Raw genomic sequence first — 57,671 nt, 5'->3', positions numbered from 1 at the left:
AAAAGATAGCCCTGTACTTAAAATAATTAAGTGCAGGGTTTTTTAGGAAATGTTATTGAAGAAAGTTAATCATTAAGCTCCTATAGAAGATATGGTTTTTTGTATTAAACAAAGAATAAATTAATTAAATTGTCTAAAACATGAAAAAAATGCATTATATAAAGGAAAAATGTGCTTTGTGTAGAATATCTAAAATAGTTATTAGTTTAATTTGGTAATATCATGTAGAAATATGTAAAATATGCGCGAGGAGAAAGTGTATGAGTAAAAGGATATATAAAGCTTTCATTATAGTATCTACTGTAATATTAATTTTTTTATTATGGAACAATTATACAAGAACCATTTTTATGGATAGCAAAGGAGATGTAAGTTATAATAAAGAATCTAGTTATAATTTGGTAAATAATGTTATGGAAAACTCAGGTAAAACCATAGTAATAGGTGCAGATAAGAATCGTGAGCCATATAGTTTTATGGATGAAAGTGGTAGCCCTACAGGTTTTAATGTAGAAGTTGTCAATGCAATAGGAAAAGTTATGGGATTTAATGTGAAAGTTAAATTAGGTGACTTTAATGAGATTAAAGATGACCTGGAGAAAGGTAAGATAGATGCTATAGTAGGTATGGCATATTGTGATGATATAGAAGAAAATTATGATTTTACAACAGGTTACACAGTAGCTAATACAGATGTTTTTACTAGAAATGACACAAATATAAAGGATATAAGTAATCTAAAAGGTGCAACTGTAGTAGTTAAAGCTAATGATATAGCCAAGGAGTATTTAGAAAAACAAAATCTCAATATTAAATTTATTGAAGTGCCTACAGTTGAAGAAGCTCTTAAACTTGTGGCCACAAAACAATATAATTATGCGGTGGCTTTAAGAATCAAAGGCCGATATTTAATAAAAAAAGAAAAATATTCAAATTTAAAGGATAATGGATTAGTTATTAGCCCTGTAAAATATTGTTTAGTTGCAAAAAAGGGAAATCATGATTTAATAGTAACCCTTAATGCTGGACTAAAAATACTTAAATACACAGGAAGATTTGATCAAATACATAATAAATGGTTAGGAGACTATGAAGAGAAAACCTTTTATAAGTTATTATTAGAACATATTCAGATAATAGCAATTTTTTTATTAATTATAGTTTTATTGATATTATGGAGCATCAGTCTTAAGATGAAGGTTGATACACGAACAAAGGAACTATTACAAGCAAATGAGGCTTTAAGTAAAAGTCAAAGGTCAATAGAAAAAGAGAAAGAATTATTGAAGATAACGCTGTTATCTGTTGGGGATGGCGTTATAGTTACAGATACAGATGGCAATATTACAATGTTTAATAAAGCAGCAGAAATGATAACAGGCTGGAAAGAAGAAGAAGCAAAATTATTAAATTTTGAAGATTTATTTAATATTATAGATGAGGATACAAAAGAAAAGTGTGATAATCCTGTAAAAAAAGCATTAGAAGGTATGGTATCACTAGAGCTAGTCCAATATAAAATATTAACTACAAAGAAAGGTAAGAAAAAAATCATTTCCTATAATGTTTCAGTTATAAAAGATAATGAGGAAAATATTAAGGGTGTGGTTTTAGTATTTAGGGATGTTACAACTGCAAGAAAAGATCGAAAGGAAATTGAATTTCTAAGTTACTGTGATCAGCTTACAGGATTACATAATAGAAGGTTTTTTGAAGAAGAGCTTGAAAGGCTAAATACTAAAGAAAATCTTCCGCTTACTATTTGCATGGCAGATGTTAATGGTCTAAAATTAATAAATGATTCTTTTGGACATGCGGCTGGTGATGAATTATTAAAAAAGGTTACAAATGTAATGATTAATGTTTGTGGTGATAATGGAACAATATCACGTATAGGAGGAGATGAGTTTGTAATATTGTTACCTAAAATAAATGCAGTAGGAGCAAATAGAATCCTTAAACGTATTTCAACGTTAGTTTCTAAAGAACAGGTGGTATCATTAAATCTTTCAATTTCTCTTGGATCTGCCACAAAGTATTATGAAGAAGAAGATGTATTTGAAGTGCTGAAAAAAGCAGAGGATTTCATGTATAAAAATAAACTTTTTGAAAGTCCAAGCATGAGAGGAAAAACAATTAATGCTATTATAAATACACTACATGAAAAAAATAAAAGAGAAGAGAGACATTCCTATAGGGTATCAGAGTATTGTGATCGTATAGGGAAAGTTATGGATTTACCTGATGGAGAAATACAAGAACTAAAAACAGCAGGACTTTTGCATGATATAGGTAAAATCGCCATAAATGAAAACATTTTAAATAAACCAGATAGGCTTACAAAAGAAGAGAAGGAAGAATTTAAACGTCATCCCGAAATAGGATATCGTATTTTGAGTTCTGTTAATGATATGGCGGAAATGGCAGAATATGTTCTGGCACATCATGAAAAATGGGATGGTACTGGCTATCCGAAAGGACTTAAAGGGGAGGAAATTCCATTAAAGGCAAGAATAATTGCAATAGCTGATGCTTATGATGCTATGACAAGTGATAGAACTTATAGAAGTGCTTTGCCAAAAGAGATAGCTATACAAGAACTTATAAATAATGCTGGTAGTCAATTTGATCCTGAAATTGTGAAAATATTTGTTGAAAAGGTAATAGGAAATTGATATTTAATTTATAGGATACAAAACTATATACTCTCTATAAATAAAAAAATCTAGTGAAAATGTTATTATTCAATAACAAACATTCACTAGATTTTTATTATGAGGAGATTAAATTTTAAACATATTTAGGTTATTATAAAAACTTTTATAGTTTTAGTTAATACTTAAATTTTGAAATATTTATCTGCATGTCTTCTGCTAGTTTTGCTAAAGATTCACTAGCATTAGCTAATTCAGAAATAGAAGAAGTTTGTTCTTCTACTGCAGCTACAGCTTCCTCTGTGCCTGCAGCATTTTCCTGAGAGATAGCAGATAGACTTTCAAGTACTGAAATAATTTCATCCTTTTTCGTTTCCATTTCATTTGCTGATTCATTTAGCACTTTAACCACTGATTTCATTTCGTCAATAGCTATTGCAATACCTTCAAATTTTGTAGTTGTGTTTTCTACATTTTTAGTTTGCTGCTCTGTGTTATTGCTCACTAATTTCATACTTTCAACTGCTTTTTCTGTTTGAATTGCCAATTCATTGATTACAGAAGCAATCTCGTCAGTAAAGTTATTAGATTGCTCTGCTAATTTTCTAATTTCATCTGCCACTACTGCAAAGCCTTTTCCAGACTCTCCTGCTCTAGCTGCTTCAATAGCTGCATTTAAAGCAAGCAGATTAGTTTGGGATGCAATATTTTTTATCATTTCACTAGCTTGTTCTATTTTTTCTGTACTTTTATTACTATCAATGATTACTTTATATACTTCTTGTGACAGCTTTTCACTGTGTAGGGTTTTTTCTACTAATTCATTTAAAGTAGTTAATCCTTCACTTTTTAAAAGGTCTACTTTTTCTATTGTATTATTTAAATTACTCATTATTTGTTGATTTCCTGATATTTTATCTCCAAGAATATTTACATTCATAGCTCCACTTTCTGTTTGCTTTGCTTGACTATCAGCAGAATTAGCCATTTCCTCTATAGTTTTAGTGATTTCATTTGCTGCTTCAGCGGTTTGTTGACTTGTAGAGGTAAGCTCCTCTGATGCTGAGGATACATGTTCTGCACTTTCTGAAGTTTTTTTAACGAAGTCTCTTAAATTTACAGTAATATTATGAAAAGCCTTTGATAATAGTCCAATTTCATCTTCTTTTTGTACTAATTCATTTGGTATATCTTCTGTAAAATCTAAATCGGACATTTTATGAGCATATCCTTCAAGCCTCTTAATAGGGTTTACTATAGCTTTTCCTATTATGAAGATTAATACTGCAATAATAATTCCACCTAATGCATAAGAAAGAATAACTAATTTTCTTATCATAGAAATTTTATCAGTAAATTCACTTTGATCTATTACTGCGGCTACAGACCATCCATTAGCTGATATAGGAGAATAGCCCACATATTTATTCACACCGTTATAAGAATATACACCAGTACCTTTCTTTTGTGCTACCATGTTTTGTCCAATTTCGCCCATAGCACCTTTTTCTTTTGTTATGTTGTTTTTTAAAACCATTTCTTTTACAGGATGATATACTAAGTCTCCTTTTTTACTTACTAGAAATACAAAGCCAGTTTTACCAATTTTATATTCATTCATAATATTAGGTAATTCATCAAGAAGTAAATCAACACCTACTGCGCCTAGACTAGTTCCTTTTTCATCATATATTACCTGTATAATGCTAAGAACTATTTTTCCTGTTACATTATCTACATAAGGCTCTGTATAAAGTACTTCCCCATGTTTTAATTGTAAAGCTTCTTTATACCAAGGCTTGTCTTTAATAATCCAGCTTGATGGGCAATTCCATTGATTTTGGGTAACTAAATAGCTAGCATTATCTAAAGCAACCCAAACCAAACCAAGATTTTTATCTATGTCTTTTGTTCGTTGTAAAGAATTTATTACATCTTTATATTGAGGATCGCTTTGAACTTTGTCCCTAGTTTTTACTCCTTTCATAAGTTTTATGATATCTCCATTAGTAGCTATTTCCTTTACCAAAAATTCATTCTTTTTGAAAAATTCGCTACTTTTATTAGAGGCTGATTTAGCTTCTGTTAAAAGGTTATCATAATTCATTTTAGTTACAATATCTTTTGTTTTTGACTCTAAAAACATACCAGAAGCTAAAAACACAATAAATAATGGGGTAAGGATATACACCATCATTTTCACAAAAATACTTTTTTGGATAATGTTTTTACTATTCAATGCTCTTCCTCCTTTAGATTTGACAAAAATATTATTTTTTACTGGATACTAGATAATTTACTACAAAATTTTTGAGTTATTTCCATTATATATGAAAAAATATGAAATTTAAATATTTTTTTGTATCATATACACTCGATTTCATAAAAACATTGAACTGACAGACGTGAAGATACTATAAAAAATAAATTACGACAATATTCGAAATTTTTCTTTTCACACGTTTAAATTTATGATAAACTAATTATCATCATACGGTTATTAGTGATAACCAGTCTGATATTTTAGCAAATCTAAGGTGGCTAGGCATTATTCTTATATTTTATCCAGGGGAGGAAAAAATTATGAAAGGTCTAATGAAAAAGTGGAATGAATTAAGTCTAGTAAAACAAATAATTGTAGGCTTGATTATTGGTATTATCTTGGCTGAAACAATTCCAAATCAAGCAAAACCAATTGTCATTGTAGGTTCTTTATTTGTAGGTGCTTTAAAAGGAGTTGCACCTATATTGGTATTTTTCTTAGTTATGTCGGCAATTGCTCAACATAAGACTGGTCATAAAACTAATATGAAATCTATCATTATACTATATCTTTTAGGAACATTTTTAGCTGGACTTTTAGCGGTTATTGCAAGTTTTATGTTTCCAGTAAAGTTAATACTTGCAACAGGGGCTGAAAATGTTACTGCTCCTGGCGGTGTTACAGAAGTTTTAAAAGCACTAATAATGAATGTTGTTGATAACCCAGTAAAAGCACTTTATAATGCTAATTATATCGGTATATTATCCTGGGCAATACTTCTTGGATTTGCTTTAAGAAGCGCTCCTGATTCTACCAAAACAATGATTTCTAATTTTTCAGATGCAGTATCTCAAATAGTTAAATGGGTTATAAATTTTGCACCAATAGGAATTATGGGTCTTGTATTTGATTCTATTGCTACAAATGGAATAAAGTCCTTACTTAGTTATGGACACCTACTTGTAGTTTTAATTGGTTGCATGATTTTTGTGGCCGTTGTTATTAATCCATTAATTGTATTTGCATGCATTCGTAAAAATCCATATCCACTTGTATTTAAGTGCTTAAAAGAAAGTGGAATTACAGCATTTTTTACACGTAGCTCAGCCGCAAACATTCCTGTAAACATGAGCTTATGTGAAAAATTAGGATTAGATAAGGATACTTATTCAGTGTCTATTCCATTAGGAGCTACTATTAACATGGCAGGAGCATCTGTTACTATTGCAGTGTTGACTCTTGCAGCAGTTAATACCCTTGGTATTCAAGTGGACATAGCTACAGCAATAATTCTTAGTGTACTTTCAGCTATCTGTGCTTGTGGTGCTTCTGGTGTTGCGGGTGGTTCACTATTACTTATACCTTTAGCATGTAGCTTATTTGGAATTCCAAATGATATTGCTATGAAGGTAGTTGGTGTAGGATTTATAGTAGGTGTTTTACAAGATTCTTGCGAAACAGCACTTAACTCATCTACAGATGTACTTTTTACAGCATCAGCAGAATTTGCAGAGTGGCGTAAAAATGGAAAAGAAATAGTTATTAATAAATAAATTAGAGTAAATTAGGGACAGTTAACAACTTTCAGACTTTTGGGTAAGTAATTTAAAGGAAAGTTGATGACTGTCCCTTTGTTTTGCTAAAATTAATATGGAAACATTTTTAGATTTACATAGAGTTGTTTAAAAGAAATACCATACTTAGGTCACTAGAAATGATTATTAATAATGAAAGTTACAATAGTGAGGTGAAATATGAAAAAAAAGTATATTATTATTGGGATTACAATTTTATTAGTAAGCATCTTTATAGGTACCCTTATATATAAAAATTATGATGTAGATACTACCTTAGGAGAAATAGTTATAAATAAAAAAAGTAACTATGATGCATCAAAGGAAATTAAACAGGCATTAAAGTCGTTAAATAATAGTAAAAAGGTAGATATTATAACAAATATTAATGCATCATCAAATGTAATATCATTATCATTTGAGGGAATTAGTAATAAAGATACTATGAATAAAATAATAGATACTTTGGATAAATACGGGATTAAGGCAACATTTTTTATTCCGGGAATTAAAGGGGCTGAGGATTCTAGCATAGTAAAAATGATACAAAAAGATGGACATGATATAGGAAGTGGAACTCTTTCTGGCAAGAAGAATATGGAGAAGTTATCTAAGGAGCAGTTAGTTACTGATTTTTGTAGTAGTAATAAGATTTTAAAATCTATAACTGGAAAAAATCCTACTTTAATAAAGTGTAATTCTACAGTTTATAATGACAATATATTAACTTCAGCTTATGCAGCAGGAAATAAACATATTGTTCATAGCAATCATTATTTAAGTTATCAAAGTTTTAAAGATTATGATGGAGCATATAAATATGTAAATAATTTAGAGAAAGGAACAATAATCTCTATAAAATTAGAAGGTGTTCTTGATAGCTTTGAATATGGAGAAAAAAGAGGAGAAGAAAAACCTGCAATAGATAAACAAGCTGGTATAAAGGATGATAATAATAAAGAGAAAGAAGAAGTTACTATTATACAAATAGTAGAATGGCTTTTAAAATCAATAAATGAGCAAAACAAAAGAGTTGTTAAAATATCTGAGATTCCAAATATTAAAAAATATGATGAATTAGAAAAAAGTAAAAATGAATTAAATAATACATATGTTAAGAACAATGGATATATTAACAATAATGGATACATAAAAAATACTACATATGATAAAAATAATATATTAGGGAAAATTGAAAATAAAAATTCTACAGATTTAATAAACTTTAAGAAATTAATAGAGAAAAACAATAAGAGACTTTCGCCCGTTGTTTCAGAATTTTATACTACCCAAAAGTCTTTAGCATATACATTTAGAGGCATAAGCAATAAAGTAAGTTTAGATAAAGTATTGGAAACACTACAAAAACTTAATGCTAAGGGAACATTCTTTGTAACAAAAGAAGAAATATTAAATTATCCAGATAAAATAAATAAAATATTAAGCAAGGGGCATGAAATTGGAAATGGTGGCATAACAACTAATTCTACTTTATTAAACAAATCAACGGAAGAAATTTGTAAAGAAATATATGAAGTAGATAAGTTATTAAGATCAAAAGGAATAATTACAAATGCATATATGGCGGGATATGGTTATGCAGATATTGAAATTGAAGAAGCTTTATCAGCAATGACTAATATGACTTCTTTTAAGAATTATGAATTATTTACTTATTCAAAGGCACCTATTATTAGTAGATATAAAAATATGAATGCTGAAAAAATTGTACCTAGTTATTTCACTAAAAATTCATATGTATCACTTAAAAAGGGAGAGATAGTTTATTTTAGATTAGATTCAGATTTGTTTAAGAGTGATGATGTTGTTGCTAATATAGTTGAACTGGTAACTAAAAATTATGTTCAAAATGGTTATGTTAGTAAGTACAATGAAAAATCGAAAGACTATGATTTAGCTCAAAAGCCATTAGGTTATTCCATAGTAACTTTAGGAAACTTACAAAAAACTATTGAGACTTCATCACAGTTTGGTAGATACAATATTATAAGAAATTCAATTTCTATGAAGGAAAGAACCTATGAAGATGCACTTGCAATGATGAAAACTAATTATATAGGTAACGAGTATATAGATTTAAGTGATTTTAGTGAAGAGGAAAAATCATATATTGATAAAAGTGGAACCATTAATACAAATGGTGAGAATGTTGTATTCTTTACCTTTGATGACTGGGGAGGAGACCCAATAATAAATGAAATATTAGATGTATTAAATAAACATAAAGTAAAGGCAACCTTCTTTGCAATATCAAAATATGCAGATATTAATAGCGGTATATCAAATGCTAACCCAAACCTACTTAGAACAATTGCTTTAAATGGCCATGATATTGGAAGTCATAATTATAATCATGAACTTTTGGGAACTAACAGGCAAGAACTTGAAGAGTCCTTAGTTAAATCTTATGACGTTATGGAAAGCATAATAGGTGATTTAGATTCCCTTAAACCATATTTTAGACCACCTACCTTACTTTTAAGAAAAGAAGGGTTAGCGGCTGTATATGAAAGCGGCTATAAATATACTATTAGTGGAAATATTACAACTCATGACTATGAAAGGACTTCTGCACAGGATATTGCTGATTACATAAAAGATGGACTAGCTAAAAATAAGGGGAACGTAATAGTAATGCATATGAATGACCAAGCTTATTACACTGCAGAAGCTTTGGACATATTCTTAACTAACAATGAAAATGGAGTGTATAAAGAAAAATATAAAATTAAAAAGCTAAGTGATTACTTAGAAAAGTAATGTTACATGGTAAATTAGGAGTTTGAAGTATGAAGTTTAAATACAAAAGATTAAAAAAGGATCAAAAAAGTTTTCAGGATATTCTTTTAAATCCACGTAGAGATAGAAGGATACTTGCCAATGTTCCAGATAAAGAAGCTATAAGAAATAGTATTGATCGTAGAGGGAAAAAGGTATTAGAAGATTACCATGGTGACCCTAATGCATTTATAAAAAGTAAAAAAGCTGGAATAAGATATATAATGGAAACTGATGTTAAGGTGATATGTAAAAGTGAAAAAAGCAACAGTATATTTAAAGTTAAATCTTTAGATATTTCTACTACGGGAATTTTATTAGAATTAAAAGATGAAAAGCAATTAGATATAATTAGCAATGCTAATAGTATTAAATTAGAATTTAAAATATTATCTGGTTCTATGCCAGAAGGATATGAAATGAATGTTAAAATTAAAGGAAATAAAGCTCGAGATTCTATTACAAAACAGGAAAAAATAATATGTGGTATAGAGTTTATTGAAAGCTTAGCACAGTATTCCAATAGGACAAAAGATAGGTATGTATTAGCTATATCTAGTTTATTATTATTATTTATAAGTATATTTATTATATTAATGCGTGCAGAAAGTATTATATACTTTAAGTTTAATAAATGGATATACTTGTATAGCATTATTGCAGCGGTATTTTTATTAAGTAGATATTTATTTGGTGCTTTGTACAAGCCTATGCCAATAGATGTTGATTATACACCAGGGGTTACAATTATTATTCCTTGTTTTAATGAAGAAGAGTGGATAGAAAGAACAATTTTAAGTTGTATCAATCAGGATTATCCAGTTGATAGTCTAGAAGTTATAGTTGTAGATGATTGTTATAATGATAATTCTGTAGAAAAAATTAAAGAGACAATAGATAAATTAAGTAATGAAGGGGAAAGATTTGATGTTCAAAATAGGATAAAGTATTTTGTTCAAGAAAAGAATTTAGGAAAAAGAGAGGCTCTTTGTAGAGGAGTTTTAAATGCAAAGCATGATTTAGTTGTATTTGTTGACTCAGATAGCTTCTTAGATCCTTTTGCAATAAGAAATCTAGTTCAGCCTTTTAAAGATCCTAAAATGGGCGGGGTATCAGGTAGAACAGATGTTGCTAATACTTATACAAATAATTTAACTAAAATGCAGTCTGTTAGATATTATATTGCTTTTAGAATTATGAAAGCAGCAGAAGCTTATTTTGATGCAGTTACATGTTTATCAGGACCACTATCCTGCTATAGAAAACAAATAATTATGAACAATATGAATGTATGGATAAATCAAAGATTTTTAGGACAAAAGGCAACCTTTGGGGATGATAGAGCTATGACTAATTTTGTGTTGAATGGACATAGAACCAGTTATCAAGATACAGCAGTTTGCTCTACTATTGTACCTAATAGATATAAGGTATTTCTTAAACAGCAAATGAGATGGAAAAGATCTTGGTTAAGAGAATCAATTATTGCAGGAAAGTTTATGTGGAAAAAGGAACCTTTTATGGCGGCTTTCTTTTATATGGGACTATTTGTTCCTATTGCTGCACCTGTAGTAGTTTCATATAACCTGGTTTATGTGCCAATTGTACATAATATATTTCCAACCACATTTCTTCTAGGGTTATTAATGATGGCATTAATGATGAGTTTTGCTCAAATGTTCTTTAGAAAAAGTACAACTTGGATTTTTGGAATGGTATTTTGTATTTTTTATGAGGGGGTATTACTTTGGCAAATGCCTATAGCATGGGTAACCTTTTGGAAATCAACTTGGGGTACAAGAATGACTCCAAGCGATATAGAGGCTCAAAGAAAAAAAGAGAAAAGAAAAGAGTGCAGTATATTAAGAAAAAAGGGGGAAAATATATATGAAAAATAAAGAGTTTTCTCCCCAAAGAAAAGATAGAATTAAGATAATAAGAGGTATGCTTCAAGGAATAATTTTACTTGTAATACTGAGGATTATTATAAGGGCCATATTTACATTTTCAGTATATAAACCTTATAACTCAGATATTGTTTCTAAAGACAGAAAGGGTGGATTTATTGCAGTGTCATATTTTGGTGTAGATAGAACCGGAGATGATACATTAATAAGTACTGAAGCGTTAGAAAAACAAATAAAAGCATTAAATGATAATGGATATGTAACAATAACTCAGAAAGATATACTAGATTATTATACAAAAGGCAAGGTTTTACCAGAAAAATCATTGTTTTTATTATTTGAGGATGGAAGAATAGATACAGCAATGTTTTCTCAAAAAATACTAGAAAAATATAATTATAAGGCCACCATGCTTACCTATGCAGATAAATTTGGGAAGAAAGACTCAAAGTTTTTAATGCCTAAAGATTTATTAAAATTAAAAGATAGTTCTTATTGGGAATTAGGAACTAATGGGTATAGACTAGAGTATATAAATGTTTTTGATAAGGATTCAAATTATTTAGGGAAATTAGATTCCATCCAGTTTTCAAAATTATCCTCTAAAATTAATAGAAAGTATAATCATTATTTAATGGATTACATTAGAGATGAGCAAGGCATTCCTATGGAAAGTTATGAAGAAATGAAACAGCGTATAAATAAGGATTACGAAATCTTATCAAATATATATAATAAAGAAGTAGGATATATGCCAACTTTATATGCCATAATGCATTCAAATACAGGAAAGTTTGGTACAAATGATAAGGTTAGTGAAGTAAATGAAAAGTGGATTAAAGATTTATTTAGTATGAATTTTAATAGGGAAGGATATTCATTAAATTTATCTAATAGTTCTATTTATGATTTAACTAGGGTTCAACCACAAGCATATTGGAGCACTAATCATTTATTAATGAGAATTTGGGATGATACTAAAAAAGACATTGGATTTGTTGTAGGAGATGAAGAAAAAGCTAGTAAATTCAAAGAAATAAAGGGACAAGCTGAATTTGTAGATGATAAAATTATATTAACATCATTACCAAAGGAAAAAGGGCTTATCAAACTGTTAAATAGTGAAAGTTATAAGGATATTAATATATCAGTAAGGTTAAAAGGAAATGTTATAGGTTGTCAATCTATATATTTAAGATGTAATGAAGATGGAAGCAATAGCATAGGTGTTCAACTTATTAATAATACAGTTAATGTTATTGAAAGTTCAAATGGAGATAAAAAAATTATATATTCTTTAAATTTAAATCCTAAAAATAAAGATGAAAAAATTGATATAAAGAAACCTGGAAATAAAAAAGTTTATATAACATTGATTGGTAAAAAGCTTACTTTAGCTATTGATGAAAAGAAAATAGTAGAAGACTTAAAAGTAAGTAATGAAAGTGAGGGAAGCATTTATCTGCAGTCTGCATGGGGGGAATATGGATACAGCCAAAGAAACATTGCAGATGATGTATATGATGGAATATTTCAAGGGCTTAAAGTAACTAATATAAATAATAAAGTGCTATATGATTCTTCATTAAAAGGAATGGAAGCCATAACTTATAACATCAAAAGTTCTTTTAACAAAATCGTGAATTGGTTTATTAAAAATCTATAGTTTAAGAGGTATTAAATGAGTAATAGTGTAAGAAAAAAATTGATTTTTACTGGATTAATAGTATTACTGATGACAATTATATATATAAGTGTTTTCTCAAAAGAAAATAATTCTAATAGCAAAGATAGTAATGTAGAGCTAAATAAAGAGGAAAAAATATTTGCAGAGAATATAAGTAATCTATCCGCTTGGGTGGTATATTGGGATTTAGACTCTCATAAAGAAATTAAAGTTTTAGATAAACAATTGAAGAATGTTTGTTATTTTGCGGCTAGTTTTAATTCTCATAATGAATTAGTTATGCCGGAAAAATTAATGGATTATTATAAGGAAACAAAAAACAATGATTATAATAAATATATAACTATTGTAAATGATAAAACAAATAGTGATGGAAGTTCTTTGTTAAAAGATACAAGTTTATTGAAAGTTTTACTAAGTAGTTCAGATTCAAGAGGTAAGCATATTAAAGACATTATAAACCTAGCAGTTAAAAATGACTTTGATGGTATAGAAATTGATTATGAAAGAATAAAAAGCGATATTAAGTTATGGGATAATTATATATTATTTATAAATGAACTATACAAAGAAGTTAAAAAGGAAGGGTTAAAATTAAGAGTTGTATTGGAACCCAACACACCTTTTGATAAGCTAAAGTTTAGTGAAGGACCAACCTATGTAATGATGTGCTACAATTTGCATGGAGGCTTTAGTGAGCCAGGAGAAAAAGCAAATCCTAAATTTATTAAAGGGCTAATAGAAAAAATGAGTAAAGTTCCAGGAAAGAAGGATTTTGCAATTGCCACTGGAGGATTTGACTGGGCATCTAATGGGAAAACTACTTCCGTTTCAGAAGTTGAAGCTAATAGTATATTAAAAAAATATGAGGCTAAAGTACAACGTGAGAATGAAAGTCAATGCTTGTTTTTTAATTATAAAGATGAAAACAATATAGAACATAACATATGGTATGGAGATAAGGTTACCTTGAATTCTTGGATGAAGGTAATAAAAGAAAAAGGATATGATATTAGTATTTGGAGATTAGGTGGGAATTTATTTAAATAGAATAATTAGGGAGATGTTTTGGTAGAATTAAAACTAGGTAAGGGGGAGAGTTTATGAACAACATATTGTTAGTTGAAGATGATAGTATATTAGCATATAGCGTTGAGTATACACTTAAGGGTGAGGGTTTCAATGTAAAGTGTGCAGATAGTGTAAAAAAAGCTAGAGATAGTTTTAAGGAAAATAATTTTGACTTAATAATTTTAGATGTAATGCTTCCAGATGGAAATGGATATGATTTTTGTAAAGAAATAAGAAAGGAATCGGAAATCCCCATAATCTTTTTAACTGCTTGTGATGAAGAGGCTAATGTGGTTATTGGATTAGATATAGGTGGGGATGATTATATTACTAAACCTTTTAGAATAAAAGAGCTGATATCAAGAATTAGAGCTATACTTAGACGAAATAGAAAGTTTTCAAAGGAATTAGATTTATTAATTTCTGGAGATATAAAAGTACAAACTTTACAAGGAAAAGTGCAAAAAAATGATGAAGAAATAATACTTACAGCATTAGAGTATAGATTACTTTTAATTTTTATAAAACATCCTAAGCAGATATTAAGTAGAAATATTATATTAGAGGAATTATGGGATGCTGAAGGTGAATTTGTAGATGATAATACCCTTTCAGTGTACATAAGAAGACTTAGAGAAAAAATTGAGGATAATGCAGGAGAGCCTAAATATATTATCACTCATAGGGGATTAGGATATAGATGGGGCTATGAAGTTAGTAAATAGGAGGCATTATTATGGATTCAATTTTAAAAAATCCTGAAACAAAGAGTATAGTTATAAAGCTTTTAGTATTTCAAGGCATATTTGCAGGAGTTATATATGTTTTTTTAAATTATCAGTTCAATAAATTAAATGAAAATATAGTAAATCAAAATTCAATGATAATTGGAAGCATATTATATGAGCATCCTGAATTAGAAGATAGCATTATAAAATATGTAACAAAAGAGGCTACAAAAGAACAGATAATTAAAGGAAAGGAAATATTAAAGCAGTATGGATACTATGAAAATATGAAGATAACTTCTCAACCATTACTTAAAAATTTTTATGCAAGCTTTCAGATAAGATATACTTTAGTATTTATATTAGCACTCATACCTTTAATTGGTATAGTTTTATTGGAGTATAAAAACATATTCCAAAAGGTAAAAAAGATATCTAACGCATCCGAAAAAGTTATAGAAGGGGATCATAGCTTAATACTAAGGGAAGATGAAGAAGGAGAGTTTGCAATATTAGCACATAATTTCAATTTAATGTCCAATAGACTTAAGTTAAGTTTGCATAAACTAAAAGAGGATAAAATTTTTCTAAAAAATATAATTTCAGATATATCTCATCAATTAAAAACTCCATTAACATCTCTATTCACAATTAATGAACTTTTATTAACTCATAAGGAAATGGAAGAAGAAGTAAGAACAGATTTCTTACAAAAAAGTGAATCTCAATTAAATAGAATGGAATGGTTAATTATAAATTTATTAAAAATAGCCAGACTAGAAGCTCAAGCCATAAGTTTCCAGAAGAAAAATGTTTTAGGAATAACTTTTATTCAAAAAGCTTTAACAAGCTTAAAGATTAAAAGTGATGAGAAGCATCAAAGGATAACGGTAAGTGGTGATGTGGATAATGTTTATTTTTATGTTGATGAGCAGTGGACAGTTGAAGCAGTATTAAACATTATAAAAAATTGCATTGAGCATACAAAAGAAGGGGGAGAGATAAAAATACATATTTCTGAAACTCCTTTGTTTAGTAGGATTTCAATTGAGGATAATGGAGAAGGCATAGATAAAAGGGACTTACCACATATATTCGAAAGATTTTATAAAGGAAGCAATTCTGTTAATGCAGAAAGTGTAGGTATTGGACTTGCTTTAACTAAGGTGATTATAGAAAGCCAAGGGGGAACTATATTGGTAAACAGTGAAAAGAGTGAAGGAAGTAAGTTTGATATTACATTTTTAAAAGGCATAATATAAAAAATGTATAAATTGAATAGATAATAGTGTTACCTAATAGCATAGTAGTATATATACTAAATATAAGAGGCAGTTTATTTAGTACAGAATTTTCAGATGTATTTATTCTAATAGTAGTTATTTAATTTGAATAGAGTTTAATCATACAGGCAATAAAGGAATATAACCAATAGATTCTGCCTTTTTTAAATTTAAATTAGGGGATGTTTTTTTATGTTACAAATAATAAGGCAAATATCTAGATATAATTATTCAAATGGAAATGATATTAAATATATAGTTATTCATGATACTGGAAACTATAAAGATACTGCTCAAAATAATTCGGACTATTTTTGTGGAGGAGATAGGAAATCTTCAGCACATTATTTTGTTGACGAAAATTCTATAATACAAGTTGTTGAAGATTTTAATGCTTCGTGGCATTGTGGTGATGGTAAAATGAGATATGGCATAGGAAATTATAATTCTATAGGAATAGAAATGTGCAATTCCGGCGGCTATATATCTGAAAAGACTATTAATAATACGGTAGATTTAGTTAAGTATTTAATGAAAAAGTATAATGTTTCAATTGAAAATGTTGTTAGGCATTATGATGCTAGTAGAAAAATTTGCCCATACAATATGTCAGCTAACAATTGGGCAAAGTGGAATGAATTTAAATCAAAATTAGTTGGAAATAATAGTTCAATTTCGTCACAGAGATTGTTAAAGTTAACATCACCTCTAATGTATGGAGAAGATATTAAGGAATTACAAAAAGATTTGGTTGCTATTGGATTTAAATTAAGTGTAGATGGTTATTATGGAGCAGCTACAATCAATGCTGTTAAAAAATTTCAAAGTCTACACGCATGGTTAGATGTAGATGGTATGGTAGGAGAAAAGACTAAAAAAGAAATTAAAGATGCTGTAGCTAAAACACTAAAAGAAGATACAAATAACAAGATCTATAAGATTCAAGTAGGAGCTTTCAAAAATAAAAATAATGCAGATGCTTTATTAAAAGATTTAAAAAATATAGGAATTGAAGGATTTGTAAAAGAAGAATAATTTTTGAGAGGTAGCTAAGAGAATTCTTGGCTACCTTTATTAGATATAGTGGAATATAATGGAAGTATCATTGTATATTAATGTTAATAAGGGGGAAAGAACATTGAATATAACTTTCATGAAAGTAGTTACATACTCATTATTTGGTATTATGTTTTATTTTAGTAACAAGGATTTTGAAAACTTCTATAAAAAAGAATATAATTTAGATTCAAATAAAAAGGAAATGATTAAATATATTCATAAATGTGAAGTTAGGGTAGGTATTATATTGTTTTTTATTATGGTAAATATAATTACTATTGCAATAAAACTTCCATAGATAAAAAAATAAATTCTAAAATGATATTGGGTAGTCTGGGATGACTACTTATTTTTTTATTTTTAGCAGTATTTTTAAGGCGCTTTAAATATACATAAGAGAGAATAAGAAGAAGTAAGTTATTATCTATTCATTTATATAAAAATAGTGATAGTAAAATTTCAATTTATACACCTTGAGAAAATAAAGTAAAAGTAATTTATTCAAACTTATTACAAAAAATGGAAGGAAAAATGCATTCTGCGTAGAAGACTATAGTGTAGGTCACTATGAATAAAATATTTAGAAGAGGTGTATTGTTATGAATAAAAAAATGAAACTTTTATCAACTATTACATGTGGAGTTATATTAAGTTCCAATCTAGCTTTTACAAATGTACAAGCTGCTACAATTGCAAAAAATAATATAAAATCAGAGATTAGTAAAAGATCCGTAATACCATCTAATCAAAAATTTTCGCTTTTTTGTAACTTTTCTATTGATACCAACGGCCCAATAGACCAAATAGAAAAATATATATATAAAAGTGGAGAGGAAGGAACACAACCTACAGCTGAAGGAATAAGAAATATACTAATTAATTGTGGAGTAAATAGAAACATTGCAAATAGTATTTCATTTAGCTTATTAGAATTAGCTATTAAAACTGGCGATAAATATTCTCAAAGTGTTTTCCCTGAGAACACTCTTACTAACCTTCAAGGTAACGAGGAAGAGAGGTTTTTAATTTTAAGTTGTGGAGATGGAACTTATAGTTTAGCAAGGGGAAGTCAATATGTTAAAAGTTATTCTCTATATGGAATTCTATCTACTAAGGATTTGTTAGCTATAAAAAAATATGATGAAGAACATCCTGTTTCTGAAGTTAAAAGACCATGGGATTGGTTGGAAGAAGCATTTATTAATACTGGTGTAATTAAAGATCCGGATATGGCTCATAAGCTTGTTAATAGTCCTCTTGTTAATATTAGCAATATGTATACACTTGAAGGGTTAATAAATCTAAATGAAAATCTGTATATTTTAATAGGAGATGACAATAAACATATAGTTATAACTCGTGAGCCAAGATAGGAATATTATACAATTATAGAGAACAAGAGAGTTTGGTTTAATCCAAGCTCTTTTGCTTTCTTTTAAAAGCAATTATTAAATTTCAATGGAAATGATATTAAATATATAGTTATTCATAATACTGGAAACTATAAAGATACTGCTAAGATAACACAGAATTTCTTTAATATATAAACTTTGGAATAGACGAAAATTTACAAAAAATTATCAAAAAGTTGAATTTTGACCATTTTTACTGTATAATCAATTAAAGTTAATAATTGTAATGTATATATAAGAATTGGAGGAGTTTCATGAAAATTAAACGTTCTAAAGCTTTATTAATTTCAGCAATATTAGGAACACTATATTCTTTATATCTTATATCACATTTTGCTAGTGAAATGTTTGGAAGTAAAGGTGGGGCAGAACTTGCAGGGGCTGCTTTAGCAACAGCGTTAGTTACACCACATATGATTTTAGTTGTATTAGCAACAATATTTAATTGGGTAGGATATTTTTCGAATAAAAGAGGTTTTGCACTTACAGGTGGTATCTTATATTCTGTAGGTGGAGTTGTTTTCATTATATATATTATGTTTGTCATTCCATCAATGGTATTAAGTTTTGTAGGATATGGAAAATTAAAAAATATAATAGAAATAAATAATACTAGTCAAGCTAGTAGTCAAGAATAATAAAATGCAAATACTTTACAGTTATAGCTAAGATTAATGTAGTAATGAATGATAAAAGCACTTATTTTATATAAGTGCTTTTATTAGGATCAAAAATGAGGCATGGATGAATCAATTAAGGATATAGATTACATTGTAGATGAAATAAATTAAGAGAGATAAATTTGCATGTAGCAGAAAAAGCCATTAAGGCAAATTTTTTTTATTTTATTCGCACTTAATTTTCTACTCTATCTGGTAAGAGAAGTGATAATCCCAAACTTTACAATATATTATAATTGTTGATATAATTACAATGTAAAATATTACAGGGAAGGTATACACATGGAAAAGCAAAAGAAACCTATCTACAGAAAATGGTGGTTCTGGCTAATAGTAATTGTTATAGTTGGAGGCATAGGAGCTAATGGTGTAAATAAGGATAAAGGTGACCAAGCAAAAGATACAAGTAAACCAACTACTGGTACTGCTCAAAAGAAAGAAAATAAGAAAGAAGATACAAAAGTAACATATGAAAATTTTATAAATGTTAAAATGGGAGCTAAATATGCAGATGTTGTAAAAATCTTAGGAGAAGGAAAAGAACTAAGCTCTTCCGAAGTATCAGGAATAAAAACTGCAATGTATTCATGGAATGGATCTGGAATAAGCAATATGAATGTTACTATTCAAAATGGAGTAGTAATTGGTAAAGGCCAAGTAGGACTTAAAGAAATGGATGCAAAAGTAACACTAGAAAAGTATAATAAAATTAAAGAAGGATCTACGTATGACCAGGTGAAAGCCATATTTGGGGATGGTCAAGTAATGTCTCAAACTAAAATAATGGATGAAGAATCTATAATATACAGTTGGATTAATAAAAATGGTGCAAATATGAACTGTACATTTTCTGGTGGAAAGTTAATGTTAAAGGCACAATTTAATTTAAAATAAAAAATAAACCCTGGTTAATTCCAGGGTTGTTTTTTATTTTGACGTGAAAAATATACTTCTATTTTATTCTTATTTTTTCTATGCTAAAATTAATAAAAATAGTATAAAATTAGGTATATCAATATCTGTTCTATTAAATGTATTTCAATTCTTATATACCTACCTTACTAAATAGTAAGATAAAAATCACCTTCCTGTAAGTTTTAAATTTTATAATGATAATAGAAACATATAACAAGCAAGAAATATGAAGTAATAGTATAAAATAAGGAGGAAGGCATAATGGAAGTTTTAAAGACCATTGATTTATGTAAAAGTTATGGTTCGGGAGATACGAAGGTTAATGCATTAAAGAATATAAATATATCTATAAATGAAGGGGAGTTTGTGGCTGTAGTAGGGGCTAGTGGATCAGGAAAGAGTACCTTATTGCATCTTTTAGGTGGAGTAGACAAACCTACATCAGGAAAAGTAATAGTTGATGGAGCGGATATATATACTTTAAACGAAAAAGAACTTGCTGTATTTAGAAGGAGAAGGGTAGGATTTATATTTCAATTTTATAATTTAATACCTGTACTAACAGCAGAAGAAAATATAGTTCTTCCAATACTTTTAGATAATAAAAAGGTTGATAAAAAATATGAAGAAGAATTAATTAATATTTTAGGACTACAGCATAGAAGAAATCATTTTCCATCAGAACTTTCAGGAGGACAACAACAAAGAGTATCTATAGGAAGGGCACTAGCTTATAAACCTTCCATAATATTAGCAGATGAACCTACGGGAAATTTGGATAGTAAGAATAGTAAGGAAATAATAGAATTGCTTAGATTTTCAGTGCAAAAATATCATCAGACATTGATAATTATAACTCACGATTTAAACATTGCATCTCAGGCAGACAGAATAATAACCATAGAGGATGGATGCGTGGTTAAAGATGAGGTGATGAGAGCATGAAGAAGTATGATCATCTAACATATAGATATTTAAAGGGGCAAAAGAAAAGAACTATACTTACAATATTAGGTATAGTGCTTTCTGTTGCACTTGTAACGGCTATAGGAACAATGCTTGTAAGTGTAAAAACAAAATTTATAAATGATTGTATAAAAGACAATGGACATTATCATGCCAAATTTGTGGGAATAGATAAGGATCAGGTTAATAAAATAAATAATAATGTGGATGTAGATAATATATCCGTTACCAGTGACCATACCATAGCAATATTATCAAATATAAGCAAGGAGGAAAGAGAAAGCAACCCTTCAGCTCCTTTGTACAGATATTTAGACATAAAAGCTTATGGCAGTAGAGCACTAAGTATGTTTCCTATTAATATAAAAGAAGGAAGACTTCCACAAAAGGAAAATGAAATAGCAGTAGAATATTGGGTACCTGATTATTTACCTGGAAAACCCCAGATTGGAGAAAAAATTAAATTAGATATTGGAGAAAGAATATTTAAAGAAAAGAAAGGTAAAGATGGAGAAGGAGAATCCGAGGAAACTTTTAATAAAAAAGGAGAAAAGGAATATACAATAGTGGGTATTACAGCTCCTAAAACTTCATGGCCAGGTGTATACGTTACCCAGGGAATAACTTTTTTAGATGAAAACAAACTACCAATCGATAAGAAATACAATGTTTATGTAAAATTGAATTCTGTGAAAGATGTTTATAAAAAGTGTGAGAATATAGCTAAAAATTTAGGAATGGAAAAAGAAAAAACATCAAGGGGTACCTATAGATATAACATTGAGTATAATGAGAATCTTTTAAGATTATATGCTCAAAGTTTGGATAAGTCTATAAATGAAGGGTTAACAGCTTTAGTAGCATTCATAGTAGGGCTAATTATTATAAGCACTATAGCAGTTATATATAACATATTTAATATATCAGTTCTAGAGAGAGTTTCACAATTTGGAATACTTAGATGTACGGGAGCAGCACCAAATCAGATAAAAAAGCTGGTTTTAAAGGAAGCATTAATTTTAAGTTTTATAGGTATCCCATTAGGACTTGCTAGTGGAGTACTAGCAATGGAAATAGTAATTAGTGTGGTTAAAGTCTTATTAAAAGATGAAATAAAGGTAGTTATATCACCAGTTGTATTCATAATAAGTGTGATAATAGGATTAATTACAATTTATTTATCTGCAATAGGGCCAGCAAAAAGGGCTTCTAAAGTTTCACCATTGGAGGCGGTAAGAAATACTGGAAGTCTAAAGAAGGAAAAATTAAAAAAGAGGAAAAGATCTAAAATAATTAATAAGATTTTAGGAATAGAAGGAGAAATTGCCTATAAAAATCTTAAAAGGAATAGAAAAAAGTTTAGAATTACTGTATTTTCATTGACTATAAGTATAGTACTTTATATAGTTTTTGGTAGTTTTGCAAGTTTTGTATTTAAAACAGGAGCAGTGAAAGAAAAGGATATGAAAGATTTTATGCTATGGAAAAGAGGCGGTTCAAATACAGGAATAAATCTTTCTATTTATAATGAAATTACAAATTTTAAAGATGCGGAAAAAGTATATAAAGTTATGTATGATGGTAAAGATATTTTAATTCCCGAGAAAAAAGTAAATCCTAAATTATTTGAGTTAAGGCCAGATTTAAAAGAAAGAATAAAGGACGAACAATTAGTTCTTCGCAGTAATGGAGTAATTTCCTATGGAGATAATATGCTGTCTGAGCTTAAAAAATATATTAGAGAAGGTACTGTAGATAAAGAAAAATTAAATAATGAGAATGGAGTAATCCTTATAAAAACAAATAGTTTATACAATGAAGAAACCAAAAAGTCCTCTGTATTTGATATAGCGGATTATAAGGTTGGAGATGAAATTAAAATTATTGATAAGAAGAAACTGAAAGATAATGAAGATATTGATGAAAGTAATATTAAAAGTGTTAAAGTTATAGGTATTTTGGATAAAGGTATTTTAGATAATGAGTATAATGTTAATGCATCAGTAAGTTTAATAACTTCAGAAAAAGTATATAAAAATATTACTGGAAATAATGATATTAGAAGAATGTTTATTCAGCTAAAAGAAGGTAGTAATAAGGAAAATTTAGCAGAGTATTTAAAGGGCTTAAATAAAAAAGATCCTAGATATCAATATTTTGATTTTGAAGAGGATTCAAAGCGAAACAGAGATAAGGCTATAGCAATTAATATATTTTTATATGGATTTGTAGCGGTAATAACTTTAATAGGATGTTTAAATATTATAAATACCATAAGTACAAACTTAATACTTAGAAAAAGAGAGTTAGCTATGATTAGAGCAGTAGGTATGGACAAGGGCAAAATGAGTAAAATGGTTTGTATTGAAGGAATATATTATGGTGTAATAGCATCTATATACGGAGGAATTATTGGAACAGTATTATCTTATGAATTATTTAAGATAATGCAAAATCTTAGAGATTTTCAATGGGCATTTCCTATAAAAGAAATTTTAACAGCTGTAATTGGAGCTATAATTATTTCTCTTGTATCAACTTATATACCATTAAGAAAAATAAATAAGGAAAATATAATTGAGAATATTAGAGGGGAAGAATAAGATTGTTTCTTATAAAAATAATACAGATAAGCCTGATATGGAAGTATTGTGCAAAGATATAAAGGACAATATTTTGTTTACTCAAACTGTTAATACTGACAATCCAAAAGAGCTTAAATTTATTGTGGATAAGGATACAAAATTTTTTACTAAAACCATAGGGGCTCAATACTCTCCTAATGGGAATGTGCAAAAAACTATTGTCACATATGAAAAACTACAAAAGAATGGTTAGAAAAATTAGTTAAAGAAGATAAAGCTACATTATCTCTGTGGCTATCAGGTGATAATAAGTGTAATACTGTTTTAGTGTGGAGATATGATAGTGAGGATAAGTGATTGCACCGAAAAGTAAAAGATAGAGTAAAATGGAGGCAAGTTAAAAATTGCCTCCATTTTGTGGTTGTATTTCAATATAGATATAGTTATATATATATGAAAGTAATAGATTACATTTGGGTGGGTAAATTATGGAAATATGAAACCCAAGATATTACATGGATATGTTATACTATTAGTATGGAGATAATTCCTTATATAAAGCAAAGGGAGATTTTCCAATTGGACTATAATAAGGTAGAGTTAAAATATAAATATATTTATAAAGAGGTGACTGTTATGAAAGTTCCTCCATCTATAACTTTTTTAACTGACTGGTATACAATTTTATATTTTGCAGTTTTAATTTCTCAATTGACTTCTGTATACAGCAATGCTAAGAAAGGGAAAAATCGTCTTGCAATTGCAAGCATTATTTTCATAATAATAGTTAGTTATTTGTATTTATCTAAATATTATATGCTTAAATAATTTGAGTCTGTGTAATAGCAAATATTATTGAGGATACTATTTTTAAAACGGCTATGGATTTCTTGAAGGTATAAGAGAAGGAAAGAAAGAGGGAAAAGTTGATAACTGTTATTTATATTGGTAGGGTTAATGTAAAGTAAAATATAATTACAAATTTGGTATACAGAAGGGGAAAGTTATGAGTAAATATAGCAATGGGGAAAACAACAATATGATAAATGAAGAAATGGTGGACAAGATTAAAACAAATATCCATAATTATTTTAATGAACTTCTATATAGTTGGAACAATGCATTATTTACAGGAAAGGTAATTAGTGAAGAATCATTAAAGAAAATGATTGGTAAATATGCTGATAGTGGAGAGGAAGGCTACTATGGATATGGAATTTTTACATCTGATGTTAAACTTGGAGAAAAGATGAGAAAGAAAATATATCACGGTGGCGGAATACCAGGATTCTTTGCATCTAATAGCATTTTTCCTACTGAGGATGTTCAAATAATTATGATAACCAATGTTGTTAGTGAAGCTTTTGCCCATAAAATATCCAAGGTAGAGGAAATTATTTTTAAAGATATATAAAGATTTTTTAAATATAATGGGTTAAAACCCCTGCACTTAAAGTAATTAGGTGCAGGGGTTTTTTATACTATTTTAAGGGACAGTTAAGAAATTTAAGTTTTTAAACAAGCATCCTAGGAGGGAAAAGTTGTTAACTATCCCTATTTATTTATAGAAAGACTAAAAAGTTAAATTTTGAAGCAATTTTGTTAAATGACATAAAATAGTCTCAATGGTATACTTTTACTAAAATTAAGTCAATTATATCAGTTAAAGGGGGGTTTTTATGTCTAACGTCACATCAACTAAGGACTTGAAAAGAGTACTAGGAAGAAAAGAGTTACTGTCTATAGCGGTTGGACAAACAATTGGTTCAGGGGTTTTTGCGCTTACAGGAGTTGCTATAGGTATGACAGGTAGATCTACTAATATAGCCATGCTTATAGCAGCACTATTCACCTTAGCAATGACAATACCAATGATATTTGTCAGTGGAACCATAAGAATGAGGGGCGGATTTTACACTCAATTAGCACTGTTATCACATAAAACGTTTTCAGGGTTCTTTATAATTATTCATATCTTAGCATGGTCCGCACTATCCATGTATGCTATTAGTTTTGCGGATTATCTGTTTGCATTAGTTCCTGTAATTAATAAAACTTTAGTGGCATTTATTGTATTAACAATTGTATACTTAATAAACCTTTTTGGAATGGAAGGAGCTGCTAAAGTACAAAATCTTATGACATTAATAATGGCTATTGCTATTACCGCATTTTCAGTGTTTGGAGTAACTAAGGTAGAACCAGGGTTTTTTAGTCCGCCAGATTTTATGACTGGAGGGGTTCCAGGATTATTTGCAGCTGCAGCATTACTAACATGGGCTATAGGGGGAGCTAATGTTGTAATACATCTTGGTGCTGAAGCAAAAAATCCTACTAGAGATATTCCTTTTGCAGTTATTGCAGGTACTCTTATTGTTGCTGTTTTCTATGCTTTTATGTCCACCGTTGCTTCAGGAGTGCTACCTGTTTCAGCAGTAGCAGGAAAACCATTATCACTTGTAGCTCAAAAAGTATTACCAAAACCTTTGTATGTATTTTTTATAATTGGGGGAGCTATGTTTGCATTAATTACTACCTTAAATGCTTGTTTTGGTTGGGTTACTAAACCTATATTGCAAGCTAGTGTAGATGGATGGTTACCTAAAAAGCTTGGCTTATTAAATAAATATAAAACTCCATATGTTATATTGACTCTCTTTTATGTAGAAAGTTTAATTCCAATATTTTTTAAATTTAATATATCTACCATTGGAAATATGGCTGTTATTTTAAATAATTTATTCTTTGCAATAGTATGTTATTCAGCAGTAAATCTTCCTAAAGTTGTTCCAGAATTATGGAAGAAGTCACATTATCATGTATCTCACGGAGCACTTGTGTTTTTTAGTATCTTAGGGGCAGTATCCACCATTGCACAAATAGGACTATTAATTGGAGTTCTTACACCAGCAGAATTTATTGGTAATGGAGCCGTAGCAATCTTTGCTATGACATATTCAGTATTAAGATTAAAATCTGGAAAAGTAAACATGGAAGTAAGCTACGAAGAGGCATAGTAAAAAAATAATTAAGAAAGATGGGGGAACAAAGAATATGAAAGATTATAAAAATTTACTTAGTCCTATTAAAATAGGAGCTTTAACATTAAGAAATAGAATTGAATCAGCTCCAAGCAATACTGGAAATGGAACTTTTGAGGGGTTTTTTACGCCAGAAAGTGTTGGCTACTTTGAGTTAAAAGCAAAAGGAGGGGCAGCAATTGTAACTATTGGTGAAAGTAATGTGCACACTAAAACTGGTGTAGCCCATGGCAGAATGCCTTGCCTAGATAATCCAGATATTTTACCATCCTTAATAAGAACTACAGATGCTATTCATAGACATGGAGCATTTGCTTCCATTCAATTAATTCACCCAGGAAGAAGAGCTAATAAAGATTACTACAGCGGCACAGTATATGGTCCTAGTGCAGGGGAGCCATTATTTGCAGGTCCAATTGTAGAAATGGATGAAGAAGTTATTGAAGAAGTTGTAGATGCCTTTGGTGATGCAGCTGAAATGGCCAAACTAGGTGGATGTGATATGGTTATGATTCATGGAGCCCATGGATGGTTATTACACCAATTTTTATCACCTCTTAATAATAAGCGTACTGATAGATTTGGAGGAATTCTAGAAAACCGAGCTAGAATTTCATTAATGGTTATAGATAATATTAGAAAGAAATGTGGCTTTGATTTTCCAATTGAATTTCGTTTAAGTGGTTCTGAATATGTAGAAGGTGGACTAACTATTGATGATATGGTAGAGTTTGCAAAAATGATTGATGGAAAAGTAGATATAATACATGTTTCAAGTTGTACTTTCCATAATCCTGCAACTAATACTCACATGTTCCCATCAGCATTTCATCAAAAAGGAATTAATGTACCTTTAGCGGAGGCAATAAAAAAAGCTGTAAAAACTCCAGTAGCTGTAGTTGGAGGAATAAATGATCCTGATCTTATGGAGGATATAATTTCAAATGGAAAAGCTGATATAGTTGCCTTGGGAAGACCGCTACTTGCTGATCCATATTTACCTAAAAAGCTTAGAGAAAAGAAAATAGATGATATAAGTCCATGTTTACGTTGTTTAGTTTGTTTAAGTGGAGATTTTGTCCCATATATAAAATATCCTATTAGAAGCTTAAAATGCTCTGTTAACCCGATTATAGGAAGAGAGCAGGAAGCTATGACTCCAAGAAAAACAGAAAAGAAAAAGAGAGTTTTAGTAATTGGTGGTGGGCCTGCAGGTATGCAAGCAGCAATCACAGCTTCAGACAGGGGACATGAAGTTATACTCTGTGAAAAAAGCAATAGCTTAGGTGGAACAATAAAAGTGATAGAAAATATATCTTTTAAATCGGATCTTAAGAAATTTAAGGATGTACTTATTAAAAGAGTCAATGAAAGGCCTATTAAAGTTATGTTAAATACTTGTGTAACAAAAGAGATTATAGAGTATTTAGCTCCAGATACAGTAGTAGCAGCAATTGGGGCAGAGCCTATTGTACCAAACATACCAGGTATTGATTCTAAAAATGTAATAATGGCTACGGAAATTGGGAAGAGAAATGATGACATAGGAGAAAAGGTCATTGTTATTGGCGGCGGATTAATGGGCTGTGAAGAAGCCTTAAATTTAGCTCAAAAAGGTAAGAAGGTTACAGTTATAGAAATGAGACCAGATGTAGTTATAGATGGGGCATATCTATATAGGGAAGCCTTGTTAATACAAATGGCAAAATGGCCTATAAAAATTGTAACAAATACTAAATGTAAAGCTATAAATGATAAAGGGGTAATTGTTTTAGATAAAGATGGCAATGAAGTTCAATATGGAGGAGATACTATTATAGTAGCTACTGGTTTAAGATCAAAATCATATGAAGTAGATTCACTAAGGGATTATAGTATAGAGTTTTATAATATTGGAGATAGCCTTAAACCTAGAAAGGTACTGGATGCTGTGAGAAGCGGCTACGATATTGGTACCACAATTTAATTATCTTTTTAACCGAGTATAATGTGTAATTATACTCGGTTTTTGGTAATTTTATATTACTTAGGGAGCAAAATTATATTGGAATTAGAAAAGTGCGAAATTTCATAAAGTTCAAACGTTCTATGATATAATATATGGTAATACAATTAAAAATAAAGTTGTAGAAATCAGTAGTGGGGGGATCATAGTGGATAGGCCTGCTAATATAGATATAAACAAAGAACTTGATATTCCAAACACTTTTAGAAGATATAATGGTTATTTAAAGAAAGGTAATTATGAATTTTACTGTCAAGAGTTTGCCTATAGTGCTATATATGGAAATCTAAATCTAAGTAATTTAAGCTACATTTTAGAGTTGCTTAGATTAGACAAGCTTCCAGAAATTTTATTTTTGATTAGGGTTGATGATTGCCATGATATTTATAATTGTTTTCCTAGGTTTTCAATTTATCCCCAAAAGATACATGTGATTAATCACTTAGAAAGATCTTTGGAAGAGAGAGGTATAAAAGGGGTAGTAGCTTCTTTTCTTGGAAGAGATACTATTGGAGCATTTCTATGTTTTCCAGAGGAGAGTAATTCCAAAAAACATCGAGAAACATTAAAAAACTTAGCTCAATATTTAATTCAGGATGTTGAAAAATATACTAATGAAAGTATATCAATTGGCATCAGCGATTTTTGTAAGAATATAAATGAATTTCCTAGAGCATATTCTCAATGTCAGAAGGCATTTCAGAATAATTTTAGTAAAGGAAGAGGAACCTATACCTTTTATGATGAGGTTCAAGATGTACATATTTTATTGCGTAAAGAAGATATGAATAACTTTGCTGCTAAGATTATTTTTCATATTGATAGTCTAAATTCTAAAGGATACACTGAGTCAATACATGAAATGATTAATCATATTTCCTCTACAAATACTTCCTCTGTTGATGTTCGTATGCAAATGGTTAAGCTAATAGATCATGTATCAAATTATTATATTGAGGAAGGAATAGAAAAAGAAAAAATTGATCACATAAGTATAGTAGCAATGAAGGATATTCTTAATAGTAATTTTATTAGCTCAATAGAACAGATCATAGTTACATTCTGTGAGGAAGTTATGAAAAGCAGCATGATAATACATCAAAATGTAGATGAGAAGATGAGATTGTTTATAGATGAGTGCATAAAAAAATATTATAATGACTGCGATTTCAATTTAGCTAAAGCAGCTAAGTTATGCAACTATAGCCCTTATTATTTTGGTAGATTATTTAAAGATTTGTTTAACACATCATTTAATCAATATTTAACCAATTACCGAATTGAAAAGTCAACAGAGCTTTTAATACAAAGTCAACTATCTGTAGAAGATATAGCTTTTCAACTAGGATTCTGTAGTGTAAGCTATTTTTGCACTGTATTTAAAAGGACAGTGGGAATAACGCCAAGACAATATGTGAAAGAAAATGAGTAATTTGTGTTTTATTTAGGGGGATAATTTCATCAAGAGAAGATATATATCCTTTAGAATATTGGCTTGAAGCAAGTTTTTCGCTGTAGCCATGATAGATTAAAATGTTAAATGGGGTAAATTTAAATGAAAATTATTATTATCGGATGTCCAGGAGCAGGAAAGTCAGTTTTAACTAGGAGAATTAATGAGTTCTTGTGTTATCCAGTTATGCACTTGGACAAGGTATATCATACTGGTGGTAAATCACATATAACAAGAGAAGAATTGGTTAGAAAAGTAAATGACTTTGCAAATAGATATGATAAGTGGATTATTGATGGCAATTATATATCTACTCTTGAAAATAGAGTTCAATTATCTGATACAATAATAGTATTAAATATATCCTGGGAAATATGCTTGATAAATGCATATAACAGAGCAGAAGAATATATTAAACAAGGAAGAAATAGAGACGATATGGCTGAAGGTTTTGATGGGACTATTACAGAAGAGTTCGTTAGTTTTATCAAAAATTTTCCTAAAGATACTATGCCAAAGATTCAAGATATATTGAAAAATTATAATGACAAAAATGTGAAAATCATAAGCAATTATAAAGAGTTAGAGGAACTTATAGATTTTTTAAAAAGGCAGCATAATAACATATATTTGTAAGCATTAACTTACAAAAAAAGCACTACTTTATTGAGGAGGGAGTGCTTTTTTGTGCGTCTAGCAAAGCTGCTAAAGAAAAGCCAGTATTAGGAACGTCGAGACGTAGATGAACACAACGGAGTAGGTTGTATATAAGTTTAAACCTTTAAGCAAAAAAACAGCATAGCAATATTTACAATTTTATGACATGTAACATATAATTTTTTTAAATTTGTATTGTATACTGAAATTGTAATAAGGGTTTCGTGCATGAAACAAATAAAATATAATATAAGTTGGAGGATAAAAAATGAATATGAAAAAAATAGTTATGTTTGCATTAGCAATAACATTGGTAGGAGGATCATCATTATTTGTACATGCGAGTCAAAATAATGATGCGTCAACTAAAAATAGAGTTATAACAACACAAAGTCACCAAACTAACAAGGGTAACATTACAAATGGAACTATAAGTGATGAAAAAGCAGTTCAGATGGCTACTGAAGCAATGAAGAACTATATGGGTGTAGATGCAAGCAGTTTTTCTGGAACCGTTATTGAGAGGCAAGAGGATTTATACAATAAAAAAATGCAAGAGGAACCTGCTCGTAACAAATATCAAAAAGAGCATCCAGAACAAATGGCTGAAGAGAAAAAGTTTCTTGAAGAGCATCCTGAAAAGGCAAAGGAGTACTTAGAAGCAGTAAAAAAATCACAAGAAAAGGCAAAGCATGCAGACGATACAATAATGGTGTACTTTACTCGTGTAGGTAATAATAAGTGTTCCGGAGATTTTGTTCAGATAGATGAAACTACAGGTGAAATATTAAATGTAACATCTTTGCATGACTTTAATCCAAAATTAGATGGTAAAATTGATGATATGAAAGTTAAAAATATAGCTTTGAGCTTTTTGAAAAAAATAGGAAAAGATGTTGATGTTGATCTTAATTCTATATCAATTAACAATGATAATGGTGCATTAAGTCGTGTAGAATTCAAACTTAAGGGTGGATCTAGCAAAGAAGAAATTATATCATTAGAAGTAAACTTACAAAATTATACTATTGTACATTATCAAAATTATTCAAATACATTCAATAAATAAACCTGTAATATTCTAAATTATAAAAGTAAACTAAGCCTTAATTAAAGATTTTAAATAATTAAGACTTAGTTTATAATTTAAAATAGTAAACACAAAAATAAATGAATTCTATTAATCAGGAGGAATCGTTTGTGATAAATATTTTGATTGTAGAAGATGATTTGCCAATTTCAAATCTGATAAGACTGAATTTAAATATGGCAAATTATAAAAGTAAAGCAGCTTATAATGGAGAAGAGGCACTAAACTTAATTGAAAAAGAGACTTTTGATCTGATACTTTTAGATATAATGCTTCCTAAAATAGATGGATTCAAATTGTTGGAAATGATTAAACCCAAGGGCATTCCTATAATTTTTTTGACAGCTAAAAGTTCAACTACGGATAAAGTATATGGATTGAGAGCAGGGGCTGATGATTATATTACAAAGCGTGCGACACGTTGCAATATTAAAAGTATTGCCTAGATAACAAAGCTATCTAAGAACTAATAACTTAAAAAGTCAAATGATAGGGTAACGCCTTGAAGGGCTTTCTCTGATACTCCGAATAGCATCTTTATTAATAAGAGTGAATTTGTTATAAGCTCGGTGAAGTCGGCTGAGAGTACACCCTAATGACCTTGTTAGAGGATCAAGGAAAAGCGAACCAGAGGTGGTCGAGTGTATGATAGGTCGGGAGTCCATAAAATACCTATGGTAAGAATGTCTAAAAAATTAAGAGAGACTGACAAAGTTCCGAATGTACGGTTCTAAATGATGATGAAGTAGAAATGCTTCAACTATTTAAGTTGTAGTGTCTGTGAGGACAAGTAAGATTGTTTTGTATGAAAATCCTTATACTGTTAAAGGCAGTATGGTGCAGACAGGACTAGAGGAACTACCTAAGGGTATATGTAAGGATAAAGTTATTGGAACGTGGTAAGCTGGTAGCACTGAGGACTTATTTCCTGTGATGTGGTAGCAAGGAAAGACAACTATTATAACTTGCTTTTGTACCAGTGAAAGTAGTGGCATAGTACTGTTGAAACTAGTGAAAGCTAGTGGAGGGATGGCCACAAGTCAGTTAAATAAGAAATATATATGATTATATAGAGTGAGATTTAATTGATGGAACGCAGTGTGCGGTGAAAGTCGCAAGCACTGTGTAGAGGAGGGGAAAAGGCAGAGATAACTTCAAAGTCTTACCTATTCCTATCATTTGAAGGGATTGAGCTGTTAGCAAGAATTGATAATGTACTTAGGCATTATAATAAAAAATCAAATATAATAGTATTTCATGATATAGAAGTGCACATAGAAGAAATGATTATTAAAAAGGCAGGTAAAACTATCGACTTGACCGTTACGGAATTTGAATTAGCAGTATTTTTGATAAAAAATAAAAATATTGTATTATCAAGAGAAAGGCTGGTACAAGAAGTTTGGGGATATGACTACATTGGCGAATCCAGAACAATTGATAATTATATACAAAAGTTAAGAAAAAAATTAGACTGGAGAGATAGGATAAAAACTATATTCAAATTAGGATATAGACTGGAGGAATAGATGAAATTTTGGGAAAAGATTTTTATATGTACATTGATTATATTTGAAATATTTTTTGTTCCATCATCTATATATTTAATAAGCAGTAGTTTTAAATCCAATCTCCAGATGGAAATAAATTCTAGCATAAGCGAACAAAGTAGATTTTGTTCTTCAATACAATCAAATTTAGCTTTTTTAAAGATTAAGAGGATCTCAAGTGGTTATAATGATAAATTTACTAAAGAAACAATAAATTCAATGATTAATTCGTATTTAAATAATTTTAGAGATGAAAAAATATATTTACAGATACTTGATGAAGAAAATAAAAATGTTTTTAATAATTTCAATACAAATTTACCTGAAACAAGACCTGAATTAAACCTATCATCAGGGGAATTAAAATATATAATACGTGATGTAAATAAGGAAACTTATTTGTTTATAACAACACAAATTAATTTAGAAGATAATTACTATAAATTTTCATATATTAAAGATGTATCAAAGATTTATGAAAACAGAAAATATTTATTAAATGTTCTTTTTAAGTTAAATATATTTGTAGCAATAATTTTAGCTATAGTGATGATAATATTAAGTAAATTTATAGTAAAACCAATAAATAAATTGATAAAATCAACTGAAAAAATAGCAGAGGGGAATTTCGGTGAAAGAGTGACTGTAATTACAAGTGACGAAATAGGGGTATTATCAAGAAATTTTAATAGTATGGCTGATGTCATTGAAGATAAAATAGAGGAGCTTAAAAAAAATTCAGATGATAAGCAGAGATTTATTGACGATTTAACTCATGAATTAAGAACTCCCTTAACATCTATAATAGGGTATGCTGATTTTTTAAGGACTGGCCAATATGATGAAGAGACATTTTTAAATTCACTGACATATATATGCGATGAGGGAAAAAGATTAGAAAAACTGTCGTCCAAGCTAATGAAATTAATTATGTTGAGAAATGAAAAATTTAAGATGAAGAGTGAAAGTATTCAAAAACTTTTATTAGAAATTGAAAGGGCAATGACTCCAAAATTAAAGTCAAAAAATATTAAATTAAAAATTTCAGCAGATTCAGTGAAAAACCTTAATTTTTTAATGGATATAGATCTTATGACAATTCTTGTTACAAATTTAATTGATAATGCACTTAAGGCATCAAAAGATGGCGATGAAATAGCTTTTAATATATATAAATATGAACAGGCAAGTTTGATATTTGAAATCAAGGATAATGGCATGGGCATACCAAGTGAGGATATACAAAAAGTATTTGAGCCTTTTTATATGGTTGATAAATCTAGAGAAAGAGCAAATAATGGCGCAGGAATTGGACTTGCACTATGTAGTGAAATTGTTAAAATCCATAATGGAGAGATACATATAGATAGCGAGATTGGAAAAGGTACAACTGTAAGAGTAAAGTGTTATTGTGAATACAACTAAAAAGATTTGTTAAAAATCGGAATTAATCTGAACCTAAGATAATTAGGTTCAGGAACATTTTTTTAATGAAACAAATTATATGTTTATTTTTATCCGATGACTACTCGCTCTAATACTCCCATCTTCTTCAAAGTGGGAATAAAGAGCGAGTACGTCCCTGGATAACGATTTCTAAGATTCAGAGGTAGTAAAAACTTCTTCTGAAGTCAAGAATTCTGTTTATAAAAAGTTTGATATAATATAAATAGAAAAGCTTAGTGCTGGTAACACTAAGCTGAGTCCTATGAACGTTTTTTAGTTTTAGGGCTATTGGATTTTAGTTAAATAAATTTAATTAAGAAATAAGTGCTAATCTTGTGAGGATGGAGCACTTTTTTTCTTTTGTCTCAATTTTAACGTTATATCATAATCTCAAAATAAAGGATAGTATTAATATATGGAGAATAAAAGACAAGAGAACAATTAGATAAGTTAAAAAGTGTAGAGTAAAGTGGCAATTATAAGATATTGCAAAGCAATTAAAGTCTGTATTCTAAATATGAAGAATACGGGATTCTTAATACAATAATACAATTCAATTACTAAAGTTAAGATATCTATTGTTGTACTAAAAAAATTTAGGCATAGTTTGAATATTTAAGGGGGGATGTAAAATTAATATAAATATAAGGGATGCTTCCAATGATTTTTGTAGTTTTTGGGAAAAGGCACATATGTTAAATTTTCAAGAGCAAAAATTAATGTGGAAACAATTGTACGAGATACCAAACGAAGATATATTTAATCATTTGGATTATATATTTAAATTAGGTGATAAGAATTATAGTATTGATAGAAATTTACAAAAATGTTTTCAAAGATATTCTAGCTGTTATGACAATATAAAAGTTATAAATAAAGTTATCAAACAAGATATAGATAAAATTTGCAAAAGGTGTAGTGAAGTATTTATGATAAATGATTTAAAATTAAATTTCATAACAATAGTTGGACAATTTCACTCCAATGCATTTGTTACCCCATTCAATGGAAAAACAGCCTTTTATTTTCTAGAGATGCTGCCAGAACAAATGTATTTATATATTGTATTAGCTCACGAAATAACACATTTATTCCAATTTTCTCAGTTAAACAAAGGAGATGATGAATTAACACTAGCTGAATATATATTTATTGAAGGTTTAGCCTGTTTTGCTTCAGGTATAATATGTCCAGGTTTCTCTAAAGCTGAATATTTATGTTTTAATTCAGAGAGCAACCAATGGTTAACTGATTGTGAGAAATATTTACCGAATGTTAAAACAGAGATTATTAATAACATTGAAAGTACAGATTATTTTTATTCTAGAAAATATTTTACTAACTATAGTGGATATGGCAATGAAATTCCAAAACGAATTGGTTATGTACTTGGTTATGATATAATATCATATTTAAATAAGTTATATTCAATGGATAAATTGATATTGTGGAATTCGAACAAAATAAATAAAGAGGTAAAGAGCGCAATATTAAGTATATTGTAGAGATTAAACATATTAGATACTTAACGAAATTTATAATATTTTATAGAAAGGAAGTGAGTTTTAGTGAGAGTTTGGTACTTACAAGACATACTCTCATTAAAGATAAATATGAATCCAGTTATTGATATAATAAATAAAAGGGTATCTCTTAGAAAATATGCAGATAGGGAAATATCAAAGGAACATTTGGATTTAATAATTGATTCTGCGATAAAGGCTCCTACAGCGGGAAATCAATGCTTATATTCTATTATCATGATTAAGGACAGTGAAACAAAAGAAATTTTAAGCAAATCCTGTGACAATCAACCTTTTATTGCAAAAGCACCCTTAATTCTTATTTTTGCTGCAGATCAACAAAAGTGGTTTGATTATTATGCTCATAGAGGGGTTAAGGATTATGCTAAAAAAGAGAATATTACCTTTGAAGCACCACAGGAATCAGATCTTATGCTGGCCTGTGAAGATGCACTTATAGCTGCTCAAAATGCTGTTATTGCAGCTGAGTCATTGGGGATAGGTTCTTGCTATATAGGGGATATAATTGAAAACTATGAATTTCATAAAAAACTTCTTAATTTGGAGGATTGGGTATTTCCTGTATGCATGTTATGTTTTGGATACTATGAAGAAGACTATAAAAAGACTTATGGAAAGAGATTTGATAAAAAATTTATAGTGTTTGAAGAAAAGTATAGAAAACTTACTAAAGATGAATTAGATGAGATGTTTGAGGAAAAGGAAAAAAACTATGTACCAAACAACAAATTCAATGCAGAAAATTTTGCCCAAATGTTTTATGCTAGAAAAACAGGGGCAGAATTTAGCAAAGAAATGGCTAGGTCTATGAGAGTAGCTTTAAAAAAATGGGATGGAAGAAAGCTTTAAAATATGTTTATAATTTAAGTAAGGAGAATTAGTATATAGGGGTATACATTATATATATTAAGGGGTGGTATCATGTTATATAGAAAGTTTGGTAAAACCAATGAGGAAGTATCTATATTAGGATTTGGGTGTATGAGATTTCACGTAATAGATAACGATATTAGTAAAATAAATGAAGAAGAAGCCATAAAGCAATTAAGGTATAGTATTGATAATGGAGTTAACTACATTGATACTGCATACATATACCATGGTGGAATGAGTGAACCCTTAGTTGGAAAAGCACTTAAAGATGGGTATAGAGAAAAGGTGAAATTAGCAACAAAACTTCCTACTTGGTTAATAAAGAGTAGAGAAGATATGGATAAATATTTAAATGAGCAGCTTGAAAAATTACAGACAGATCATATAGATTTTTATCTTTTACATGCTTTAAATAAAGGATATTGGGAAAAATTTAAAAAATATAATGTATTTGATTTTTTAGATAAGGCCTTAGCTGATGGAAGAATAAAATATGCAGGCTTTTCTTTTCATGATGATTTGAGTTTATTTAAAGAAATTGTAGATTCTTATTCATGGAGTTTTTGTCAAATCCAATATAATTTTATGGATGAAAATTATCAAGCAGGTAAAGAAGGATTAAAATATGCAGCAGCAAAAGACCTTGGAGTTGTAATAATGGAACCATTAAGAGGAGGGAGTCTTGCAAGGAACATTCCAGAGGATGTTAAAAAGATATGGGATAAAGCTGAAGTTAAGAGAAGTCCTGCCGAGTGGGGATTTAGATTCTTATGGAATCATCCAGAAGTTAGTGTAGTCTTAAGTGGAATGAATGAAATTTCTCACATAGATGAAAATATAAAAGCTGCTGAAGTATCATATCCAAATTCATTAACAGAAAAAGAAATTGCATTAATAGATGAAGTTAAACAAATATATAAATCCAGAATAAAAATTAACTGTACGGGTTGTAAATATTGTATGCCTTGCCCATTTGGAGTTGATATACCATCAAATTTTGAACTACTAAATGATGCTTCAATATATGGAGACATTAAAGCATCAAAAAATAAGTATAATGTTTCACTAAAAGCTAATGAAAAAGCTTCAAACTGTAAAGAATGTGGAAAATGTGAAAAGGCATGTCCTCAGCACCTTCAAATAAGAAAAGTGCTAAAAGAAGTTGTAAATACTTTTGAAAAATAAAAAGGAGAAGTTATGCCAAAACGAATTAAAAGCCGAAAAAGTAAAATAGGTGCTGCTCCAGGCAGCCTAATACATGTAGGTGAGCATGTAGATAATGATGTGAAAATTGAGCTTATAAGTTATAATGAAGAAAATTTTAATAAGGCTATATATGATGACATAGAAAAATGTCTTTCTTCATGCAATAGTGATACTATAAACTGGATAAATATTGACGGATTGAATCAGGTAGACGTAATTAGTGATATAGGAAAGAGGTTTAAGGTTCATCCTCTTATATTAGAAGATATTTTAAATACGACACAACGCCCTAAAATAGATATAGATAATAATTATATATATATTGTTATTAAAATGCTTTATTATGACAAAGATATAAAAGAAGTTAAATCAGAACAAGTAAGTCTTATAATCCTTAAAAACTATATTTTATCCTTTCAGGAATTTGAAGGAGATGTTTTTGACGACCTTAGAAGAAGACTTGAATATAATAAATCTAATATAAGGGCCAAGGGAACAGATTACCTTGCTTATTCTTTGATAGACTGTATAGTTGATAGTTATTTTAATATTATAGAAAACATAGGTAATTCAATAGATGAAATTGAAGATGTGCTTATGAGTGATCCTAGCAAAGAAATACTTAATGATATTTATAAATTAAAAAGGGAATTGATATTTTTAAGAAATTCTGTATGGCCTCTTAGAGAACTCCTTGGAAAACTTGTGAAATCTGAATATGAGCTTATAGAAGAAAAAACTGTAATGTATTTAAGAGATGTATATGATCATACTATTCAAATTGTGGATATAATAGAAACATATAGAGATATTTTATCTGGAATGTTAGACACATATTTATCTAGCATTAGTAACAAAACAAATGAAGTAATGAAAGTGCTTACTATATTTTCAACTATATTCATTCCTCTTTCATTTTTAACAGGGATATATGGAATGAATTTTGAGTATATACCTGAACTTAAATTTAAATATGGATACTTAATTTTTTGGATGATAACCGTTGCTTGTATACTGGCTATGATTGATTATTTTAGAAGGAAAAAGTGGTTTTAACTCTTTATAATATTATAATAAGATTATGGATTATAATAAAGTTTAAACTTAGTTAATTAAAAGATGTAACAAAGGGATGGGTTAAAGGAATATAAATATAAAAAGGAAATAAATATGAAAGAATGGTGACTATATGGAAAATAATTTTTATACCAAAAAAGAAGAAACAGTAAATGCAATAACCCATGGAATTGGTGCTGGGCTATCCATAGCTGCATTAGTTATTTTAATAGTATTTGCAGCATTAAAAGGAACAGTATGGCATGTAGTGAGCTTTTCTATATATGGAGCTACTTTAGTAATACTTTATTTAGAATCCACACTATACCATAGTCTTAGGGGTGAAAATGTAAAAAAGCTGTTTAGAAAATTTGATCATATGTCTATATTTATATTAATCTCAGGAACATATACTCCTTATTGTTTAACTGTACTTAGAGGAAAACTAGGATGGATAATATTTGGAATAGTATGGGGATGTACAATATTAGGAGTGGTTTTAAAAGCATTTTATACTGGGAAAAAAGAATTTATCTCCACAATGCTATATATAATAATGGGTTGGCTCATAATTATAGCTATAAAGCCATTATATCTCACTATGACCTTTAAAGGGTTTATGTGTTTATTAATAGGAGGAGTAATGTATACAGCAGGAACTTACTTTTTCTCTAAGGATGAAATGCCTTATAATCATGGTATATGGCATCTATTTGTTATAGCAGGAAGCGTACTTCACTTCTTTTCAGTAATGAGTTTACTTTATATATAAATAGAAATTTAAAGTATTAATAAGGGACAGTTAGCAACTTTTAAGCTTTTGAGAAGTATTTTAAAGAAAAGTTGATAACTGTCCTTTGTTTTGTTAAAATGAAAAATTATTTATTATATTAGGAAGAAGTAAACAAATGGTGTTGCTAAAAGCAATGATAAAATAATTCTCTCTGCCCATACAATCAAAAGATCCTTAATAGTAAGAGGAATCTCTGTTGATAAAACACAAGGAATAGAAGCAGAGAAAAAAAGTATTTCAGAAACACAAACTATAGCTACAACTCCTTTAACAGCTGCAGAAGCAGAAGAAACTATGCTGGCTGGAAGAAACATCTCCGCAAGGCTTATTGCTAAGCCCTTGGATAGCAAGGAAGCTTCAGCACCAAATCCTAAAAGTTTTGTAAATGGAAGAAAGATATATCCAATAATATCAAATACAGGGGTAAATTCAGCTAGTACGAGACCGAAAAATCCAATAGACATAAGAGTAGGACCTATTGAAAGAGCAAGACCTATACCATCTGTAAAGTTTCTTTTAACTCCTTCCATTACGCTAGGAGCCATTTCACAGGCTTTAAAACCCTCATTTAAAGCAGTAGAAAATACTTGTCCCTTTTCAACTTTAGGTTCAGGTACAACTTTCATATTATTGTAACCCTTATCTGGTTTTTTTGATAAAGGATAAAGTCTAGTAGTTAGTGCTGTTACAATAAAAGTTATTATAAGAGTACCCCAAAAATATATGTTCCATTTTCCCATTAATCCTAATGTATTAGCTACAACAACCATGAAAGTTGCAGAAACTGTGGAAAATCCAGTTGCTATAATACATGCTTCCTTAGTGGAATAATAGCCTTCCTTATATACTCTATTGGTAATAAGTAATCCTACAGAATAACTGCCTACGAAAGACGCTACTGCATCTACAGCGGAACGACCAGGAGTCTTCCATACAGGACGCATAATAGGCTGCATAAAAACACCAACAAATTCCATAAGCCCATAATTTATCAAAAAGGCTAAAAATACTGCTCCCACAGGAACAAGCATTGTGACAGGAATAACCACTTTATTAAAAACAAAAGGTAGCATTCCTGGAGTTTGTATTCTAGCAGGACCTAGTTTAAACACTGCTATGAAATACACAAGTATTCCTAAAATTTTAAAAATTGAAAAAACTGTAGTGACACCGTCTTTATTCCAGGTTTTTTTAATAAATGGCAATATTGCGCCAAGAATAATTATTAGTCCTGCATAAATTACACCAAAGTGGGGAATCTGACGAATAAATGTAACTATGTGGTCAATTGGTATGGATTTTGATTTACCAATGGTTATTGGTATAAAGAACATAAAGATTCCCAAAAGGTTTAAGAAAATAAATTTAGGCACAGTATAAGGTTTTCTTATGTTTTTGTTCATAGATAATCTTGTGTTGCCGTTCATGGATAACCCCCCCAATTAAATTGTTTTTTTTGTAAACATTATGGAATATTTTACAAGATTTTACTTGTAAAATATTCCCTTATTTAATATTACAGCATTAGATTTTTTTTGTCTACTAGTTTTCAGAAAATGATATAGTGCTATTAATAATTAGTGGTTAAAGCAGCAAGAAATTTAACAACTATTCCTTTTAAATTTTTAATAAATGAGAAATTTGTAGTATATATGCAGTTTAATAATAATTAGTTATGGTAAAATAATAGTAGCAATGTAAATTTGAAGGAAGAAAACATTAATTGTAAAATTAGAAAAAAATACAAGAATAAGCAAGAGGAGTGATATTTATAATTGGAAAGTGATGTTTTTAGTTATTTAGATAAGAATTACAGATATTTAAATAATTATATAAGAGAAATTGATAAAACATTATTTACGTCTCCATATGGTGCTATTGTTAAAGGAAGAACTTTTATTGAAAAATTAACTCAGGAAGTATCCAAGATAGAAGGATATGGATTACTAATTATGATGACACAGGCTGAAAGATTAAAAAAATTAGAAGATGAAGGAGTACTAAATGAAGAAATATATAAACTATTTCAATCAGTTAGAGTCATTGGTAATATAGCAGCACATTCAAAAGTGGAAATTGACTTGGAAGCAGCGCTAAAGATACATAAAAATATTTATAAGATTACATGTTGGTTTGTTGAAACTTATATTGATAATAATTTTAAGGCTGATTCATATAAAAGTCCAATGCCATCAAAAAGTAAAACTTCAGATAGTAATATGAAAATGATAATGAAAATAATGAAAAAAATGGAGAATTCAATAGTAAAAGCAAAATTAGCTGATAAAAATAATGGAAAATCAATGGATAAATTCAGCATAAGTGAAAGAGAAGAATCCAAAGATATTTTTGAAGATCTTATAATTGAAAATATCTTTGATAATAAAGAGTTAGATAAAAAATGTTTAATAGAAGAATTATCTAGATTAAAAGAATCTGTTGAAGGGTTAGAGGAATTTACTCCCTTTAAAAGATACATGCATATTGAAAGACAAGATGAAAAAGAATTAGGAGAGTTAATACTTAAAGCAAATGAATCTAATAGAGCTCAATTAATTTTAGTTTGTGGTACTGTTGGAGATGATAAAGCACATATCATATCTTATTTTAATAATAAGTATCCAAATATTATGAAAAATTTTACTATCCACAATGATGCTACAGAAAGCTTAGAGCCAAATAAAACATCAATGGATACCTTAAATGAAGTTTTACATAATTTCAGTGATGAAAAGATTAATAAAAGTAAAGAAAAGTTTATATTAGCTATTAATTTAGGAACATTAAATAACTTTATAGATTCTCAATATGGAGAAAAATTTTCTGTTTTAAAGAAATATATTCAGGATAAAAAAATTCTAGACACTGGTAGTGAGAATAGTAGTTTTGACGAAAGTAGTTCATTTCAATTTATAAAGTTCAGCTATTATCATATATTAACATTAAAGCATGGTGAGGTTCACTCAAATTATATAAAATCTTTAATAACAAAAATTATAGATTCATCTGAATTTAATATTTTCTATAATTCATATAAAAAGAATTGTACTGAATGTAATAATTGTAATTGTTGCCCTATTAAAGCTAACTATGAGTTATTAGCCAATGAAAAAGTACAAGAATCAATAGTAGATTTGTTGGTTCAATGTATTATTAAGAAGAAAATAATAATTTCAACAAGAGCATTAATAAACTTTATGTATGAAGTAATAGTGCCAAGATCATATATTGATGTTAACTCCCAAATGTTTAAAAATAATATTTCTAAGCTTAATAACTTAGATTATGTAAAATCACTTATGCCTAATATGATTTTTGATCATAAAGAAGTATCATTTATATTTGAAGCGTTAAATAGTTTAGATCCTTTAAATGTTACAAATCAAAAGGTAGATGATTTTATAATAGAGTTTAATAATTCTAAAGATATATTATCTTACTTTAATAAGTATATTGATTATCCTAAAAATTACATTGATAAGATTAATAATATAAATTTTCAAGAAACCGAAGATAAAAATATAAGACAGGAACTATTAAAATTATTTATAAGAAGTTATTATATTTGTGGAAAAGAAAATATGTTTTCTTTTTAGTTCTAGGACTATTGAATTTAAGTTAAATAAACTTAATTAAAAAAAAGTGCTAATCTTGTGAGGATTAAGCACTTTTTTGGATTGTTTTAATTTTAAAATTAGTCCACTATAAATAGTTTAGCACCTTTTTCTGTTTGTGAACGGTGTGGACTAACGTCATTCGATACTTGATAGCTTGTCCCTGGTGTTAGAACAAATTTTCTGCCATCCTCAAGTTCAGTAACTAATTCTCCTTCCAAAACAAGAAGAACGTGTCCACGTTTACACCAATGATCTGCTAAGTACCCAGGGGTATACTCTACCATACGAACTCGTATATTACCCATTTCAAAAGTACGCCAATAGGCTTCTCCTGTTACACCTGGATGTCTTGTTGGTGTGATTGTACTCCAATCAATTGTGCCAAATGGAACGTCCTGAATAATCATATGCTATTGTCCCCCTTATATTTATTTTATTTATTTTATTTATATAACAATCATAACATATTTAATATATTTATCAACCAATGTTTTCCTAAAAATATAAATAGTTCTATTTTTAAATGCCGTACTATTCAATTTTTAGAACATTATTTTTCTGTATTCGGGATTTTCTATATTATTTTGTTCCAAAATTTAAAAGTATAGGGAAGAGAAGCATATGAAATTAAGAAAGAAAAGGCTATTAATTATTCTATTATAGTATCTTAATTTAACTTTTTAGTTTAAAGTATATAACTAAATTTGTAAATATGGTATTTTTATTGAAGCGAGCTAAATAACGGAATTAAATATGTGCAGTTTTGTGAAATATAAGAAGGATTTAATGTAATTAAAAGAAGGAATTTTAATATATTACAAGAACATATAAATTACAACAAATTTTAAAAAGTTTTATTAAGAATAAAAGTATACTTTTTATAAAATGGATTTACAAGCTATTTAAAGCATATAGAAGAAAATAAACTAGATGTGAAACTAGAAGATTTAAGAAGAAAGTGGTAGCATCATAGGATTGGCAGGTGCAAATAGTAAAATATGAATAATACAATTCAAACTCTAAACAGTGATATATCTTTTAAAGAAACAGAAACAGAAACAGGAACACTACCTGTTAGCAATAAGGTTGATTCAAAAACTTTTTCTAGACTACTTGATGATGAAAGAGTTGTAGCCAGCTATAAAATGTATTGGTTGCTTGGAATATTGGAAGAAGTAAGTTTAGGAAATACTATAATAGAATTTAATAGTCTAATAGCTAGAATGATAGTTGGAGCTTGGTACCCTACTATGCAATATAAATTAAGTTTTGGAATGTTTGATAACTTAAAAACTCCTATACATTATGTTGCTGCAAAGTATGGATTCCCTTCAAATTGTAATGAGGGAGAACTTCTAAAATTTTTGTGTGAAAATGAAGATGAGGAGTTGAAAAAGATGATTAAGAATTTAACATCAAATGTTCCGTATAGACTCCTATCACCATTTTTTTCAGAGCAACTTAGAGGGAAAAAAGATGGTTGTAAAGATAAGTTAATTGCAGAGCTATCTTTAAATAGCGATAATTGCCTTTATAAAATTGTAAAAGGAGATAAGAATAAAATTATTTTAAATAAGGGATGGGCTGATTACCTTAATGACAATTATAGGGTGATAAAGTCATGGATATATTATAAGTTGGTATGTTTTCTTCAAAAAAGAAATAGAAATGTACCTGCTATAGCCTTTAAACTTGAAGCACCTAAAATGAGGAATCTAACCACAGCTACAAGGCTTTGGAAGGAGATTATTGATGTGAAAAATATTAAGGACATATATACAGGAAAAGCTTTTACTGATGTAAATTATTCTAATTATGGAGTGCTTAGTATTGATCACTTTATTCCGTGGAGCTTTGTACTTCATGATGAGATGTGGAATCTTGTTCCTACTTTCAAGAATATAAACAGTTCTAAAAGTGATAAGTTGCTTAATTATAATAGATATATTGATAGCTTTTGTGATATGCAGTATGAAGCAGTTACTTATATTTCAGAAAAAGGTAAGGAAAAAGCCCTAGAAAGCTATATTGATGCTCTAAAGATAGAGAGGTTTAAAGAATATTTAAAGTATAAGCCTAAAGAAGCTTTTATTGAGAGATTAAAGCAATGTATTTCACCACTTTATCAGATAGCTGAAAATCAAGGATTCCAGGTAATTGATAGGATTTGAGAGGGGGGACAGAATGATAGTTGCTAAAGATATTACAAATAGTGTTCCTACATCAGTTTGGATAGCAACATTAATAAAAACATATGAAAATTTTGTTTTTAAAGGAAAAAGTGATTATTGGATAAGTCAAAAAGATATACAAGAAATTGCTAAATTATTATGCCCTAAGAATATAGATAATGCTAGAATCAGTCAATGGTGTAATGGAGATCATCCTAATAACACATATAATTATTTGAGATCTAAAGGAAAACTTAGAAGGATTACAAAAATAGGTGAGTTTTCAAACTATAAAGAGCAACCAAGAGAACTTCCAATTAATGAATTAATTTTTCAAAATAGTAATGTTAAACTAATAAATCTTATTGAATGGTATGAAAATGTATACTGTAAAATTGAGTTTTACGATTGTAAAAATATAAAAAATGAGAATGATGATAAAAATTTAAAATATAGTATTGTAGAAAAAGAAAAGAATAAACAAAGCGCTTATAAAATTAACTGCCATGAAAGGTTAATAAATGAAGATTTATGTATATCAAAAGACATAAGCATACGTGCTGAAGCATTAACAAAGGTAGCATGGGAAATTTTTAGTAAAAAAGTTGGTAATGGATTAATTTCAATAAATAAAGAAGCATCTATGCAACTTCAATATTCATATATTTTAAAGCATATGTCTCCACTAATAATATTTGAAGATGATGAAAATATAGAAATTGAACTAGAAACTACAGTAAATGATGGCATTAGTAATAGAGAAGTAGATATTATGGTTATCGTTAGCAAAGGTGATGAAATATATAAAATAGCTTTAGAATTAAAATGTTATAGAACTAAAGCATCATCTGGAGGAAACCGTGGAGCAACAGATATTTTTATGAAGGATGTATACCAAGATATACAGCTACTAGAATGTTATTGTGAAAATAAACAAGCTAATATTGGAATAATGTTAGTTATGAATGATCATAAAAATTTTGTGCATCCACTAAATAAGAATGGTAAGTGTTGGAATTACGATATTTCTCAAGGTACTAAAGTAGGTAATGTACATAAAACTACTCCAATTGGTGGAAAAGCAATAGATATTACTTTGAAAAATGAATATCAATTTAACTGGGAAGGTATAGGGGAGTTTTGGTTTTTATTTTTAATGCCTAATGTTTAGAAGTATGATATCTAAATATTGAAAAAGGTTTAAATATCATACAGTAAAAGTATAAAGTTGTAGGGTAGAAGGATTGTTGTCAACTCTTGTAAGAAATTATTTACTAATTCTTTCACAGTTGAAGTTAGTTTAATTAGATAGATTATGAATATTAAACTGATGATTAATTCTGTTAAACTCCTTTCCTTATTATCTATTATAACATAGATATATATTGAACGTAGATTGGATAGCTGGGTCAATGAAGAAGATGTAAAACAGAATAACTTACTTTAGTAAGTAAATAGAATACCAAGTTGGGTAATACCTATCAGTAAGGAGATGCTATCCCTCGCGCTGATAGGTATTATGCTTTAGAGGAGATTTTATGACAATTGACGAATGGAAAGAAAAGAATAAATATGCTAAAGGGTATGCTCATTTTGATAATAAAGTTTCATTAAAACAAATTTTTAAGTATATAAGCAATCCTAATAATGTAAAAAAACATGGCTTTTACCCATTTATTCATTATACACAGAAGTTTAATAAATACAGGCATGGTAAAATACAATCGAAAAAAAGAGAACTTTGTTATTCGGCTCATATTGATAGATATATATATTCATACTATGGTTATATGATAAACGAATACTATAATAAACGAGTTATTGAAGATAAAATTAACAAAGTTGCAATTGCATATCGTAATAATTTAAAAAGGAACAATATTCATTTTGCAAAGGAAGCTATAGATTTTATTAGAAAACTAGAGAATTGTTATATTATAGTAGGAGATTTTACGAATTTTTTTGATAATTTAGATCATAATTATCTTAAAAGTAGACTATGTGATTTGTTACATGTTAAGAGGCTTCCAGATGATTATTATGCAGTATATAAAAATATTATAAAATACTCAAAATTGGAACTTAGAGATATACTAGAATATTATAGTTTAAAAGATAGTGTAAAAGCAATTAGAACATTAAATGAAAGTTCTTTTTACAATTGAAGAATTTAAAAGAATAAAAAGGCAAGATTGAAGTAAGCCTAAAAAAAATCCTAACCTCTATGGTATTCCACAGGGTTCTGCAATTAGTGCAGTTTTATCTAATGTTTATATGTTAGAAGATGATAAAAAAATAATGGATATTGTTAATGTTTGGAATGGACTATATATGAGATATAGTGATGATATTATTATTATTTTGCCTAAAGTAACAAATGATTTTTTTATTGAGCAATTTAAAGCCATAAATAATATATTAAAATCTATACCAGGATTGAAATTACAAGGAGAAAAAACACAAATATACAAATATTTCAAAACTGAATTAGCTAGCTGTAATGAACTAGTAATGGAGAAAGTTCCAAATGGTCAAAACAGAATTAATTATTTAGGTTTTACATTTGATGGAAAGAAAATTACGATTAGGGATAAAACTATTACTAAATATTATTATCATATGTATAGAAAGCTTAAGACAATTATAAAACACAAAGGAATTACTAAAAATGGTAACCGCATAAGTGCTAAAAATGTAAAACCAGTAACACTTCCATCCTCTCTACATAACTGAAGAAAAGGCAAGGATTAATTTTAAAGGCAGTTTAGATTATTATATTAACTGGCTAATTTGTAGAGATAATGCATCAAAGGTTAGTAGATATATAAAAAACCAGAGAAATCTGGTTTATACTTTCAGTTTGGTTTTCCTTAGAATAACACAAAACTTGAAAGGTATAAAGAAATAATAATATGCTTTCTTTTATTTTCATCTTGCTCTATAGTTAGCCAATTATAAAATTTATCTGATACCAAAAAAAGAGTAGCTAATATAAAATTTCCTGCACTAAACAGTTTTAATGTTATATCAATACCAAACACTATAAGACATATAGGAAGTACAATTAAATCTATTCCTATAATGCCAATCCTTCTTTTATATACAACATTCATAATATCACATTGCATAATGAACATATAGTAGCAATTAAAACAATAGGGGACTGACCCCTGTAAAAATATAACATATACACAGGTAGTGTAGAATGTGTTGTTGATGATAGAGTATAATGTTGTTATGGGATTAATTTTTAAGAATTTATAGAACATGGAGGAATTAGAGAATGAAATTTTGCTGGAGTACATTAATGGTTAAAAATATGGAGGAATCTTTAAAGTTTTATATGGATATAGTTGGGCTTAAAGTGGACAGAAGATTTAAAGCAGGGCCAGGGGTAGAAATTGTATTTTTAGGGGATGGAGAAACAAAGATAGAGCTTATATGCAATGAAGCTTCTAATGAAGTAAATTTTGGCAAAGATATTTCACTAGGATTTGAAGTGAATTCATTGGATGAAACAATGGCTTTAGTTAAAGAAAAGGGCATAGACATTCACAGTGGACCATTTCAGCCTAATCCACACACTAAGTTTTTCTATGTATTAGATCCAAATGGGTTAAAAATCCAGTTTGTAGAGAATATATAATAATAAGCTCATTTGGCAAGGTAAGAAGCATTTTTCTCATTGCCTTTAATGTTATTATGGAGGAATAAAATGAATTTTATAGCTATAGATTTTGAAACTGCAAATGAAAAAAGAAATAGTCCATGCTCAATTGGTATTGCTGTTGTGAAGGATGGACATGTTGTAGAAAGGATATATCATTTAATAAGACCTAAGGAAATGAGATTTATGCCAATTAATATTGGAATTCATGGAATAAGACCAGCTATGGTTAAGAATGAAGAAGAGTTTGATAAAGTATGGGAGAAGATTAAGCATTATTTCCATGGAAATTTAGTAATAGCTCACAATGCTTCTTTTGATATATCAGTTTTAAGGAGAACCTCAGAACTTTATGGTATAGAGCTACCTGATTTTAAGTATATTTGTACAATGAAACTTGCTAGGAACTTTTATAAAGGAATTGAAAATGCAAAATTAAATACAGTAAATGATTTTTTGGGATATGAGTTTAAGCACCATGATGCACTATATGATGCCCTTGCCTGTAGTAACATATTGGTTAATATAGGAGCAGAATTAAAGTGTGATGATATTAATGAAATTTCTAAATTAGTAGGGGTAACTATTGGAACTGTAGATAATAATGGATATAAACCATCACAGACTAAAGGAAGGATAATGAAAACATCTAATAGAATTTATGTTCCTAAAAAAAGAAGTGTATTTGAAAGATTAAAAGAGGATGAGTTTAAAAATGAAGTGGTGGTATTTACCGGAAGGTTAAGCTCTATGTCAAGAGATGAAGCTATGAGATTAGTTGAGAGATTTGGAGGAACCACGGGAAGTTCCGTTACGAAAAAGACAACAATTTTAGTGACTAATATGAAAGATATAAAAGATTTACATAGAGAAGAAATGAGTAATAAGCTTAAAAAAGCAGTGGATTTAAATGCAAAAGGACAGGGTATAAAGTTTTTAAATGAAGAGGAATTTTTGAAAACAAAAGCTTCAGGTGAAAAATAATTCATCTGAAGCTTTTAAATTTATATTTCCATTTCCTTAACATCATCAGCTATTAGTAAATCAGCCTCAGTGGCCTTTACTACTTCATCAACAGTTACACCTGGTGCCACTTCCATTAATACTAATCCTTTATTTGTAACCTTCATAACTGCTTTATCAGTAATTATAAGATTAACGCACTTTTTAGCTGATAAAGGTAATGTGCATTTCTTTAGCACCTTTGGATTACCTTTTTTATCACTATGACTTAAAGCAGCTATTACATATTTTGCTCCTGCTAAGAGGTCCATTGCACCGCCCATACCTGGTGCAAAAATACCCGGTATATTCCAGTTTGCAATATCTCCTTCTTGATCCACTTCTAAAGCGCCTAGTACAGTTATATCAACATGTCCGCCCCTTATTATTGCAAAAGATAGATCTGTTTCAAATGTTGATGCTCCTGGCAATAAAGTAATTGGAGCTCCACCAGAGTTAGCTAAGTCAGGATCAGCTTCACCTATGCTTGGAGTTGCACCAAACTTTAATGCACCATTTTCACATTGTAGTATTATTTCCATTCCTTCTGGTAAATAGTTTGCAGCCATATTGGGTATACCAAATCCTAAATTAGCAACCATTCCCTCTTTAAACTCTTTGGCGATTCTTCTTGCAATTATTTCTTTACTATTCATTATTTCTCCCCCTATTTCATTGTCCATAAATCTTCAAAATATTTTTTTCTCTCTTCAAAAGAGTCTCCTTGAACTATTATATCTACCAATATTCCTGGCGTTCCAACACTATCAGGTGAAATTTCACCTACTTCTACAATTTCATCTACTTCAGCTATAACTAAATCAGCTGCAAGTGCCATAATTGTATTTGTTCCTTTAGTTGTTCCTCTATATACGATGTTCCCAAGTTTATCAGCTTTATACCCCTTGATTAGTGCAACATCTGCCTTTATTGGTGGAAATACTAAATATTCCTTTCCATCTATAGTAAGTTTATCTCTTCCTTTTTCAATTTCAGTTCCAATACCAGTTGGAGTTATAACTGCACCAAGTCCAGCCCCTCCAGCTCTTATACATTCTACTACAGTTCCCATAGGTATAAATTCAACTTCTAATGTACCTGCATTGTATTGTTCTTGTATTTCAGGACAAGTTCCAATATGTGAACCTATAAACTTTTTTATTTGTTTATTTGCTACAAGCTTGCCAATATCGTGAGTTTGTCCTGGGTGAGCTGATACAGGTTGAATAAGTGTAAGGTCTTTAACATTTGTCTCTGCTAATGCATCTATCATCTTTAATGGAGCACCTACTCCTAAAAAACCTGATGTCATAATTTTCATTCCATCTTTAATATTTTCTACTGCTTCTTGTATTGTCTTAATCTTTGTCATTTCTCTATACACCTCCAAAATTTTATAATCTAACAAAGACTATTTGTTTTGAAACAATCTTCCTATCTTAGGAATTTAATTCTTACATTATTACTATTCCTATTTGATAATTATTGTTCCTATATAATAATAATTGTTACTATATAATAGTTATTATAACACATTTATCCAAATATTAGAAATATACTATATAAAGAGCTTTTTATAAAATACTCATAAATATATAAAAGCTGTTCTAACATTAGGAAGATTGAACTCTGTTTATGAATTTAAGAATCACTTGGTAAATTATTGTTATAAAAAGATTAAATTGGGGTTGAAAATTATACCTTTTAGGTATACAATAAAGGCAAGTAATATAATATACTATTTTGGTATAGTTTTAAAATATGTTTGGTAAATTGAAATATATTAGTTTTAAGTGGAGGTGTATTTATGTTTTTTAAGACTACAGAACAACATGAAAACTTGAGGGAAAAAATAAGAGAGCTTGCTGAAGAGGAAGTTAAACCTATTGCATTTATGTTGGATCAGGAAAATAAGTTTCCTTGGGAAGCGGTTCATAAGTTAGCAGACATGGGTATGATGGGAATTCCATATGCAAAAGAATACGGTGGAGCAGGGCTGGATGTAATCAGCTATGCTATCGCCGTTGAAGAGTTATCAAGAGTTGATGGTGGTACAGGCGTAATTCTTTCTGCTCATACATCTTTAGGGGCATACCCAATTGCTGCCTATGGAACAGAGGAGCAGAAGCAAAAATACTTGGTTCCACTTGCAAAGGGAGAAAAGCTTGGAGCATTTGGACTTACTGAGGAAAATGCTGGTAGTGATGCTGGTGGTACGGAAACCACTGCTGTGTTAGAAGGAGACTATTATATTTTAAATGGTGAAAAGATTTTTATTACCAATGCAGGTGAGGCTGACGTTTATATTATTTTTGCAGTTACTACGCCAGATATAGGTACTCGTGGTATTAGTGCATTTATTGTGGAGAAGGGCTGGGAAGGTTTTAGTTTTGGCAAACATTATGACAAGATGGGCATTCGTTCTTCCGCCACTGGAGAGCTGATTTTCAATGACGTAAAAGTCCCTAAGGAAAATTTATTAGGTAAAGAGGGGGATGGCTTTAAGATTGCTATGGCTACATTAGATGGTGGCCGTATTGGTATAGCAGCTCAGGCTCTTGGTATTGCTCAGGGTGCTTATGAACATGCACTGGAGTATTCAAAAGAAAGAATTCAGTTTGGAAAACCTATTTGCCAGCAACAGATCGTTGCATTTAAGTTAGCTGACATGGCTACAAAACTTAGAGCAGCAAGATTACTTGTTTATAGTGCCGCAGAGCTTAAGGAAAATCATGAACGCTACAGTATGGAAGCTGCTATGGCAAAACAATATGCTTCAGATGTTTGTCTTGAGATTGTCAACGATGCTCTTCAAATATTTGGTGGAAGCGGCTATATGAAAGGTATGGAAGTTGAGCGTGCTTATAGAGATGCTAAGATTTGTACAATATATGAAGGAACTAATGAAATTCAGCGTCTAGTTATATCTTCTAGCATCATAGGCAAAATGCCGAAGAACAATGCTATTGGTAGAAGTTCTAAATCTGAACCTGCTACAGGCTATCGTAAAAAAGTGATTTTCAAGGAAGGAACTGCTGAAGAAAGAGTTAATGCTCTTGTAAAAGCTCTTAAAGAAGATGGGTATGATTTCACAGTAGGAATTCCTTTAGACACTCCTATTAGCAAAGCTGAAAGAGTAGTCAGTGCAGGGCTAGGTATAGGGGAAAAAGAAAATATGAAGCTTATAGAAGACTTAGCAGTTCAAGCTGGTGCAGCTATAGGTTCTTCTCGTCCAGTAGCTGAAACCCTTAGATATGTACCACTAAATCGTTATGTGGGTATGTCTGGACAAAAGTTTAAAGGAAATCTTTATATTGCTTGTGGTATTTCAGGTGCAGGTCAACATTTGAAAGGTATAAAAGATGCTTCTACAATTGTTGCTATTAATATAAATCCTAATGCTAAAATATTTAAAAATGCAGACTATGGTATTGTTGGTGATTTAATGGAGATATTGCCACTACTCACTGCTGCTTTGGATAACGGAGAATCAAAGAAGGAGGCTCCACCAATGAAGAAGATGAAGAGGGCTGTTCCAAAGAAAGTTGCTCCAACTTGGAGATATCATGTATGTAATGGATGTGGTTATGAATATGATCCTAGCGTTGGTGATCCAGAAGGCGAAATAATGCCAGGTACACTTTTTGAAAATCTACCGGAAGAGTGGACTTGTCCAGCTTGTGGCGAAGAAAAAGATATGTTTATAGAAATATGATTTTTATAAGTAATTAAAGATAATAATATGTTTTTAGTGTAAAGGAGGATGGAATTATGAATTGTGTTAGAAATATAACTGAGGATCTTTATTGGGTTGGAGGCAATGATCGCCGTCTAGCTCTCTTTGAAAATATTCACCCTATTGAAAGAGGTGTTTCCTATAACTCTTATCTACTTTTAGATGAGAAAACAGTACTTTTTGATACAGTAGATTGGTCAATTTGTCGTCAGTTCCTTGAAAATATTAAAGGTGTTTTAGGGGACAGAACATTAGATTATATGGTAATAAACCATATGGAACCGGATCATGCAGCTTGCATTGAAGAGATTATTCTTCGTTACCCAGATGTAAAGATTGTATGCACCGAAAAAGCTTCCATGTTCATGAATCAGTTCGGTTTTCATATTCATGGCAAAGTAACAGAAGTTAAAGAAGGGGATACCATGTCCTTTGGAAAGCACAACGTTGTATTTGTGTCTGCTCCAATGGTACATTGGCCAGAAGCTATGGTGACATATGATACTACTGATGGTGTGTTATTCTCCGCTGATGCCTTTGGATCTTTTGGTGCCTTGGATGGTAAGCTATTTAATGATGAAGTGAACTTTGATAGAGATTGGATTGATGAGGCTAGAAGATATTATACAAACATTGTAGGTAAGTATGGCCCTCATGTTCAGGCTCTTTTAAAGAAGGCAAGTACTATAGATATAAAAATTATCTGCCCGCTACATGGACCAGTATGGCGTAATGATTTTGGGTACTTGTTAGATAAGTATGACAAATGGAGTCGTTATGAGCCTGAAGAAAAGGGTGTAATGATTGTTTATGGAACAATGTACGGCAATACAGAGGCTGCTGCTAACGACTTGGCAACAAGATTAGTTAAAAAGGGAATGACTAATGTGGTTATGTATGATGTTTCAAAAACTCACGTTTCTTATTTGATTTCTGAAGCATTTAAATATAGTCATGTGGTTCTTGCTTCCGTAACCTACAACCTAAAGATTTATCCACCAATGCTAAATTATATAATGGACATGAAGGCATTAAATCTTCAAAAACGTACTTTCGCTCTTATAGAAAATGGTTCATGGGCTCCTCAATCCGGCAAATTGATGCGTGAACTTTTAGATGAGATGAAAGAAATGACTATTTTAGAGGATGAAATGTCAGTGAACTCCAGTATGAAAGAAGAGGATGGGGATTCAATGGATTCCCTTGCTGATAGCATTATCCAGTCAATGAAATAATTAAAAAATAATTAAGAGCACATGTGTCTGATCCTGTGAATTAGAGGAGATACATGTGCTTTAGTTTTTATGCATTAACCTAATTTATCACCTATTTTAACAGGCTGTTGTGGTTGGATTAATACTACTCCTTGTGTAGCATAAATTCCTAATATTAATACCTCCGACATAAAATCGGCAATTTGTCTTGGCGGAAAATTTACCACTCCTAAAACTTGCTTACCTATAAGTTCTTCTTTTTTATAACATTCAGTAATCTGGGCACTGGATTTCTTTATACCAATTTCCTCACCAAAATCCACCAATAGTTTATAAGCAGGTTTTTTGGCTTTTTCAAAAAATTCCACTTCAATAATTTCCCCAACTCGTATATCTAATTTCATAAAATCATCAAAAGTAACCATAAAGACATCTTCCTTTCCATTTTACCTCTTAGACTATTAAAAAAATAAAGAACTATTTTAAAATAGCCCTTTAAAATGTTATCTACATACTATTATAGCTTTTTGGATAGATAAGTCTTTTCTAAAATCTAGGTAGTTTTTAGCCTATCTTTTGATTTTTCTTCTAAACTCTGTAGGTGATATTTTTTCTGAATACTTAAATACTCTAGTAAATGATGAATTGTGTTCATAACCCACCATTTGAGAAATTTGTAAAATTGTTAAGTTTGTATTTAAAAGGAGTTCTTTGGATTTTTTCACTCTTAGATTTTGTATATATTCAACAGGGGAGATTTTCATTTTATTTTTAAACCATTCACTATAATAACTGATATTGTAATGCTCAATAGCTGCTAATTTCTTTAAATCTATATCTTCTGTAAAATGTTCATTAATATATTTTATAGAATCAGGCATACTTCCATCCGCAATAAAATGATAACAGTAGAGGAATAAGTCATTAATGGAACTAGAACTTTTTTTATTATCAGCTTCATTTAACAATAAATATCTTATAGCTTTCCACTTATCATCAAATAAAACTTCTCTTCCACCCACCATATTTTCCATATCATATTTATTAAGCATATTATCAGATATATCTAAAACCAAGAATTCATTACTCTTATCAGCACTAAAGGTGTGTTCACAATCTGGAGGAAGAAAGAATAAGTGCTCATCTTTTAGTGTTAGTTTTTTATAATTAGTTTCTATATAAAGCATCCCATGAATGGGTAAAATTAATTGAGCATATGAATGAGCATGTGTATTAAGTTTATAATCATATGTTCTACGTTCACATTTTATACTATTCAAAAATATTAACCTCTTCCTTTTTATATACTATAATTGTAAATTGACGTAATAAACTTATTATAACATAAATTTATTATTCTCTATTAAAAAGTCTACGCTATATATGATGATTGCTACCATGAAATATTAAATGAAAAAGAGGAAAAATATATTGTTATAAATCATATTTTAAATTGGCTTGAAAGTAGATAATTAAGAGTTGAGAGTGAATAAAAATTTTACTAAGGAGTTTTACTCCTTAGAAGTCGTTATCCTTTAGTGGAAATCGTTATCCAGGGACGTAGCCGCTATTTACTCGCACTTTGAAGAAAAGCAGAGAACCCAAATCTTTGATTTGGTGTGAATCGCTTTCACAGAGTGCGATGGGAGTATTAGAGCGTGTAGTCATCGGATAAATGGCAGATTATTAATTTTCCCAAGTGAATTGCAAAATGAAAGTGGATCAAGGTTAATCATATCAGTGGTTTGCATAGGGTTTTCTATTGAAAATTATATTTTATAAAGTCACCTGGTAAATTTTCTAGCAAACCTTGAGTTCCCAATGGTTTTATGCTATTGTTAATTTTAAGGAATGTTGATTTTACAGTGGTTAAACCTTAACATAGGATGTATTTAAATAACTATGGAAGAATGTATATGCACAACAGATAGGGTTAAACCTTAACATAGGATGTATTTAAATTATAT

The 57,671-nt window shown here is 29.3% G+C and carries 48 protein-coding genes and 1 pseudogene; 41 read left to right on the top strand and 8 right to left on the bottom strand.

The genetic code is table 11. The features are described from left to right. The first annotated feature begins 260 nt into the window (after positions 1–260). The gene (locus tag T514_RS26065; RefSeq protein ID WP_084284382.1) at positions 261–2,675 is read left to right on the top strand and encodes an HD domain-containing phosphohydrolase; all 2,415 of its coding nucleotides are present in this window, start codon (positions 261–263) and stop codon (positions 2,673–2,675) included. 157 nt (positions 2,676–2,832) lie between these two features. Here the strand turns inward: T514_RS26065 and T514_RS0106265 are convergent, their stop codons facing one another. Beyond that, complete coding sequence (locus tag T514_RS0106265) at positions 2,833–4,851, bottom strand: methyl-accepting chemotaxis protein (RefSeq protein WP_051541893.1); 2,019 nt, start codon at positions 4,849–4,851, stop codon at positions 2,833–2,835. Between the two features lie 386 nt (positions 4,852–5,237). Here T514_RS0106265 and sstT point away from each other — a divergent pair, with 386 nt between their 5' ends. From sstT to trhA, 31 genes are all read left to right on the top strand, one after another. After that, positions 5,238–6,470 (top strand): serine/threonine transporter SstT, encoded by a 1,233-nt coding sequence (sstT, locus tag T514_RS0106260; protein WP_027623998.1) that lies wholly within the window; start codon positions 5,238–5,240, stop codon positions 6,468–6,470. Between the two features lie 201 nt (positions 6,471–6,671). Next, positions 6,672–9,272: a polysaccharide deacetylase family protein gene (locus T514_RS0106255; RefSeq protein WP_027623997.1), complete on the top strand. Its 2,601-nt coding sequence runs from the start codon at positions 6,672–6,674 to the stop codon at positions 9,270–9,272. Between the two features lie 29 nt (positions 9,273–9,301). After that, entirely contained in the window at positions 9,302–11,188 is a 1,887-nt protein-coding gene (locus tag T514_RS0106250) for a glycosyltransferase family 2 protein (RefSeq protein WP_027623996.1), read from the top strand. Beyond that, positions 11,178–12,863, top strand: a complete 1,686-nt coding sequence (locus T514_RS0106245) for a polysaccharide deacetylase family protein (RefSeq protein ID WP_027623995.1) — start codon at positions 11,178–11,180, stop codon at positions 12,861–12,863. Before T514_RS0106250 ends, T514_RS0106245 begins: the two co-directional genes overlap by 11 nt. A gap of 15 nt (positions 12,864–12,878) precedes the next feature. Next, the gene (locus T514_RS0106240) at positions 12,879–13,934 is read left to right on the top strand and encodes a glycosyl hydrolase family 18 protein (protein WP_027623994.1); all 1,056 of its coding nucleotides are present in this window, start codon (positions 12,879–12,881) and stop codon (positions 13,932–13,934) included. A gap of 53 nt (positions 13,935–13,987) precedes the next feature. After that, complete coding sequence (locus tag T514_RS0106235; protein WP_027623993.1) at positions 13,988–14,680, top strand: response regulator transcription factor; 693 nt, start codon at positions 13,988–13,990, stop codon at positions 14,678–14,680. An 11-nt stretch (positions 14,681–14,691) separates the two neighbouring features. Continuing rightward, positions 14,692–15,945, top strand: a complete 1,254-nt coding sequence (locus T514_RS0106230) for a sensor histidine kinase (RefSeq protein ID WP_027623992.1) — start codon at positions 14,692–14,694, stop codon at positions 15,943–15,945. A 213-nt stretch (positions 15,946–16,158) separates the two neighbouring features. Next, a complete protein-coding gene (locus tag T514_RS26060; RefSeq protein ID WP_027623991.1) occupies positions 16,159–17,001 on the top strand; it encodes an N-acetylmuramoyl-L-alanine amidase in 843 nt (280 codons plus the stop codon). Positions 17,002–17,104: 103 nt separating this feature from the next. After that, positions 17,105–17,323, top strand: coding sequence for a hypothetical protein (locus tag T514_RS0106220; protein WP_027623990.1), 219 nt, complete (start codon positions 17,105–17,107; stop codon positions 17,321–17,323). Positions 17,324–17,624: 301 nt separating this feature from the next. Continuing rightward, positions 17,625–18,398, top strand: a complete 774-nt coding sequence (locus tag T514_RS0106215) for a hypothetical protein (protein WP_027623989.1) — start codon at positions 17,625–17,627, stop codon at positions 18,396–18,398. 293 nt (positions 18,399–18,691) lie between these two features. After that, the gene (locus tag T514_RS23995; RefSeq protein ID WP_034868339.1) at positions 18,692–19,075 is read left to right on the top strand and encodes a hypothetical protein; all 384 of its coding nucleotides are present in this window, start codon (positions 18,692–18,694) and stop codon (positions 19,073–19,075) included. Positions 19,076–19,399: 324 nt separating this feature from the next. Then, positions 19,400–20,011 carry a DUF3862 domain-containing protein gene (locus T514_RS0106205; protein ID WP_027623988.1) on the top strand — a complete coding sequence of 204 codons (612 nt, stop codon included), beginning with the start codon at positions 19,400–19,402 and terminating at the stop codon, positions 20,009–20,011. A gap of 282 nt (positions 20,012–20,293) precedes the next feature. Further along, positions 20,294–20,977: an ABC transporter ATP-binding protein gene (locus T514_RS0106200; RefSeq protein WP_027623987.1), complete on the top strand. Its 684-nt coding sequence runs from the start codon at positions 20,294–20,296 to the stop codon at positions 20,975–20,977. Next, positions 20,974–23,601, top strand: a complete 2,628-nt coding sequence (locus T514_RS0106195) for an ABC transporter permease (RefSeq protein ID WP_027623986.1) — start codon at positions 20,974–20,976, stop codon at positions 23,599–23,601. The genes T514_RS0106200 and T514_RS0106195 overlap by 4 nt, the downstream gene beginning before the upstream one ends. After that, complete coding sequence (locus T514_RS0106190; RefSeq protein WP_027623985.1) at positions 23,576–23,836, top strand: hypothetical protein; 261 nt, start codon at positions 23,576–23,578, stop codon at positions 23,834–23,836. Before T514_RS0106195 ends, T514_RS0106190 begins: the two co-directional genes overlap by 26 nt. Positions 23,837–24,162: 326 nt before the next feature. Further along, entirely contained in the window at positions 24,163–24,411 is a 249-nt protein-coding gene (locus T514_RS26510) for a hypothetical protein (protein ID WP_156939816.1), read from the top strand. 178 nt (positions 24,412–24,589) lie between these two features. After that, positions 24,590–24,997: a serine hydrolase domain-containing protein gene (locus tag T514_RS0106180; RefSeq protein WP_027623983.1), complete on the top strand. Its 408-nt coding sequence runs from the start codon at positions 24,590–24,592 to the stop codon at positions 24,995–24,997. 265 nt (positions 24,998–25,262) lie between these two features. Continuing rightward, positions 25,263–26,600, top strand: coding sequence for an APC family permease (locus T514_RS0106175; protein WP_027623982.1), 1,338 nt, complete (start codon positions 25,263–25,265; stop codon positions 26,598–26,600). A gap of 37 nt (positions 26,601–26,637) precedes the next feature. Further along, positions 26,638–28,590 carry an oxidoreductase gene (locus tag T514_RS0106170; RefSeq protein ID WP_027623981.1) on the top strand — a complete coding sequence of 651 codons (1,953 nt, stop codon included), beginning with the start codon at positions 26,638–26,640 and terminating at the stop codon, positions 28,588–28,590. Positions 28,591–28,777: 187 nt separating this feature from the next. Continuing rightward, complete coding sequence (locus T514_RS25595; protein ID WP_027623980.1) at positions 28,778–30,061, top strand: helix-turn-helix domain-containing protein; 1,284 nt, start codon at positions 28,778–28,780, stop codon at positions 30,059–30,061. Between the two features lie 123 nt (positions 30,062–30,184). Then, the gene (locus T514_RS0106160; RefSeq protein WP_027623979.1) at positions 30,185–30,718 is read left to right on the top strand and encodes a P-loop NTPase family protein; all 534 of its coding nucleotides are present in this window, start codon (positions 30,185–30,187) and stop codon (positions 30,716–30,718) included. Between the two features lie 289 nt (positions 30,719–31,007). Further along, a complete protein-coding gene (locus tag T514_RS0106155; protein ID WP_027623978.1) occupies positions 31,008–31,808 on the top strand; it encodes a hypothetical protein in 801 nt (266 codons plus the stop codon). A gap of 131 nt (positions 31,809–31,939) precedes the next feature. Further along, positions 31,940–32,275 (top strand): response regulator, encoded by a 336-nt coding sequence (locus tag T514_RS23985; RefSeq protein ID WP_051541846.1) that lies wholly within the window; start codon positions 31,940–31,942, stop codon positions 32,273–32,275. 334 nt (positions 32,276–32,609) lie between these two features. Continuing rightward, on the top strand, positions 32,610–32,732 hold the full coding sequence (locus T514_RS27505; RefSeq protein WP_278246514.1) for a hypothetical protein: 123 nt from the start codon (positions 32,610–32,612) through the stop codon (positions 32,730–32,732). Positions 32,733–33,112: 380 nt separating this feature from the next. After that, positions 33,113–33,358 (top strand): winged helix-turn-helix domain-containing protein, encoded by a 246-nt coding sequence (locus T514_RS27260; RefSeq protein ID WP_242850563.1) that lies wholly within the window; start codon positions 33,113–33,115, stop codon positions 33,356–33,358. Beyond that, positions 33,359–34,804, top strand: coding sequence for a sensor histidine kinase (locus T514_RS0106140; RefSeq protein WP_027623977.1), 1,446 nt, complete (start codon positions 33,359–33,361; stop codon positions 34,802–34,804). It abuts the gene before it with no gap. A 740-nt stretch (positions 34,805–35,544) separates the two neighbouring features. Then, positions 35,545–36,330: a DUF2268 domain-containing putative Zn-dependent protease gene (locus tag T514_RS0106135; protein WP_169735806.1), complete on the top strand. Its 786-nt coding sequence runs from the start codon at positions 35,545–35,547 to the stop codon at positions 36,328–36,330. A gap of 63 nt (positions 36,331–36,393) precedes the next feature. Next, positions 36,394–37,218: a nitroreductase family protein gene (locus T514_RS0106130; protein ID WP_242850562.1), complete on the top strand. Its 825-nt coding sequence runs from the start codon at positions 36,394–36,396 to the stop codon at positions 37,216–37,218. Between the two features lie 72 nt (positions 37,219–37,290). Beyond that, on the top strand, positions 37,291–38,427 hold the full coding sequence (locus T514_RS0106125) for an aldo/keto reductase (protein ID WP_027623974.1): 1,137 nt from the start codon (positions 37,291–37,293) through the stop codon (positions 38,425–38,427). Positions 38,428–38,439: 12 nt separating this feature from the next. Next, positions 38,440–39,504 carry a magnesium/cobalt transporter CorA gene (gene corA, locus T514_RS0106120; RefSeq protein ID WP_027623973.1) on the top strand — a complete coding sequence of 355 codons (1,065 nt, stop codon included), beginning with the start codon at positions 38,440–38,442 and terminating at the stop codon, positions 39,502–39,504. A 133-nt stretch (positions 39,505–39,637) separates the two neighbouring features. Then, a complete protein-coding gene (gene trhA, locus T514_RS0106115) occupies positions 39,638–40,276 on the top strand; it encodes a PAQR family membrane homeostasis protein TrhA (protein ID WP_027623972.1) in 639 nt (212 codons plus the stop codon). A 113-nt stretch (positions 40,277–40,389) separates the two neighbouring features. On the opposite strand, the gene T514_RS0106110 is transcribed toward trhA, so the two are convergent. Next, positions 40,390–41,724 carry a YjiH family protein gene (locus T514_RS0106110; RefSeq protein WP_034868334.1) on the bottom strand — a complete coding sequence of 445 codons (1,335 nt, stop codon included), beginning with the start codon at positions 41,722–41,724 and terminating at the stop codon, positions 40,390–40,392. A gap of 348 nt (positions 41,725–42,072) precedes the next feature. Between T514_RS0106110 and dptF the strand changes: the two genes are divergently transcribed. Then, positions 42,073–43,893 carry a DNA phosphorothioation-dependent restriction protein DptF gene (dptF, locus tag T514_RS23975; protein WP_051541845.1) on the top strand — a complete coding sequence of 607 codons (1,821 nt, stop codon included), beginning with the start codon at positions 42,073–42,075 and terminating at the stop codon, positions 43,891–43,893. A 98-nt stretch (positions 43,894–43,991) separates the two neighbouring features. Here the strand turns inward: dptF and T514_RS0106100 are convergent, their stop codons facing one another. Continuing rightward, entirely contained in the window at positions 43,992–44,321 is a 330-nt protein-coding gene (locus T514_RS0106100) for a DHCW motif cupin fold protein (protein WP_027623970.1), read from the bottom strand. Between the two features lie 591 nt (positions 44,322–44,912). Between T514_RS0106100 and T514_RS0106095 the strand changes: the two genes are divergently transcribed. The 4 genes from T514_RS0106095 (at position 44,913) to T514_RS25585 (ending at position 48,818) form a co-directional block, all read left to right on the top strand. Then, positions 44,913–46,085, top strand: coding sequence for an HNH endonuclease domain-containing protein (locus tag T514_RS0106095; RefSeq protein WP_027623969.1), 1,173 nt, complete (start codon positions 44,913–44,915; stop codon positions 46,083–46,085). 13 nt (positions 46,086–46,098) lie between these two features. Beyond that, on the top strand, positions 46,099–47,256 hold the full coding sequence (locus tag T514_RS0106090; RefSeq protein ID WP_027623968.1) for a hypothetical protein: 1,158 nt from the start codon (positions 46,099–46,101) through the stop codon (positions 47,254–47,256). A 367-nt stretch (positions 47,257–47,623) separates the two neighbouring features. Next, positions 47,624–48,250 carry an RNA-dependent RNA polymerase family protein gene (locus tag T514_RS25590; RefSeq protein WP_051541844.1) on the top strand — a complete coding sequence of 209 codons (627 nt, stop codon included), beginning with the start codon at positions 47,624–47,626 and terminating at the stop codon, positions 48,248–48,250. A 64-nt stretch (positions 48,251–48,314) separates the two neighbouring features. Further along, on the top strand, positions 48,315–48,818 hold the full coding sequence (locus T514_RS25585) for a reverse transcriptase domain-containing protein (protein ID WP_084284378.1): 504 nt from the start codon (positions 48,315–48,317) through the stop codon (positions 48,816–48,818). Positions 48,819–48,955: 137 nt separating this feature from the next. Here T514_RS25585 and T514_RS0106080 read toward each other — a convergent pair whose 3' ends face one another. After that, on the bottom strand, positions 48,956–49,222 hold the full coding sequence (locus T514_RS0106080) for a hypothetical protein (RefSeq protein WP_027623967.1): 267 nt from the start codon (positions 49,220–49,222) through the stop codon (positions 48,956–48,958). A 146-nt stretch (positions 49,223–49,368) separates the two neighbouring features. Here T514_RS0106080 and T514_RS0106075 point away from each other — a divergent pair, with 146 nt between their 5' ends. Next, positions 49,369–49,731: a VOC family protein gene (locus tag T514_RS0106075; protein ID WP_027623966.1), complete on the top strand. Its 363-nt coding sequence runs from the start codon at positions 49,369–49,371 to the stop codon at positions 49,729–49,731. 69 nt (positions 49,732–49,800) lie between these two features. Continuing rightward, entirely contained in the window at positions 49,801–50,736 is a 936-nt protein-coding gene (locus tag T514_RS0106070; protein ID WP_027623965.1) for an exonuclease domain-containing protein, read from the top strand. Between the two features lie 20 nt (positions 50,737–50,756). Here T514_RS0106070 and T514_RS0106065 read toward each other — a convergent pair whose 3' ends face one another. Both T514_RS0106065 and T514_RS0106060 read right to left on the bottom strand, forming a co-directional pair. Then, positions 50,757–51,410 (bottom strand): 3-oxoacid CoA-transferase subunit B, encoded by a 654-nt coding sequence (locus tag T514_RS0106065; protein WP_027623964.1) that lies wholly within the window; start codon positions 51,408–51,410, stop codon positions 50,757–50,759. An 11-nt stretch (positions 51,411–51,421) separates the two neighbouring features. After that, a complete protein-coding gene (locus T514_RS0106060; protein ID WP_027623963.1) occupies positions 51,422–52,126 on the bottom strand; it encodes a CoA transferase subunit A in 705 nt (234 codons plus the stop codon). Between the two features lie 435 nt (positions 52,127–52,561). On the opposite strand from T514_RS0106060, the gene T514_RS26055 reads away from it, so the two are divergent. Together T514_RS26055 and T514_RS0106050 are read left to right on the top strand one after the other, a co-directional pair. Then, a complete protein-coding gene (locus tag T514_RS26055; protein ID WP_084284375.1) occupies positions 52,562–54,469 on the top strand; it encodes an acyl-CoA dehydrogenase family protein in 1,908 nt (635 codons plus the stop codon). Positions 54,470–54,525: 56 nt separating this feature from the next. After that, the gene (locus tag T514_RS0106050; RefSeq protein ID WP_027623962.1) at positions 54,526–55,725 is read left to right on the top strand and encodes an FprA family A-type flavoprotein; all 1,200 of its coding nucleotides are present in this window, start codon (positions 54,526–54,528) and stop codon (positions 55,723–55,725) included. Positions 55,726–55,799: 74 nt separating this feature from the next. Here the strand turns inward: T514_RS0106050 and T514_RS0106045 are convergent, their stop codons facing one another. Beyond that, positions 55,800–56,129 carry a tRNA-binding protein gene (locus tag T514_RS0106045; protein WP_027623961.1) on the bottom strand — a complete coding sequence of 110 codons (330 nt, stop codon included), beginning with the start codon at positions 56,127–56,129 and terminating at the stop codon, positions 55,800–55,802. Between the two features lie 128 nt (positions 56,130–56,257). Beyond that, a pseudogene (locus T514_RS0106040) lies at positions 56,258–56,984 on the bottom strand (AraC family transcriptional regulator). Between the last annotated feature and the right edge of the window lie 687 nt (positions 56,985–57,671).

It is taken from the genome of Clostridium lundense DSM 17049 (genome assembly GCF_000619945.1).
GTDB lineage: Bacteria > Bacillota > Clostridia > Clostridiales > Clostridiaceae > Clostridium_AO > Clostridium_AO lundense.
This window is presented reverse-complemented; position numbering and strand designations above follow the sequence as displayed.

Excerpts from the sequence above, each read along its gene's own strand:
- T514_RS26065 (WP_084284382.1), top strand. The coding sequence starts at position 261 with ATGAGTAAAAGGATATATAAAGCTTTCATTATAGTATCTACTGTAATA.
- T514_RS0106265 (WP_051541893.1), bottom strand. The coding sequence starts at position 4,851 with ATGATGGTGTATATCCTTACCCCATTATTTATTGTGTTTTTAGCTTCT.
- sstT (WP_027623998.1), top strand. The coding sequence starts at position 5,238 with ATGAAAGGTCTAATGAAAAAGTGGAATGAATTAAGTCTAGTAAAACAA.
- T514_RS0106255 (WP_027623997.1), top strand. The coding sequence starts at position 6,672 with ATGAAAAAAAAGTATATTATTATTGGGATTACAATTTTATTAGTAAGC.
- T514_RS0106250 (WP_027623996.1), top strand. The coding sequence starts at position 9,302 with ATGAAGTTTAAATACAAAAGATTAAAAAAGGATCAAAAAAGTTTTCAG.
- T514_RS0106245 (WP_027623995.1), top strand. The coding sequence starts at position 11,178 with ATGAAAAATAAAGAGTTTTCTCCCCAAAGAAAAGATAGAATTAAGATA.
- T514_RS0106240 (WP_027623994.1), top strand. The coding sequence starts at position 12,879 with ATGAGTAATAGTGTAAGAAAAAAATTGATTTTTACTGGATTAATAGTA.
- T514_RS0106235 (WP_027623993.1), top strand. The coding sequence starts at position 13,988 with ATGAACAACATATTGTTAGTTGAAGATGATAGTATATTAGCATATAGC.
- T514_RS0106230 (WP_027623992.1), top strand. The coding sequence starts at position 14,692 with ATGGATTCAATTTTAAAAAATCCTGAAACAAAGAGTATAGTTATAAAG.
- T514_RS26060 (WP_027623991.1), top strand. The coding sequence starts at position 16,159 with ATGTTACAAATAATAAGGCAAATATCTAGATATAATTATTCAAATGGA.
- T514_RS0106215 (WP_027623989.1), top strand. The coding sequence starts at position 17,625 with ATGAATAAAAAAATGAAACTTTTATCAACTATTACATGTGGAGTTATA.
- T514_RS23995 (WP_034868339.1), top strand. The coding sequence starts at position 18,692 with ATGAAAATTAAACGTTCTAAAGCTTTATTAATTTCAGCAATATTAGGA.
- T514_RS0106205 (WP_027623988.1), top strand. The coding sequence starts at position 19,400 with ATGGAAAAGCAAAAGAAACCTATCTACAGAAAATGGTGGTTCTGGCTA.
- T514_RS0106200 (WP_027623987.1), top strand. The coding sequence starts at position 20,294 with ATGGAAGTTTTAAAGACCATTGATTTATGTAAAAGTTATGGTTCGGGA.
- T514_RS0106195 (WP_027623986.1), top strand. The coding sequence starts at position 20,974 with ATGAAGAAGTATGATCATCTAACATATAGATATTTAAAGGGGCAAAAG.
- T514_RS0106180 (WP_027623983.1), top strand. The coding sequence starts at position 24,590 with ATGAGTAAATATAGCAATGGGGAAAACAACAATATGATAAATGAAGAA.
- T514_RS0106175 (WP_027623982.1), top strand. The coding sequence starts at position 25,263 with ATGTCTAACGTCACATCAACTAAGGACTTGAAAAGAGTACTAGGAAGA.
- T514_RS0106170 (WP_027623981.1), top strand. The coding sequence starts at position 26,638 with ATGAAAGATTATAAAAATTTACTTAGTCCTATTAAAATAGGAGCTTTA.
- T514_RS0106160 (WP_027623979.1), top strand. The coding sequence starts at position 30,185 with ATGAAAATTATTATTATCGGATGTCCAGGAGCAGGAAAGTCAGTTTTA.
- T514_RS0106155 (WP_027623978.1), top strand. The coding sequence starts at position 31,008 with ATGAATATGAAAAAAATAGTTATGTTTGCATTAGCAATAACATTGGTA.
- T514_RS27260 (WP_242850563.1), top strand. The coding sequence starts at position 33,113 with ATGATTATTAAAAAGGCAGGTAAAACTATCGACTTGACCGTTACGGAA.
- T514_RS0106140 (WP_027623977.1), top strand. The coding sequence starts at position 33,359 with ATGAAATTTTGGGAAAAGATTTTTATATGTACATTGATTATATTTGAA.
- T514_RS0106135 (WP_169735806.1), top strand. The coding sequence starts at position 35,545 with ATGTGGAAACAATTGTACGAGATACCAAACGAAGATATATTTAATCAT.
- T514_RS0106125 (WP_027623974.1), top strand. The coding sequence starts at position 37,291 with ATGTTATATAGAAAGTTTGGTAAAACCAATGAGGAAGTATCTATATTA.
- corA (WP_027623973.1), top strand. The coding sequence starts at position 38,440 with ATGCCAAAACGAATTAAAAGCCGAAAAAGTAAAATAGGTGCTGCTCCA.
- trhA (WP_027623972.1), top strand. The coding sequence starts at position 39,638 with ATGGAAAATAATTTTTATACCAAAAAAGAAGAAACAGTAAATGCAATA.
- T514_RS0106110 (WP_034868334.1), bottom strand. The coding sequence starts at position 41,724 with ATGAACGGCAACACAAGATTATCTATGAACAAAAACATAAGAAAACCT.
- T514_RS0106100 (WP_027623970.1), bottom strand. The coding sequence starts at position 44,321 with ATGATTATTCAGGACGTTCCATTTGGCACAATTGATTGGAGTACAATC.
- T514_RS0106095 (WP_027623969.1), top strand. The coding sequence starts at position 44,913 with ATGAATAATACAATTCAAACTCTAAACAGTGATATATCTTTTAAAGAA.
- T514_RS0106090 (WP_027623968.1), top strand. The coding sequence starts at position 46,099 with ATGATAGTTGCTAAAGATATTACAAATAGTGTTCCTACATCAGTTTGG.
- T514_RS25590 (WP_051541844.1), top strand. The coding sequence starts at position 47,624 with ATGACAATTGACGAATGGAAAGAAAAGAATAAATATGCTAAAGGGTAT.
- T514_RS0106080 (WP_027623967.1), bottom strand. The coding sequence starts at position 49,222 with ATGTTCATTATGCAATGTGATATTATGAATGTTGTATATAAAAGAAGG.
- T514_RS0106075 (WP_027623966.1), top strand. The coding sequence starts at position 49,369 with ATGAAATTTTGCTGGAGTACATTAATGGTTAAAAATATGGAGGAATCT.
- T514_RS0106070 (WP_027623965.1), top strand. The coding sequence starts at position 49,801 with ATGAATTTTATAGCTATAGATTTTGAAACTGCAAATGAAAAAAGAAAT.
- T514_RS0106065 (WP_027623964.1), bottom strand. The coding sequence starts at position 51,410 with ATGAATAGTAAAGAAATAATTGCAAGAAGAATCGCCAAAGAGTTTAAA.
- T514_RS0106060 (WP_027623963.1), bottom strand. The coding sequence starts at position 52,126 with ATGACAAAGATTAAGACAATACAAGAAGCAGTAGAAAATATTAAAGAT.
- T514_RS26055 (WP_084284375.1), top strand. The coding sequence starts at position 52,562 with ATGTTTTTTAAGACTACAGAACAACATGAAAACTTGAGGGAAAAAATA.
- T514_RS0106050 (WP_027623962.1), top strand. The coding sequence starts at position 54,526 with ATGAATTGTGTTAGAAATATAACTGAGGATCTTTATTGGGTTGGAGGC.
- T514_RS0106045 (WP_027623961.1), bottom strand. The coding sequence starts at position 56,129 with ATGGTTACTTTTGATGATTTTATGAAATTAGATATACGAGTTGGGGAA.